The sequence below is a fragment of the Pseudomonas sp. NPDC079086 genome, assembly GCF_044542155.1.
In the GTDB taxonomy this organism is placed as follows: domain Bacteria; phylum Pseudomonadota; class Gammaproteobacteria; order Pseudomonadales; family Pseudomonadaceae; genus Aquipseudomonas.
In genome coordinates this window covers 684,261-737,385 of the sequence record NZ_JBITTY010000002.1, presented here as the reverse complement: position 1 = coordinate 737,385, position 53,125 = coordinate 684,261, and the positions used below count along the sequence as shown (strand labels likewise).

The window sequence follows — 53,125 nt, the reverse complement described above, 5'->3', positions numbered from 1 at the left end:
TCAACACCCGCAGCGCACGGTGGTGGTGTATGCCAATACCTCGGCGGCGGTGAAGGCGCGCGCCGATTGGGTGGTGACCTCCAGTTGTGCGGTTGAGATCGTCGAGCACCTGATGGACAACGGCGAAAGCATCATCTGGGCGCCAGATCAGCACCTGGGTCGTTATATTCAGAACAAGACCGGCGCCGACATGCTGCTGTGGGACGGTGCCTGCATCGTCCACGAGGAGTTCAAGGCCAAGCAGTTGGAAGACATGAAGGCGCTATACCCGGACGCAGCTGTTCTGGTTCACCCCGAGTCGCCGACCGCAGTGATCGATCTGGCTGATGCCGTGGGCTCCACCAGTCAGCTGATCGCTGCTGCGCAGGCACTGCCGAACAAGACCTTTATCGTCGCCACCGATGCCGGCATCTTCTACAAGATGCAGCAGCTGTGTCCGGACAAGGAGTTTGTCGCCGCGCCGACCGCCGGCAACGGCGCGGCTTGCCGCAGCTGTGCGCATTGCCCATGGATGGCGATGAATACCCTGCAGCGCACCCTCGAGTGCCTGCGCGAGGGCAGTAACGAGATATTCGTCGACCCGGCCCTGATCCCCAAAGCGATCAAGCCGCTCAAGCGCATGCTCGACTTCACTCAGGCTGCGCGGCTCAAACTGAGTGGCAACGCCTAAGCGAGCGGCATAAAAAAGCCAGGCATTTGCCTGGCTTTTTCTTTTCTAGCACGGGCGACTCTAGCGCAGCATCTGTTCGATAATGCGCTGCTCCTCGATCAGCTCGCGCTGTCTGGCGTCGATGCGTGAGGCCAGTTGGAAGTTGTTACTGGCACGGCGTTTGGCGAAGTCGAGTTGCTCCAGGGCCTGGTTGTAGTCACCGACCAGGGCGAAGAATTCACCACGGGCTTGATGCAGGCCGATGGTGTTGCCGCTCAGGCCGCGCACCTCTGCCACCTGGTACCAGATGTCCGGATCTTTGCCGCGGGTTTTCAGCATCTCGTCGAGGGCGCGCTCGGCTTCCTGGGTGCGTACCTGTTTCATCAGCAGGTCAATATGCGCCTGGTTGACCGGGTAGTTGTTCGGGTAGAGGGTCAGCAGCCGGGTAACTCTGCTTTGCGCATCGCTCAGGCGATTGGCTGCCATGTCCAGTTCAACTTGCGCCAGGTTGTAGGTGACGTCGTTGGGTGAGCTTTCAAGCAATGGCTGCATGGTCTCAAGGGCCTGCTTGTACTGGCCGCTTTTGATCTGCGCAATGGCCAGGCCATAGCGGGCCGCTTCCATTTTTGGATTTTCGTCGAGCATGTTGCGAAAACGCTTGGCGGCGACGCCGGGAGTTTCTTCGTAAATCAATTGCACGCGTGCGCGCATCAGCTGATAGCGCACGCTGTCGGTGACACCTTTGGCGGTGTACTGCTCGGCGCGGTTGCGGGTGTCAGCGATACGCGACTCTGATACCGGGTGAGTGAGGAGGAATTCCGGCGGCTTGCGGTCGTAGCGGTACTGGCGCATCAAGCGCTCGAACATGCTGGGCATGGCGCGTGGGTCGAAGCCAGCTTTCTCCAGGTTGACCAGGCCGATGCGGTCGGCTTCCTGCTCGTTCTGCCGAGAGAAGCGCCGTTGTTCCTGCATGGCTGCTGCCTGGGTCGAAGCGATGGCCGCGATACCCAGGTCACCAGCGCCGGCCGCGGCAGCAATGATACCGGCGAGCATGCCGGCCATTACCGGGATCTGCATACGCTGCTGCGCTTCCAGGCCGCGGGCGAAGTGGCGTTGCGACAAGTGCGCCAGTTCGTGGGCCATAACCGAGGCGTATTCGGCTTCGGTCTGGGCGTACAGAAACAGGCCGCCGTTGACCCCAACAATCCCACCAGGTGCGGCAAAGGCGTTGATCTGCGGGCTATTGAGCAGGACGAACTCCAGGCGGCGATCCTGCAGCTGGCTGGTTTCGCTCAGGCGGTAGACGCTGGTTTCGACGAAGTCCTTGAGTTGCGGATCGTCGAGCTGGCTGACCTGACCGCGTACCAGGCTTAGCCAGGCACGGCCCAGTTGGTGTTCTTGCTGCGGGGAAACGATGGCGGAACTGGCATCGCCAAGGGAGGGCAGATCACTGGCCATGGCGGGGGCTGCCAGCAGGCAGGCCAGCGTCAACAGGGTAGGGCGCAGAAGGCTCATGCACAAAGCTCGTGTCGAACAAAGTCGCTACTGTAGCTGGCTGGCGGCTGTGCTGGCCAGGGTTGTGCGGCCTTGGGTATCCTTGCGGTCTTCCTGGAGTGGCTCAATGACTGATATGCAATGGCGTGCCGAAGACTTCGACGCGCAACTGGACGCCTGCGGGCTGAACTGCCCGCTACCTTTACTCAAGGCCAAGTTGGAGCTCAATCGCCTGGCCAGTGGCGCTGTGCTCAAGATAGAGGCCACCGATGCCGGCTCGCAGCGTGATTTCCGTGCCTTTGCCAGCCTGGCGGGGCATAGTCTGTTGCGTGAAGAAATCGATAATGGCGTGTACCGCTATTGGCTACGCAAAGCTTAGGATTTGCTGCGTTTGGTGCGGATTATGAGGCAGCCTTTATAGGTGCTGCCCAGGTAAGGAGTCACGATGTTCAAGGTGTTTCAAGACTGGCTGCATCGCTATTTTTCCGATGAACAGGCGGTGGTGCTGGCGGTGCTGCTGGTGGTCGGCTTCGCTGTCATCCTGACCCTAGGCGGCATGCTGGCTCCGGTACTGACCGGTATGGTGCTGGCGTTTTTGATGCAGGGTTTGGTCAATGCCTTTGAGCGTTTGCGCATCCCGCAGGTGGTGTCAGTATGGCTGGTGTTCACCCTCTTTATGAGCATGCTGGGGGTGTTTCTGTTGGTGCTGATGCCGTTGCTCTGGCGCCAGGTGATTACCCTGTTCAACGAGTTGCCGCGGATGCTGGGCGAGTGGCAGTCACTGTTTCTGTTGCTGCCGGAGCGCTACCCCACGCTGATTACCAATGAGCAGGTGTTGCAGCTGATTGAGGCCGTGCGGGGTGAGGCTGGAAGTGTCGGCCAGTCGGCGCTGTCGTTCTCGCTGTCCAGTTTGCCGATGTTGGTCAGCATCATGATCTACGTGGTGTTGGTGCCGATTCTGGTGTTCTTCTTTCTCAAGGATCGGGAGCTGATTGGTGTCTGGTTTCGCGGTTATCTGCCGCGTGAGCGGGCGCTGATTACTCAGGTGGCCGAGGAAATGAACAAGCAGATTGCCAACTATATCCGTGGCAAGGTGATCGAAATCATTATCTGCGGCGTGGTTACCTATATCGCCTTTGCTGCCCTGGGGCTTAACTATGCGGCGCTGCTGGCTTTGTTTGTCGGCCTGTCGGTGGTGGTGCCGTATATAGGTGCGGTGGTAGTGACGGTACCGGTAGCGCTGATTGGGCTGTTCCAGTGGGGCTTTGGTGACCAGTTCATTTACCTGATGGTGGTCTACGGGATCATCCAGGCGCTGGACGGCAACGTCCTGGTGCCGCTGCTGTTCTCCGAGGCGGTCAACCTTCATCCAGTGGCAATCATCTGCGCCGTGCTGCTGTTTGGCGGCATGTGGGGCTTCTGGGGGGTGTTCTTCGCTATTCCGCTGGCCACGCTGTTCAAAGCGGTGATCGACGCTTGGCCGCGCAGTGAGCAGATAGCGGCTGATTAATTTGGAGGCAATAAAAAGCCTGTCAATTGACCGGCTTTTTTACGCGCGCGATTCAGGCTTGATTCAGTGCCTGGGCTGCGGCTAGCACCGCTTCGACATGCCCGGGCACTTTCACCCCACGCCATTCCTGGCGCAGTACGCCGTCTTTATCGATCAGGAAGGTGCTGCGGTCGACGCCCAGGTATTCCTTGCCATAGAGCTTCTTCAGCTTGATCACATCGAACAGCTGGCAGACGGCTTCATCCTTGTCGGAAATCAGCTCGAAGGGGAATTCTTGTTTGCACTTGAAGTTCTCGTGGGATTTCAGGCTGTCGCGCGAGACACCGAAGATCAGCGTGTTGGCTGCTTGAAACGCCGGGAACTGATCACGAAAACCCTGGCCCTCGGTGGTGCAGCCCGGGGTGCTGTCCTTCGGGTAGAAGTAGATCACCACTTGCTGGCCCTTGAGTGCGGACAGCTTGAAGGTTTGGCCGCTGGTGGCCTCTGCCTGGAAGTCTGCAACCGGGGTGTCGAGTGCTACGGCCATAACGTGCTGCTCCTTTATGGGGTCTGTGGGCGCCAGGGTTCAATCAGCGCATCCAGGTTCAACGCATCAGCAAAGTCGAGGAACTGATCACGCAACCAACTAATCTGCGTGCCGGCTGGCAAGGTCACCGTCAGGGTGGCGTTGAGCATGGTGCCGCCAGTCTGCGGTGCCTGGTAGGTATCGCAGGTGAGGTTTTCCAGCTCGACGTGATGGTCGATAAAGAACTGGCACAGCTCATTGAGGATGTCCGGGCGATAGGCCGAACTGACATACGCCACATAAGGCAGCGCCTGTGGGCGGCTTTCCGAGGCGGCGCTGCGGATTACATTGACCGAGAAGCTGTGCTTCTTCGCCAGCGCTGGCAGGCTCGACTCCAGGCGCGCAAGGGCATCCCAGCTGCCGGATATCTGCAACACCAGTGCGCTGTACTCGCCATGCCGGCTCAGACGGGTGCTGACTACCGCGCAACGGTTCTCGTGGCTGGTGCGGCAGAGCACGTTGGTCAGCTCCATGGCGTTGGGGCCAAGGGCGCTAATAAGCAGGAATTGTTCGCGAACTAGTGGGGTGGACATGCAGCCTTCCTAAACGATAAGCGGTCGGCCTGCGTACACAGCGCCGATCAAAGCCCGAAGGGTAGCGAAAAGCACCGCTCAGGGGAATGCCGGCGCGGCTGGGTGGTGAGGAATGTGCCGCGTTTACCCAAGAAAGATTGTATACGCGTTGCATCACTGCCTCGGTACTTCGCTTGTGCAAGGCAGGTGGCCCCAGTACCATTACGGCTCTCTTTTTCCGGCAGGAGCGGTTGCATGATTGCGGGCAGTATGGTGGCACTGGTTACGCCCATGGATGCACAAGGTGGTCTTGATTGGGACAGCCTGAGCAAACTGGTGGATTTCCACCTGCAGGAGGGCACCAATGCCATCGTCGCAGTCGGCACTACCGGCGAGTCGGCGACTCTTGAGGTGCCTGAACACATCGAAGTGATCAGGCGCATCGTCGATCAGGTCGCCGGGCGCATTCCGGTCATCGCCGGCACCGGTGGTAACTCCACCCGAGAATCGGTCGAATTGACCCGCGCCGCCAAAGATGTCGGCGCCGATGCCTGCCTGTTGGTCACCCCGTATTACAACAAGCCGACTCAGGAAGGCCTGTACCTGCACTTTCGCCACATCGCCGAGTCGGTGGCCATCCCGCAGATCCTCTACAACGTCCCGGGCCGGACGGTCTGCGACATGCTGCCTGAGACGGTTGAGCGCCTGGCCAAGATCGACAACATCATTGGGATCAAGGAAGCCACTGGCGACCTGCAGCGCGGCCAGGAAGTACTGGATCGCGTAAGCAAGGACTTCCTCGTCTATTCCGGTGATGACGCCACCGCCGTCGAGCTGATGCTGATGGGTGGTAAGGGCAATATCTCGGTAACCGCCAACGTCGCCCCGCGCGCCATGAGCGATCTGTGCGCCGCTGCTATGCGCGGTGAAGCAGCGATTGCCCGTGCGATCAACGACCGCCTGATGCCACTGCACAAGGCGCTGTTTATCGAATCCAACCCGATTCCGGTGAAATGGGCTCTGCATGAAGTGGGTTTGATGCCGGACGGTATCCGTCTGCCACTGACCTGGCTCAGCCCGCGTTGTCATGAACCGCTGCGTCAGGCCCTGCGCCAGTCCGGCGTATTGGTTTAATTGAGGAATTACTACGCATGAAGCGACTCACCGGACTCTCCGCCCTGGCCCTGATCATCGCTGGTACTAGCGGTTGTGGCTGGATTTATGGCGAAAACGGTTATTTCCGTGACCGTGGCAGCGACTACCTCGAAGCCCGTCAGACGGCCACGATGCAAATCCCGCCAAACGTCGACGCCAAGCGCATCGACCCATTGCTGCCCGTGCCGCAGCAGGTCGCGACTACCACCGATACCGGTGAATTTATCGTGCCACGCCCGCAAGCCCTGGCTGAAGCGGGTGATGCCAGCGAGTTCAGCCTGCAAAAGAGCGGCGAGTCGCGCTGGGTCGTGGCGCAGCGCGTGCCGGCAGAAGTCTGGCCCGTGGCGCGTCAGTTCTTTGCTGACAACGGTTTTCAGATTGCAGAAGAGCGTCCGCAAACGGGCGAATTCAGCACTTCCTGGCAGCGTTTTGATGCCCTGTCCGAGTCCATGGCGCGTCGTCTGAGCAGCCGTGTATCCGGCGTCAATCCAGATGCTGAAACCCGTGTGCGGGTGCGCATCGAGCCAGGCGTGCAGCGCAATACCAGCGAAATTTTCGTGGTCAGCGCCGAGCGTCCTGCTGGCAGCACTGCCGATGTCGCCTTCACCAACCGCAGCAGCAATCCAAGCCTGGATGCCGCGCTGCTGGATGAAATGCTCGTGACCCTGGCGCGCAGCGCCGAGCAGGGTGGCTCGGTCTCATTGCTGGCCGCCCGTGATTACGATGCACCGAATCGCGTCAGCCTGTCCGAAGACGGCAACGGTAATCCGGTGCTGAGCCTGGGTGCTGATTTCGACCGCGCCTGGTCCGGCGTGGGTCGCTCCCTGGAAATGGCCGATGTGCGTATCGACGACATCAACCGCAGCCTGGGCGTGTACTACATCAACCTCGCCGAACGCGCGCAGAAGCCGGACGACAAGCCTGGTTTCTTCGGTAGCGTGTTTGGCAGCGCGCCAAGCAAAGAAGAGATCGACGCCCGCGCCGAGCGCTATCAGGTTCGCCTGACCGCCGTTGGCGACAGCGTGCAGGTCACCGTGGAAAAAGACCTCAACACCATTGCCCCGTCCGATGTGGCGCGCAAGGTGCTGGACCTGATCCAGGAAAACCTTGGCTGACAGCAGGCAACTGCTGCACCGGCAATATCAATAGGCGAAACCCGGCGGGTTTCGCCTGTTTTGTTTACCAAAGGCGGAAATTCCGACATGAGCACAGCCACCATCCTGAGCCTGAAGAAAATCTATTCGGGCAAAGTCCGTGATCTATACGAGATCGACGACAAACGCATGCTGATGGTCGCCACCGACCGCCTTTCGGCATTCGACGTGATCCTCAACGAGCCGATCCCGGACAAGGGCAAGATTCTCACCGCCATCTCCAATTTCTGGTTCGACAAACTCAAGGATCTGGTGCCCAACCACTTCACTGGCGACAAGGTCGAAGACATCGTACCTGCGGCAGAGTTACACCTCGTCGAAGGCCGCGCAGTGGTCGCCAAGCGCCTTAAGCCGGTCGCGGTGGAAGCTATCGTACGTGGCTATATCGTTGGCTCAGGCTGGAAGGAATACCAGAAGAGCGGCACCGTCTGCGGCATTCGACTGCCAGCGGGCCTCAATGAGGCGGCCAAACTGCCGCAGCCGATCTTCACCCCCTCGACCAAGGCCGCCGTTGGCGACCACGACGAGAACATCAGTTTTGAGCAGTGCGAAGCGATCATCGGCGCAGAACTGGCCGCTAAAGTGCGCGAAACCTCCATTGCCCTGTACAGCGCAGCGGTGGAATACGCAGCCACGCGCGGCATCATCATCGCCGACACCAAGTTCGAATTCGGCCTGGACGAAGACGGCACCCTGACTCTGATGGACGAAGCCCTAACGCCAGACTCGAGCCGCTTCTGGCCAGCGGACAGCTATGTAGAAGGCAAGAACCCGCCAAGCTTCGACAAACAGTTTGTGCGTGACTGGCTGGAATCCACCGGCTGGAACAAAGAGCCCCCAGCCCCAGCAGTGCCCGCCGACGTCGCGCAGAAAACCGCCGACAAATACCGCGAAGCCCTGACCCGACTGACTGACTAAGTGGGTGCAGTACGCAGGTAACCGCGACACATAGGGGCGCTACGGCGCCCCTTTTTGTTGGTTTTGACTTACACCGAGCGTTCGATATGTTTTGACCAACCCGAAACGTAAAAGCCCCTGACTTTGCTGGAAAGTCAGGGGCTTCAGTACTGCTATATGGCGAGAAGATAGGGATTTGAACCCGTCTGTGAGCGTTTCAGTTCATGCCAAACCCGCTCAATTCGCGGCTTCGGCTCCCTTCATCGGCTCGTTTCGGCTCAATTCGTCGCAGTGTTTTCGACACTTTTTCGACACAAGCCGCTCTATACAATATTCAGCAGCTGCTCACCCAGCCCCTTCAACGAGTACCAATTGGCATGTTTGACATTTGCAGTTGAATCACTCGAGACCTGGCGGCACTATCCTTTAGCTAATGGAATCGCAGGATAGGTAGCATTACAGGGAGTGACTGAATATGAGCGGAAAACCTGCTGCACGTTTAACTGACCCAACCTCATGCCCCATCCCAGGCCATGGCGTAAACCCCATAGCCAAAGGCTCTCCAGATGTCTTGTTCAACGGCTTGCCTGCTGCAAGGCTAAGTGACCCGTCTGCATGTGGTGCGGCTCTATCTGGCAACGTCGCTGGCACAGTGTTTATTAACGGTCTGAACGCGACCACTCTTGGAAGCATACTTAATCATGGCGGCACCGTTATAGCTGGCTCAGGCGACATCCTGATCGGCAATAGCGTAGTCACGGCTCCGTTCATTGCTCCCGCTCCGCTGAACATCCAATCTGCAAATTGGATCAACTTCACCATATCGGCACCAGAAAGCTACAGCGGCCTATCCTGCACGGCGCATTTTGATGACGGTTCATCCTTGTCTGGCGTATTCGATGACAAAAACCAAGTTCGGTTTATGCCTACAGGCAAAGTCTGCCAGCGCCTTGAATATGGAATTAAAGAGTCTGCTGAATATCCTTCTGTCGTGAGCGACCTACTTAAAAATATTCTTGGATAAGGATCATCCATGTCAGGCACACCAGAAACTGTAGGGATTTTCCCTATAAAGAATGACCATGCACTAAATCAATCCCCTTTAGACATTGCCATTGCAGCAATGGAAGGTGCGGCAACTCGATTTGCTATGGATGCAATAAATGACGCAAACGTTCGCACGAGTTACATGTCAAATATTTCCCGCATATCGAAACAAGCAAAACTCGATGTCTTAGCAGGCAAAATAAGCTCACTCGAGGCAGTAGAGTACTGCTACGAAATGCGCAATAAAATAATGGCTGAGCACCGTAAATTCACATCGGTTCAGGGTTTGGCCAAAGCTGAGCAACTAAAAAAGACACCACCTACTCAAGCACAGCTTTTCGATAAATATGCACAAAAGAAGTTTGAACTAGATTACGAGCGATTGACCCAAAACCAAAAGAGTCAAATACACTATGAAATCATAGAGTCATCTGGTCGAGACAACGCCGTAATTTCCAAGGGTACGCAGCGTATGCGCATCATGGGAAAAGTAGGGATTCTTGTTACCGCCACTTTAGCAGCCTATGAAATACTCAACGCAAACAACAAAGTTAAAGAAACCGCAAAGCAAGGCATAATCATCGGCGGTGGTGCAGCTGGTGGGTTTCTCGCGGGGCTCGGCGTCTCAGCACTTTGTGGCCCAGGTGCTCCTGTGTGTGCCCTTGCTGTGATACTGGTAGGTGGTGCTGTAGGTGGCGTCGCTGGCAGTTATGTAGCTGATGCTCTAGATGAAGAGCTAGAGGAGTTCTCTCATTGGGAAATATTCTAAGTCAAGCCGACCGTAGCCTTGTACACCGCGCGCTCTCAGATGCATTTGTTGACAATGAAGTCGATTACAGCGATATCGCCAAGCGAATAAAAGCTTTCGACTCTAAAATCGTCGAACATATTTTTTTCTATGAAGTTGCACCTGTATGCCACTCCAACCTAGAAACACCTGTGCCACCTATATGGACTGGTTTCGATAATGAGTGGCTAGATCTAGAAATAGAGAAACTACTGGCGTCTCGCAGCAAAAGCCACTTCCAGCGCTTCAAACAAAACCTGCTAATCACTACGCTAAAGTGGAAGTACGCTGACACGTGGAACGCTATAAGAAACTCAGGTTAGCCTAGCACTATCCCATCGGGCTAAAGCTACTCGCCGCAGAGCAATAGCGCTGCTCCATACGGCTACTACGATCCTTGCGATCATTATCGTGTTTAGCACGCCATGTTCTGCATTCTTCGTGATAGTGCTGCTTAGCAGCCTTTCTGCACTCGCGGTAGTCGATTGAGCCGCGGCGGTGGTTGGCGCAAACGCTGGTGCTGTCGATGTAATTATTAACGGTCACCCACTCTGCTAGGTAGTTCGTACCACCATTCCAACCCTTAATCCATTTAGCAGTCTGTTCGCGCCTTACAGGCTTCGATCTTCTTTCGTTGCTGGTGCTGGCTGGTGCAACCTGCTTATAGGCTGTAGGTGTGAAGACGTTGGCCGGTTGCTTGGGTGTGTAGTTGTCGTCATTGAATGAATTCTGTCCCGGCGCTATCGCTGCTTGCTGCTCAGACCATTCAATATCCGCCTGGCTAGGCGATGGCTGGGCAACCTGTGGGGCGGGCTCGAAAGGCGCTGGGGCCTCTTGGATGGGTTGCAGGGGTTCGTTGTAGGTTTGGGCTGGCTGCTCGCTGAATACCGGCTGGCCACCAACGCGGATGGCCTGTTTAAGCTGGTTAACGTCGATGACGATTGGCTTGGAAAATAGTGCGATCAGCCCCCATGTGATCGCTGAGCCAACGCCCAGGATGACGACCATACGCCATGGGGATTGCTTCTTGTTGTTGCGTATATAGTCCGGTGCATCATCCCAGTCAGACTTCATGCCAGCCTCCTTGCTGTCGACCTAGTTTACAAATGTTGCCTTAACTCGCTTGGACACCATCATATATGGAACCCAGATCGCAATAATTATTGCCGTCCTAGCCAGCTCAACAAGCGTTTCTTTGTCGAAGAGCGGGTCTTCAGGAAATAGAAGATTAAAAACAAAAGAATCTATAAGTATAAAGAAGAATGTAAATAACAATATTCCGATATAGAACCTTTTAAAAAATCTACTTTTTGAAAAAAACAGAAACCCTACACCCACCCAGGCAGCGACAAGCATGCATATTAAATGCAAGCTCAGCGTATATCAATGGCAGGTAACCTGGAATGTAGTAATCAGTACCTGGCGTATAAAGCAGCTTGTACTCATCATTCGAGAAAAATTCCAGATACAACGGCAGATAGGTTTTAACTATTTTGAAAGGACTAATAATAATCCCGAGCCCCACCAAAATTAGCCACCCGCCTAGACCTTCGTACTTCTTTTCCTCTGACATGATCATTCCTTTGAATAATTAATTATTTCGCAGTGCTGCGTTATTGGTTTTAGTGCAATTAATAGACGGTACAGCGTTGCCGCTGGCCGCCAACACGGATGGCTTGTTTAAGCTGGTTAACGTCGATGACGATTGGCTTGGCAAATAGCGCGATCAGCCCCCATGTGATCGCTGAGCCAACGCCCAGGATGACGACCGTACGCCACCGGGATTGCTTCTTGTTGTTGCGTATATAGTCCGGTGCATCATCCCAGTCAGACTTCATGCTAGCCTCCTTGCCATTACCTAAAATAAATCTGCCCCTTTATGATTACTAGGATTCAGTATTAGGTAAGTAAAACAACTCGGCAGCACTTAGTTGCTTAAGCAATTTCTCTTTCTCACTGGGCAACTCTTTATCTATTGCTTTAACAATAGCATCCCTAATCCCCGAAGCTAGACACTCATTTACCCAACTGACAGTGTAAGGATTTGAAGTCGCATTCCCGTATATTGACATCAACCCAACCGCATCCATGCACCTAACGAAGAAATTTGCACTACTTGAGTTTAGTGGAGAAACAAACTCAACCATCTCCTTCATCACCACTTGTTTTTTTGCCTTATGTGCTAAAACAAAGCAATATGCAGCTATTAATTCAACTGGAGCAGACCTTTTATAAAATCGCTCTATCGTCTTGCTTCCCAAAGCAGTTTTGGCCTGTTCTTTATTACTATTAAGCTCAGAATTTTGCTTATCCGATGAGAACGCATCAGCAATTTTTATCTCTAACTCATCAAACTTTTTTGGAAACCCTGATATTAATAAATGCATTGAGTCATTTTTTTCTCCCATCGACTCCAATAGTTTCGCAAACTCTGAAAGCCCTTTCCTCATATCAGTAGAAACAACTTCCATGGACTGTAAATTCAAACGCCCCATCGACTCAATATCTTTAGCTAAAGCAACATACTCACCAACTGACTTGTTAGTCTTACTAACCTCATCTGAAATAGACCCTATACTCCCGAGGCTATTTGATATTGAGCTATTCGATACAAAAGAATAAAAAATTGCCACCACCCCGAGCAACAAGGATGTAATAGTGGCGGCGTTACTTAAATAACTTGTAAAGCCTTCCTTCCCAGTCCAACGATCAGTAGCCACTGCAACAAGGATCATCGCCATCATCAATAGCCAATAGCGATAATGAACAGTAGATTTACATTCTTGACTCACGGCTTCCTCTCCAGCATAGATATCCTGATGTTTACCACCACAACTATTTCGTTTCTTTATTCTGAGCGAGATGGTTACTCTTATTTATCACCCTCATTATTCAGTTAGTCTCGCCACCTATCTTTTTGGCGTACCAGCGCCTAGCTACTTCCGCTGTAATCGCTATCCCGCGTTTTGATTGGGCAAGTTTGAATTGGCTTCATCGTACTCAGGACTTCTGTGGCCGTTCTCAGGCTCAATCCTTCCACTGACAAGCCACAAGGCATACTCAGGAAACGCTTCAGCAAGAATGCCTACTTCCTCCGTTCCAATCCTGATCTTGTTGCTGCTTATATTTCTCCAGCGGTCATAGTTCTTTCCGCCTTTCTCGCTCAATCGCTTTGGGCCTACCACCCGTATCAATTGAAGCGCTCTATCTTTCACGGCATCCATATAGAAATCTTTTCTCTCGCGTAACCTTTACGCAGGCATCGCCATGTGTAATATTTACGCCGTGTAATATTTACGCAGAAAATCTGCACGCCAATGACACGAATAGTGACGGAACGAGCATGGAACTGGAAGAGCTGGAACCTTCGAAGCTGATAGGCCCGCAACAGGACGTTGAAACCGTCGAATCCTGGGCGGATCGCAACGGCCTTACCTACGGCACCGCGCGTGCCTGGGCCATGAAAGGCGTAGTGCCTACGGTAAAGCTCGGCAAGCGCCGCATGGTGAATAGCACTCTGCTGCGCTCCTGGCTGCTGGAACAGGAGTGGACGGCATGAGCAACGGGCCTTGCGTCGTTCCAGTAGCCAGCTACCACGGCAAAAGCCATCAGAAGCGCTGGCACCGTTGCTTCCGTGGCGACTCTCGCCAGGAATGCCACCTCTTTATAGATATAGCTGTAGCTGACGTGGTTGCGGACGACCCGCTGGCCTCGCTGCTCGCCCAGGAACAGGCCCGCGAGAATTTCCGCATTTATAAGCTGTGGGGTATGGCATGAGCGCTGACCTCTATAGCAAAGAAGCCTTCGCGGCCCTGGTTGGCGTTCCCGTGGAAGTGGTCGCTGGCTGGATCAAGCACGGCAGAGTCCCCAGCGTGAAGCTCGGCAAAACCCGTTTGGTGCGCTTCGTGAGGCCGACCCCATGAGCCGCACAGACGCGCAATTCAAGCTGCGCATGCCTGCTGCACTCCGCGCCCAGATCGAACAAGCCGCCAAAGAGGCGCGCCGCTCCCTGAATGCTGAAATCGTCCTTCGCCTTGAGGCGAGCTTTGCCCAGGTAAAGCAGGAGGTTTCCCAGTGATCTACGCCAGCTCCGGTTACCCAGGCGAGGGCATGAGCTATGACGCCATTCAGCTACAGCAACCAGCAGCACGCCGAGAACTGCGACTGCTCTGTCTGCTGGTCAAAAGCCGAGATGGCCAAGCCCGATCCTTGCCCCTCCACACCCTGCGACCAATGCCGCCCCGCGTTTGCCCAACCCGTGCGCACTCTCAAGATGCGCCTCGTCGCTGGTGCCTGGACGCCCTTGCTCTCCCAATGGGAAATCATCCCGGCCTTTACCTGCGCGAAACACACGCCAAGCGACCGACCGCCCAAGTATTGGAGCGTTGTGGCCAACATCGGCAAGCCCGTGCCTTTCGTTCCCCTGCACGAACCTTTCGAACTGACGGGGTGAGCGCATGAAAGTCTCCTTCCGCGTCGCTCGCTACCTGTTGGCTCTGCTCTGGCATTGGTCCCTGCCATTCACATTCGGCGCGTTGTTCGCCTCTGTGCTGGCCATCAAGGGCGTACAGGAAGGTGTCGAATTGCTTGATGAAGCCCTAGACGCTTCCATCACCCGAGTGGCCGACACCTGCGCCATCCCGCCCGAGCCACCCGACAGTAGATCGCCGCCTGTGTCCGGGGCTGGTTTACCAGTCGCGGGCGCAGGTGGCGAAACGGGATGACAAGGGCGAGGCCCTTGGTGTTTCTACTTAATACATCAATAACATTGATGTGTGCTTAATTCGAAAGTCTCAATTAGTTCCAATTCAGCACAATGTGTAATGCCAAAACTTAAATAATCAAAAGATTTCATGATGGTTTTAATCGCTTTAAAAACTGCGTATTAATAACTAGGAAATTCCACCGCAAGCCGCGCCAAACCTAGCAGGCAAAGAACTTTAGCAGTTCTTCTGCTTGGGATTACTCGGCCTGCAAAAAGGCAAAACCGCGCACTAACGCGCAACTAAGCGAGGAAACAAAAGATGGCACGTTCAACTATGGAAGTTGCATTTCTTGGCACTCAACGTTTCGACGGTGAAAACGGCCAGAAGTACATCAAGGTGTTTTATGGCGATGAGCCGGACGGCAAAACCGAACACGGCCTGTCCATCATCGGCATGGCTGCTGAGGAAGATGCAGCCGAAGAAATCTTCGCCGCTGGCACCCGCTTCGAACCCCTGCAACTGGTACGCATCACCTTCGACGTCGCTCGCGGTGGCCAGAACAAGGGCAAGAATCTGGCCCTGCACATCGAAGCGGTAGACAAGCCAACCGCTCGCGCTGCCGCTCCACAAGCCAACGCCCAGAGCAGCCCAGGCTGCCGATCCGGCTAAAGGCTGAGGGGCAGGGCCGTGCTGATCGGTGATCGCGTCGTCTGTGATGAGTGCCTGTGTGTGATGGGCCAGCTCCATCACATGCCTGCTGCACAGAGCGACCTGCTCAGCGACTTCCGCACGGCCCCCGACTACGCCGTCTGCCCGGATTGCCAGACCTCCCAGCTCGCTGCAGAGCTCTGGCCTGAATTGGTGGACGCATGAACTTCATCGCGTGCGATGGCGTATGGCAAAGCGCCGGCCAGACCCCGGTTTGCGTCGGCACCCTGACCACCGTCGCACAAAACGAAATCAGCCCATCCGGGCTGACTGCTGAAGACCATGCGCAGATCCGGGAACACGCCTTGATTCTGTTCGCCATTGTCTTCGGCGCTCTTGTGCTGAAGAAGGCACTCAAACTCTAGGAGATCTACCCATGCAACATTTCAAAAACCTTCGTCGCTCCCTCGGCGCTGCCGCTGCCACTGGCTTGATGGTTGTGCAACAAGCCCACGCTGCTCTCCCGGCTGATGCCGAAACCGCCCTGACCGATGCCCAGGCTGACGGCATCAAGGTCGCCGGTATCGTCCTCGGCATCATCATCGCGATTGCCGCCTTCAAATACATCCGCCGTGCGCTGTAAGGCACTGCACTCACCAAAAGCCCGATAGGCAGCTATCTGGCTTTTTCACATAAGGGCGCAACCATGGACGCAAACATGCTGACCACCGTGATCATCCTGGCCGCGTTCTGGGCCTTGCTGTTTGGGCGGGTGTAAGCATGAGCGTTTCGCGTTCTCTACTGCCGTTGCTTCTGCTGTGTTGTTTGCTGGCCGCTTCTAACGCCCGGGCGGTTCAATTCGAATGGAAGGTCGATGGCGCTCCCGGTACTTTTTCATCGCCTAGCGCCGCTTGTCAGTCCTGGATTCAACATATCAACAGTACTCGGCCAACTGACGGCAAGTATTCTCTAGGTAGCGTCGAGCGCATCGGGCCAAATCAATATAGATGCCCAGCTAATAACCCAAATGGTTCTTGGGCATTCAATGAAATTGCCAAGCGCGCCGGTGATGCCTGTCCGCCCGAAAACGACGACTCCACCGGTGAGTGCATTCCTCCGCCGCCCCCTGATCCCTGCGAAGCGCTGTCCGGTTCAACCTCGTCGTTCTTCGCCACGGTGCCCAATGGCGGCACCTCGCTGCCCGGTGAATACGTCTGCAACAACGCGTGCCGCGCCACGTGGTCAGGTCAGTGCGGTTCAAATGCTCAAGGGGTTTCCGCGTGCTGGGGGCTGGCGACCTTTACCGGTGGCAGTTGCCAAGCCGGTGACACACCCACCGGTGTGGGCACCCCACCTGTAGACCCGACTGATCCAGATCCCACCGATCCCTCGAACAACTGCGGCCCAGGCCATACATGGTCAGGCACCACCTGCGTGCCCACCGACCCCACGGACCCAACTGATCCGACAGATCCAACCGATCCAACAGACCCGACCGATCCCACAGATCCCGACAACCCTGGCGGTGATGGTTCTACCGGCCCTGGCAATGGTGGTGGAGACGGTGACGGAAATGGCGATGGCGATGGCGACGGTAATGGGGATGGCAATGGAAACGGCGACGGTGATGACGGCGACCCCAGCGAAGGGGATGGCGAGGAAGAATGCGACCCAGCCAAAGACCCCAAAAAGTGCGGCCAATCCAGTGTCAGCGGTGACACCTGCGATGCCGAGTTGAAGTGCGAAGGCGATGCCATTCAGTGCGCAATCCTGCGCAAGAACAAAGAGCAGGTTTGCCAGTGGAAATACGACGAAGGCGTTCGCGGCTCATCGCCGCTGAGCTGTCCGGCCCTGATTACCAGCTGGAAGAAAAGTCCGTAGGCGTCGGCTCTCTGTTCAATGACGCCCTCAGCAAAGGCCGCTGGTTGCCCAGCTCCTGCCCAGCACCTGAATCCATCAGCGTCATGGGGCGCAGCTATTCGCTGAGCTGGGAACCGGTGTGCCGCTTCGCAACCGCCATAGGGCCACTGATTGTTGCCCTGGCCTCGATCTTCTTCGCCGTCTCCATCGGCCGCGCACTCAAGGGGTCTTGATATGCCGTTACTTCCTATCCTTGCCACCTTCCTCGGTTCCATCGTTTCCGGTCTGGTCTTCCGGGCGTTGGCCTCGCTGGGCTTTGCCTACATGTCCTATGTCGGCATCGGCCGGCTGATCGACACGGTAGATGTCTACATCAAGGGCCTGTTTGGCGCGGTTCCGCCGTCGGTTGCCGCCGTCCTGGGGATGGCCAAGGTGGATGTAGCGATCAACATCGTGATCGCCGCTGTGATTGCTCGGCTGCTGCTGGCGGGGATGGATAAAGTCACCGGCACCATCACCGGCCTGGCTCTGCTCAACAAGGCAGGTGGCTGATGTTTGTCCTGCGCACGGGCTTGCAGGGCAACGGCAAGACCCTCAACACCATCAAGGAAGTGGATGCCAAAGCCGCCAAGGAAGGCCGCGAGGTGTTCTATCACAACATCCGTGGCTTCAATCCGCAGCATGAAGCCCTGCAGGCGGTATGGACTGAATTCGACACGCCCCAGGAATGGTTCAAGCTGCCGAACAACGCGATCATTGTCATCGATGAGGCGCAGACCTTCTTTCGTATTCGTAACCAAGCCTCAGCCGTGCCGGCCTATGCCAGCGCCCTGGAAACCATGCGCCACAGTGGCCATGAGCTGCACTGCATTACCCAGAATCCCGGCCTGATCGATCACCACTTTCGCAAGCTATGTAACTCGCACATCCACTACGTGCGCGGCCACAAAGGCAAGGTGATCAAGCGCTGGGAGTTTGAGCGGGTCAACATGGATGTGGAGAAGAAGAACGTCTTCAGCGATGGCCAGGCCACGCGCATCCTGATCGATAAGAAGTACTTCGGTGTTTACCAGTCCGTGGCCGAAGGCTCGGAACACCACATGAAGTTCAAACCGCCGCGGGCGTTGTTTGTCTTCATCGGCTTAGTGCTGCTGATCGGCTACTTCAGCTACGACGTGTACCAGAGTCGGTTTGCACAGCCTGAACCTAAACCGGTCGAGCCTGCAGCAAGCCAAGTAACACCGTCAGGCGTGATGCCGGCCACCGTCCAAGGCGAGCCTGAACCGCTTACAACAGACGACTACATCGCCTTACGGGTGCCACGTCTGCCCGATGTGCCCAGCTCCGCGCCGATCTATGACGACATCACCCGGCCAGTGACCTATCCCAAGCTGTCCTGCATGTACACCGCCGACCTCGGCATGGTGGCGAAGAACAACAAGCGGCTGGCTGTTGGGCAGCGTGACGGCAAGATTTACGGCTGCAGGTGCAACACCCAGCAAGGGACGCGGGCGGTGGTGTCGTTTGAAGCCTGCATGGCCTACGTCGAGGAAGGCGCCTTTGATCCTGCCAAGCCGGATCGAATCGCCCAGCCATCGCTCGACCCTTCCCAACCACAACCCGCGCAACAGCCTGCACCGCCGCCCGCCTCAAGACCTGCACCGTCCGCGAACGCGTTAGCGCCCCATGACTCGGGGTGGCCGTCGTTGCACGGTTACCAGGGTGCATTGTGAAAGAGCGCAGCAGCGGCACGCTCGGCGCGGCGGTGAGAGTGCGCGTGAGGCACGAGCGCGCTGATGCGCCGCCGCGCATGCGCTGACGTCCCTGTAACACGTCAGATAAACACGTTTAAACAGTGTCAATTCGTCACTATTTGGAGCAGAAGAAAATGACCATAAAAGATCAAATTCGGGTAGACCGTCAGTTCAAAGAGTCGGCAACTGGTCGCGTCTTTTTCGACCAGAAAACAGCCACGATCACCGACCTGACAAAAGTCCGTCTGCTGCGCTGTGGCGTCGACACTGTGCGCCAGCTTTACAAAGGCATGATCCGCCCGGAAATCATGGCGCTGTTCGACAACCCAGGCACCCTGGTCGACTTTGCTGGCCAGCGTTGGCATTCAGGCCGGGTAGGGCGTGACTCCGGCTACCAGTACAAGCTGCAGAACGCAGACCTGGGCATCATCTTGTTGGTGAAGAACTTCAACGCCAAGTTAGACAGCATCGGCCCACACCTGAAAATCGAGGTGTCACCCCACGCAATCGACAGCCTGTCACCTGAGCGCCTGCAGGCCAGATTGGACTTCTACGCCGCCCAGGTAATGACTCACGTTGAAATCAACCAATGTGCCGTCCACCTCGCGTTAGACCTCCAGGGCTGGACACCGCCCGCCGATCTGGTAGCCCGCATGCACTGCAAAGCCAGGACGCACCGCGATATATCCGGCATCAATGAAATCAACTGGGCGACCAAATCCAGCACCTACGGGCGTGGGGAAACGTCCATGTTTGGCTCTGCCAGTGGCGTACAGCTCTGCATCTACAACAAGACCGAACAGGCCAAGGCCACTGACAAGCTCGACTACTGGGAAAGCGTCTGGAAGCGCCGTGACAGCTTCGATGCAGCCGACCCAGACAACTACAACCCCGAGCAAGCCGTATGGCGTGTAGAGCTGCGTTATCACCACTCAATCATCCAACAATTCGCCAGTGGCTCGCTCGATGTGAGAACCGGGCAAGCCATCGACACTCGCTCATTCGAAGCCTTTGCCGGGCATCTAGACGGCCTTTGGCGTTATGGCTTACGCCAGTTCAAGTTGCTCGACCGCCCAGGCTATTTTTCGCCTATTTGGACGCTCATTCGTGAAGATGTGCGCGTAGATCTGCCGGTCGATTCGCTGCTGGATGACACTGAATACAAGCGCTACTACAAGACCTCCCGTGGCTTCTCGGGCAAGAACGTTGAACTGTTCCTGGGCAACTTCGTAAGCCTTTTGGCAAGGGAACGGGTGGGTGCAAAAAAGGCCTTTGACCGGCTGCAAACCTGGGAATGTTGGCCGGTCATTCGTGATCACTACGCCGCCAAGGACATGAGCGAATACGACATTTACCAGCACATAAAGAACCTACTGGAAGAACGCAACGTCAGATGGGGCAGGGCGGTCTGATGGCTATTGAGCAACAACCGGACGGACGCTGGAAAGTCGATGTTGAACCCATCAAGGGCAAGCGCTTTCGTAAGACGTTCAAGACTAAAGCTGAAGCTCAGCGCTTCGAGGCAACGTGCCGTGCGAAGGTCATAGACGCCCCTGCGTGGTCACCGAAACCCAGGGACAGACGCCGCCTAACTGACCTGATCGACCGATGGGCAACATTGCATGCAAACACCCTGAGTGATGGCGAAGCTCGTCGTCGATTGCTCGATAGCCTCGCTAAAGATCTGGGTAATCCGATAGCCATCAAGCTGACAGGCAATGAGTACGCTGAGTATCGAACCAACGCGCTCAAGGCTGGTGCCAACTCCAAGACCTTAAACAACCGTCTTGGCTACCTGCGCTCTGTATTCAACGTGCTGTATCAGCTCGGCGACATTGACTATGCAAACCCGCTCGCGCGTGTCCGTCCACTTCGCCTGCAGGAAAAGGAACTGGCCTACCTGACCGGTCAGCAGATCGAAACGCTGTTCACGACCATCCATAGCTATTGCCGAACACCGCACGTCGCCATGATCGCGGCAATCTGTCTGGCTACTGGTGCTCGATGGGGAGAGGCTCAGGCACTGACACCCGATAAGGTGCGCAACCAGCTGGTTACGTTCGTAAATACGAAGGGGAAGCGAGTTCGCGCCATACCCATCGCCCAGGAACTAGAGCTGCGGATATTGAGCCACCTCAAACAGTACGGTGCATTCCCTAAATGCCTAAACAGCTTTGACAAGGCTCTAGCTAAGTCCGCTCTTCCTATTCCTGCTGGGCAGTCATCGCACGTGCTGCGCCATACCTTCGCGTCGTACTTCATCATGAACGGCGGAAATATCCTCACGCTGCAAAAAATCCTCGGGCATACGTCGCTGGCCATGACAATGCGCTATGCACACCTATCGCCAGATCACCTGCAGGACGCCGTCAGGTTTGGACCAGTTCAAAACCTAGATCGAATTTTTAATGTCCAGGGATAGAAACGAAAAAGCCCAGCATTTAGCCGGGCTCTTAGGCGTCGATCAGATACTTAGTTTTTCAGCATCTCTTGGCCGGTTGCCTGAAGGCTGTATTCAGAGATCAACTGAGAAGCCTGAAATAACCTCACATCAAAGGTAAAGCTGGCACCAGCCTGGGCGTCTGCAACGTACTCTGGCACCAGAGTTTTCAGTAAGTAGCTACCACTCGCGGTAAACCCCGTTTTCATCACAGTTTTAGTGCCACCATGTAGGCGGGAAGTGATGCGTATTGCGTAATTGATCGCGGGGCCGGTGAAATTTTTGTTTAAGCTCACCCGCAGGTTTCCTGGCTGTCCTGCAGGTCGAGCGATCTCTACATACATATGCTGATAGTACTTCACAGCGTTAGCTAGATTAGGACTCGTCCGACTGCAGCTTCCGATATTTCCCGCCGGCTTAGTGAAATAATCGAAGCGGCTAATAGAAGGCATGGTGCATGCAACTATTCCATCGACCAGCTGTGAAATCTCGTAAGTCGGCGTAAAGCCGAACTGATCATTAGCCCTTGTCACCACGAACGCCGGTGATACGTCCAAGAGCTGAACTGGGTGTGTGATAACTAACCCGTTCTCAGGTGTGCGGTAGCGGATGGCCTTACGGGTCGGGCAACCGCCATGGGGAATAGCAGTCTCTACTGTCAGATAACCTGCAGGTCGAGAGATATTCTCGCACTGAGTAATGGTGGCAGCGCTGGCGGTGACTGATGCAACCAATGCAGCTGCACCAATAGCCATGCAACCGAGCAGACGGACTTTCATTTGAAACACTCCTTGTTGTGATAAATCCTGCCGATCTATGCCTGATCGAATGCGGCCAAAGCTAGCATACCTGTCAGCCTGAAACCCGAACGCCAGCACAGAAAATTGATCATTTAGTCAAATCTTCGCTTTGTCCTGATTTCGACACTTCTTCGACACTTGCCCAGCCTGAAACGAAAAAGCCCCCGAAACTCTATGAATTTCAGGGGCTTAGACGATCTATATGGCGGGAAGATAGGGATTTGAACCCTAGGTGCTATCGCTAACACAACGGATTTCGAATCCGTCCCGTTCGGCCACTCCGGCATCTTCCCGTGGCGGCGCGCATGATAACAGCAGAAGTGCGTTTGGCGAACCCCTGGGTTGAAATTTTTCGCATGCTTTCAAATGCTTGCGATCAAAGGCTGTATGCAGGAGTGAAATCTGCATGGTGGGGGCTAAGCAATCACCGCAGAGCCTGGGCTAATCCATCATCTGCAGTCGCTAAATACGACGCGCGGCGTTGAATCACAGGGCAGCACTTTGGGTCTTGATCGTCGTGTGAGCGCGCGTTAATCCGTCGCCAGTTCTGCTCGATTGCGACCCTGGGTTTTGGCCTGGTAGAGCGCGGCATCTGCACGCTGTAGCAGCACTTCAGCGCTACTCTCAGCGGTAGGGATGATCGATACCACACCGATACTCACGGTTACCTGGCCTATGGGTGAGCGGGCGTGTGGTAGTTCCAGAGCGGCCACTGCTTCTACGACTCTTTGGGCAATATCCAGTGCACCAGTGGCATTGGTCATCGGTGTGATAAAGACAAATTCCTCACCACCATAGCGCGCCACTAGATCACTGGACCGGCATACCGTGGCGGCAAGTGCTTGCGCGATCTGCCGCAGGCAGGCATCACCGGCGGGATGGCCGTAGTGATCGTTGTACGGCTTGAACCAATCGACATCGAGTATGGCCAGTGCCAGGGGATGGTTCAGGCGTTGGGCGCGCTGCCATTCCTGCTGCAGGATGCTGTCGAAGTGACGGCGGTTGGCGATGCCAGTCAGGCTATCGGTCAGGCTCAGGGCTTCAAGCTTGCTATTGAGCAGTTGCAGTTCATCGGTACGCTGCGCCACGCGCTGTTCCAGCTTGCGTTCGGAGCTTTGCAGGGTATCCACCAGCTGTTGTTGCGCCTGCAGTAATTCGGCCTGCACCTTGGCTTTTTCACGGCGCATCACATTGAAACGGTCGGCCAGGGCAAAAGCCAGCAGGAGCATTTCCAGTGCTGAACCCAACTGGATGGCATCCACTGTAAAGGCGTTGGTGGGGACGATACCCATCGCTCTGAGTGTGGTTGTCGCACCACCGAGCATCAGCAAGGCAAAAGCAGCCAGGAAGAAGTAGGCGCTGCGCTGGCGCTTGAGGGCGCAGGCGACCACGACTATCAGCACTATTAGCACGTTGCCCAGGTACAGCATGACTGTCCCGCGGGCCAGCATGGGCAGGGCCAGAGCGAAGGCCACTGGGGTGAGCAGGAACAGAACGATCAGCCCTTGCAGCAGGCGATCCACGCGCGGCATGAGCTGAGCGGTACGCAGCATGCGCCGCATGAACAGCATCAGTGCGCTCACCGTCAGCGATGCGCCGGAGTAGTAGGCGATATTTGAATCAAGCATTGTTCCGCCCGAAAACAGCTCACCGACCAGACCGTTCTTGATCGCCAATGTGCAGGCCAAGCTGCTGACAAAGGCTACGTAGAGCAGGTAAATACGGTCGCGCAGGGCGAAGAACAGCATCAGGTTGAACAGGATCATGGCGCTGGCAATGCCGAAGTACCAGGCCTGGGCCAAATAGTCGTTACGCTCATGGGCGTGGAAGGCTGGTGGCGACCAAAGCTGCAGCGGGATCAGTAAACCGATGCTCGACTCTATGCGTAGGTACAGCACTTGCTCGCTGGCAGGCGGCAAGGTGAGAGGAAAGACGAAGTTGCGGTTGGGGTAAAGTCGCGGGGTGGCGGTGTCGCTGCCCGTGCTGATGATCTGGTAGTCACCATGAGCGTCGGGCACGTGCGCCTGAATATGCGAGATTCGCGGGTTATCGACTACCAGCATGCGTTCAACTGGCGCTGCGCTGCTGTTGCGCAGGGTCAGGCGTAGCCAGTAAGCCGAGCGAGTAAACCCGAGTGCCAGGGAGCTGCTGGCCGGTAAGTCAGTCTTGAAGCGTGCAGCCTGCGTCGGTGTTTCTACCTCTGCCCGCGTCAGGCTGCCTTCAGGGTCTTCCAGCAGCGCAACAAACGCGGTGAGCGACAGTGGGCCATCCGGCATCGCGGTGACGTCCAATACGTCTTCAGCCGACCAGGCTGGAAGCGCCAGCCAGACCATGCTGAGCAGCAGCAAGGTCATCAGGTGCTGATAGACGCGATGGGCGCGCATGTGAACTACCTGCAGATGCTTGAGATAAATGACTGGGGTGAATCCAATCGGTTGGTGATCAGGTAGGGTTCATCTACTTGAGCGGGCTAGTACGCCATAAAAATGCGTAGTGGCCAACGCGTATCAGTGGTGGCAATGGTTAACCGGGTAGCGGCGTGATTTTCCTGACGGCATCGATCCAGTCGGGGTTCAGTCGAGGTTGATCGGTATCCATGCCCAGCTTCTCCATGCGCTCCTTGTGCTGATTAATTTCCGCCACCACTTCACTGAGGGAGCTGGTGTTGCCGTCCAACTGATGCATTTGGGTCAGGCCCAGGTGGTAGAAGCGCAGCAGCTGCATGGCAGCGGGGTCGCGGGCGGCGACGCCGGCTTTGACGTGGTGCATCAGGTTGGTGATGCGCATCAGGCTGCGTTTCAGGCGCCAGCCGTATACGGCTGCGGCCATAAAAGGCTGTGGCCACAGCAGCACGCGCACCAGAGCTACGGTGAGCATTAATGCAGCGATAACCCCACCGAGGTTCCAGCGAAAGTTGTCGCCGCCTGGGGTGCCGAACAGTAGTACGGCGCTGCTCGATAGCAGCATGGCCAGGGCGACAAAGATTGCCGCGATGGTCAGGGTGCTGCGGCGGGTTTGCTGGCGGTAGGTTTCAGGAGTGCGCTGCTGGATTTCGAACATCGGAGCCACGGGAATTCTCACTTGAGCGGGTGGTAGCGGCGTTGCTTACGGGTAGGGCAGGCCGTGGGTGTCGAAGCATGCGGCAAACGCTGCAAATTATGCGCGATTGCCCGGCAACAGGTATCTTCGCCCATCCCTTGACCGCATCGCTTAAGGATTTACCGGGTTTATGAGCCGTACTGTGTTTCAGTTTGTGATTATCTGCGTAGCAGCGCTGTGTTCGAGCGCTGCGTTGGCCAAGGTTGAGGTGCAGGCTGGGCAGCACAAAAGCCTCGGGCTGATTCTCGTGGCCAAGGTCTCCGAGGATATTGCGCCTGGCGATTACGAGCTACTGCTCAAGGGCATCAAAGCCAACCCCGGCAAGTATGCGAAGAAGATCGTCATGCTCGACAGCATTGGCGGCAGCGTATCCGAGGCCATCCGCATTGGGCGCTTGCTGCGTGAAACCGGCTTCGATGCTCTGGTGCCGTCCACCGGGGTGTGCCAGGGCAGTTGTGTGTACCTGCTGGCGGCCGGGCACGCTAAAACTGTACGCGGTTATGTGGGTATTCACCGGCCGTATTATGCGGGCAGTGATTCGGTACATTCGGCATCCGCCTTAGGGGCGAGTCGGGCCTCTCAGGTTGATTATTTCAAGGAAATGCAGATTCCCTCGGCGCTGCTTGACGTAATCAACAGCACTGAACCGTCGCGCATGCGTGTGCTGACGCCGGCTGAGCTGGCGCGCTACCGCTTGAAGTAAGGCCGGCGCCTGGTGGCGTTCGCGTGCGGTTAACTGGTGCGGTGCCTTTCGAAGAAGCTCATGACCTGTTTGCTGGCGTCCTCGCGGGGCATGTCATAGCGCTGCTGCACCAGATTGGTCAGCTTCAGCGCATCGCCTTCGGATTTGATCAGTTCATCCAGGGTCAGCTCGTCCCAGACGATCAGGGCCAAGCCGGCCAGTTTGTGCCAGTTTTTCTGGATGATTTCAGCAAGGGGGCTGCTCATGTACGGTGCTCCTGAGGTTGCCGGTCTGGGCCGCTTGTAGGGTCAGAACGGAATTGTGCTCAGGCCAGCTTGTCATGGCTGGCGACAACCAGTCGGTGCGCTACAGCGCTTATGCGGGCTGGCGTACCGACGCCCTATCGATTCGCCGCTAGTCTGATTACCGCGCCGCAGCTGATGTGGCGTGGCAATTGCTCTACTTCGCAGGCCCGTTGAGAAACGTAGGCGAGGCAGGCAAAACAAGGCAACAACATGCTAGGAAGCGGAGTTTACGAGCTGTAAATGAGCATGACTCGTTTCACTTGCCCTTCGGGTTGCACTGAAGCGCATTAGCCGCAAGCGGCTTGCCGAGCCTGTTTGTAACGCAGGATTGCCAACGCAGGTAGTTTCTCAACGGCCTGTTAGGGTCACATGGGCCTGTTCTGGACGCCTTTCGCCACCTCAAGGATATGCCGCAATGTCGATGATCGAACCTGTGCTGCTGACTGCGGCACGTGTCTGTACATATGCCGGTGAGCAGTTGCTGACCAACGCCAGTGGCTTTTACTTCGCCCGTGATGAGCGCCTGTTTCTGGTGAGCAGTCGGCATGTGATGTTCGATGAGCCGAGCCAGCACTTTCCTGATCGGATCGAGATCGAAGTGCACACCGATCTGCACAATGTGGCGCAGACCACCGGCTTCTCCATGCCGCTCTATCGTGACGGCCAGAGCCTCTGGCGGCAGGGCTGCGATGGCGCCGGTGAGGTCGATGTGGCCGTGCTGGAAATTGAACGCGCAGCGCTGCCTAAGAGCATGGTCTATCACGCCTTTACCCCGGAGCACCTGCTGCAGCCGCAAACCCCGGTGGAAGTTGGCACCTCGTTGCTGGTGGTGGGTTTCCCTCTGGGGTTTCACGACACCCTGCACCATATCGCGGTGGTGCGGCATGCCGTGGTGGCGTCGTCATTCGGCCTGCGTTTTCAGGGCCAGGGTTACTTTCTCACCGATGCGCGTACGCACCGCGGCACCAGTGGCGCGCCGGTGGTCATGCGCATACCGAACAGTGACGCGGATGAATTGCCTTGGGTGCTGCTGGGCGTGCATTCGGCGCGGCTCGATCTGGGCAGTCGGGATATCGAGGTGGACGAGGCTTTGGGGCTCAATTGCACCTGGTATGCCGATATTCTGCTGACCCTGACTGAGTAGGGCCTGAGCTCAACGCTGCGTCTGTGCCTGTGTCTGCGGCTCGGAGGCAGTGGCCATATTGATGTCCTTGACCAAGCCTGCTGTGGCCTTGATCACCTCACGGGCCATGCTGGTTTCCTGCTCGTTGTGAGTCTGTGCCACCAGTACCACATCACTGTGGGTAATGGCTTTGTTCACCAACTTGGCAAAGCGCCCTCGATGCTGGCCTGGGGCCGCTGAGGCGCCAATCACGCTGCCGAGAAAACCGCCGATAAACGCGCCCATGCCCATCAGCGTGAGTGGCGCCAGCACTGGGCTGGCGCTGAGCAGGCTGACATTACTGACCAGCAGAGCGACCTCGATCAAGGCACCGATGCCGATACCAATCCCGGCACCGATGCTGATGTCGATCAGCATGTCCCTGAGCACCTTGTTGCTTTTCGCCTGTGGCGCAGGAGCAGGAGGCGCGTCCGCGTTGCCGGCGACTATCTGCAGTTGTTCGCTGTGCATGCCACGCTGAATCAACTGGGCCAACACCTGTTCGGCGGTGCTGCGCTGGGTAAAGAAGCCTGAGGCGTGGTGACGGTAGAGGTCCATCGTGCTGCTCCTGATCCTGAACCGTCGTCGACGGTTGAGACGCCAGCTTAGGCGCCGCTCACGGGCGTGTCTGTGCGCCGGCGTACGCAGGCTTGAGGAATGCGGCTATGCGCGCCAGCGTACCGACAGGCGTTCGCCGAGATGCGATTGTCGCTCCCGGCGAGCTGCAACTGTGGCGTGAGTGCAGCGTTTCAAGCCGGAGTTCAGCCTCTACTTGCCTGTGCATTAATCGTCGGAGATGCGTGATGAAAATCTATTACCGCCCGCTCTTGCTGGCGTTTGCCATTGCCTATGCCGTCCTCGCCGTGTGCAGCCTGCTGATTGCCATGAGCCTGGCGCAGAGCGCCATGCCATAGGTCCTGACTCCAACCCCCGAGAATGCTGTCTGCCGCGCTGATAGAGCGCAGTGGCTTAGCCCACCTGGGCGCGTACGCGGCGAACGCTGTGCCGTGCTCATCCGTAATTGTTTTTGAGGACATTCCTATGAACAGGACTTCATCCATCGTCGATGGCATGGCTGCGTTGCGTTTTGCCGGCCTTTGCGCCGGGTTGCTGATGCTCAGCGCCTGCGCCTCACCGCCACTGCCGCCGAGCCAGGCGTTGCAAGCCGCCGAGTCGGCGATCAGCAATGCCGAGCAGGCCCGTGTGGCCGACTATGCCTCGCCGGAATTGGGCGTCGCGCGGGAGAAACTCACTGCCGCCAATGCTGCGGTACAACGTGAAGAGATGCTGCTGGCAGAGCGCCTGGCGGATCAGTCGCGGGTTGAGGCCGAGCTGGCCCTGGCCAAGTCGCAGGCGACCAAGGCCAAGGTGGTCAATGACGAAATGCGCAAAAGCACCAACAGCCTGAAACAGGAAATGCAGCGCAACACAGGAGCACCACAATGAACACTGCCCATCACGTTAAGTACTTGCTGCTGGCCGCTGCGATCAGCCTCACTGTGGCCGGTTGTGCCTCGCCACCTAGCATGCCGCAAGGCGCCGCCGACGTGCGCAACAAGCTCACGCAGCTGCAAGCCGATCCACAACTGAATACGCGTGCACCGGTTGCGCTCAAAGCGGCCGAGCAAGCGGTGATCAACGCCGAGCAACCGCGTAAGGACCAGCCTGAAGAACAGGCATTGGGCCAGCATTTGGTGGTGATGGCAGACCGCCGGGTAGAAATTGCCAGTGCCTTGGCGCAGGCGCGATTCTATGAGGACCAACGCAAGGTACTCAGCGAACAGCGCGCAGGCGCGCGCTTGGATTCACGCACCCAAGAGGCCGATCAGTTGCAGCGCCAGCTTGATGAGCTGAATGCCAAGCAAACCGAGCGTGGCTTGGTGATGACCTTGGGTGATGTGTTGTTTGCCACAGGGCGTTCCGAATTGCGTGCGGGCACGGCGAATAACCTGGGCAAGCTGGCGATTTTTCTTAAGCAAAACCCTGAGCGTCGCGTGATGATTGAAGGGCATACCGACAGCGTTGGCAGCGAGGAAAACAACCTGAGTTTGTCCCAGCGTCGTGCCACTTCGGTGATGAGTTACCTAACCATTCAAGGTGTTACGCCAAGCCGTTTGAGTGCTTCAGGTAAGGGCGAGAGCATGCCGGTTGCCGGTAATGAATCGGCCTCGGGTCGACAGATGAATCGCCGTGTTGAACTCATCATCAGCGAAGAGTAAAGCGCGCAGCGTCTGTTGCAGGGCCGCGCACTAGCGGCCCTGCATGGCGTTCAAATCTAACTGTGCTCGTGCGATGGCAGCGTCTGACGTTACAGGTGCTGCTGTTGCGGTGAGTAAAAACGCTTAAACCGCCTCAGAACGTTGCATCAGCGTACGCTGGCGCCATTCCATAAAGGTTTTCAGCAGCAAGGTCAGCAGTGCCATACAAGCCAGCAGCGCTGCAGCGGTAAAGGCGGCGGCAGGTTTGTAGTCGTTGTTCAGCTGGTCGACCAGCAAGGGCAGGGTCAGGGTCTGGTTGATGATGGTGCCGGACACCACCGACACCGCACCAAACTCACCGACGGCGCGGGCATTGGTCACCACCACGCCATACAGCAGTGCCCATTTGATTTTCGGCAGAGTGATATGGCGGAAGATCTGCCAGCCGTTGGCACCCAAGCACAAGGCGGCGGTTTCTTCATCCTGGCCCTGGGCCTGCATCACCGGAATCAGGATGCGCGCCACATAAGGCGCGGTGACAAACACCGTGACCATGACGATGCCCGGCCAGGCAAACATCAGCTGCATACCGTTATCGTAAAACCAGCGACCCAGCGCGTGTTCCAGCCCATACACCACCAGGTAGCAGAGCCCAGCCACTACCGGTGATACCGCGTAGGGAATGTCGATCAACGTGGTCAGTAGCTTGCGTCCACGAAAGTCGTAGTGGGTCACGCACCAGGCCAGCAGGATGCCGAACAGCATGTTGATCGGTACCGTCAGTGCCGCCACCAGCAGCGTCAGGCCAATGGCGTGGAGCATGTAGTCCTCGCCGAGGTTGCCCCATAGCAACGCCAGACCGCCCGAGAAGGCTTTGCTGAAAATCAGCGTCAGCGGGACCAGCAGAACCAGTGTTACCAGGCTTAGGCCCAGGCCGATCAGCAGCCATTGGTGCCAGTGTTGAGTTTTTTTCATTTGCCTTGCCGTTGCCATTTGAACAGGCGGCCTTGTAGCACTTGCAGACTGAACAGCAGCACCAATGAGGCCAGCAGAATGACCGAAGCAATTGCCGCAGCCGCTGGGTAGTTGAACTCTTGCAAGCGGACGAAAATCATCAGCGAGGAGACTTCGGTTTTAAACGGGATATTGCCGGCAATCATGATCACCGCACCGAACTCACCGAGGCTGCGGATAAACGATTGCGAGGCCCCGGTGACCAGCGCCGGAATCAGGGTTGGCAGCACTACATAGAAGAATGTCTGCAGACGATTGGCGCCCAGGGTGCTGGCAGCTTCCTCGTAGTCTCGGCCAAGGTCCTGTAGCACCGGTTGTACGGTACGCACCACAAACGGCAGGCTGGTAAACACCATTGCAATCAGGATGCCTGGGTAGGCATAGGCCAGCTTGATGCCCATGGGCGCGAGCCATTGTCCCAGCCAGCCACCGGGCGCGAGTAGGGTGGCCAGCGTCAGCCCGGCCACCGAGGTGGGCAGGGCGAAAGGCAGGTCGATCAATGCATCCACCAGGCGACGCCCAGGGAAGTCGTAGCGGGTGATGATCCACGCCAACAGCAGGCCGATCAGCACGGTGGCGATGGTGGCGTAGAACGCACCACTGATGGTCACCTTGTAGCTCTGCACCACGCGTGGGTCACTGATCGCTCGCCAGTACTGCGCCCAGCTCATGTCGCTGACATACAGCAACAGAGCCGACAGCGGGAACAGGATGATCAGTGAAATGTAAAAAGTGCTGAAGCCAAAACTCAGACCGAAGCCCGGCAGCAGCGGGTTTTGCAGAAAAAAGCGGGGTGTCTTAGGCACACATAAATCCCTGAAAGCACAAGCCGCCGTAAAGACGGCGGCCTGATTGTTACGTAAACCGGTGGCGCTTAGCGACCCTCGGCCAACAGTTGGTCAAGGATACCATCGGCATCGAAGTGCTTGGCAGTGATCTCGTCCCAGGTGCCGAGTACTTCGGTTGGGTTGATCAGGCGAATCTGCGGGAACTGCGCTGCGGTAGCCGCCACCACTTCCGGGTTGTGCACACGGTAGTTGTAGGTGGTCAGCAGCTGCTGGATATCCTTTGTGTACTGGAAGTCCAGGTAGGCTTTGGATACCTCGCGGGTGCCTTTCTGATCGACCACTTTGTCGACCAGCGCCACCGGGAATTCGGCCAGCACGCTAACCGGCGGTACGACAATTTCGTATTCGCCGGATTTGAATTCTTCACCATTGGCGATGTTGACCACTTCCGATTCAAAGGTCAGCAGCACATCACCTTGGCCATTCTGGGCGAACGCCACGGTGGCGGCGCGGCCACCGGTAGGGAAGTTTTCAACGTTACGCAGCACCTTGCCAACAAAGGTTTTGATCTGGCTTTCGTCGCCGTTGAACTGCTCGTTGGCATATAGCCAGGCGCCCAGGTAGCTGTAGCGTGCGTTACCGGAGGTTTTCGGGTTAGGGAATACCAGCTTCACGTCATCACGGGCCAGGTCGTTCCAATCCTTGATGTTCTTCGGGTTGCCTTTACGCACCAGAAACGCCGTGGTGCTGTAGTACGGCGAGCTGTTGTTAGGGAACTGCTTGGCCCAGTCTTCACGCAGCAGACCGCGTTTGGCCAGGATGTCCACGTCGGTAACCTGATTGAAGGTTACGGTATCAACTTTCTTGCCTTGGATGATGTCCTGAGCCTGGCGAGAGGAGCCGGCGAACGACTGGTCGATCTTCAGTTCTTTGCCGGTTTGCTCTTTCCAGTGGGCAACGAATTTTGGGTTGATCTCGGCAAACAGCTCACGGGCGATGTCGTAGGAGGCATTCAGAATCGGCGCGTCGTCGGCCAGTGCAGCGGCACTGCTCAGCAGACTTGAGGTAATGGCGCTGGCCAGCAGGATTTTCTTGAGCATGATGCAGACGTTCCTCGTCACAGCGCCGCTATCAAGGCGCGCAATTGAAGCCTGACCTGTTGGCCAGAATGTGGGAGGGGATACTGCACAGGTTTTTTATTCTTAAAAAGTAACTTTTAATGCTATTGATATTCGATTTGTGTCTTAGTGGTGAAGTAGATTGCGTTAGATGCGGCTGGTTGTAACGACGTGATTGGCTGTTGATTGTTTAAGCGAACTGCACCGGGCAGCGCTCGCGGCCCTCAAGTTTTTCAATCTCGCTGATGACGTGCGGCCGCGCGTGATGCAGTACCAGATGGCGCTGCTGGTTCTGCAGGCGGCGGGCTTCCTGGTGCAGCATGCTGACCCCGGCATAATCGATAAAGTTGATGTGCCGTGCATCGATCATCACCCGGCGCGCTGAGCTGCGTTGCAGCAGCTGTTGCAGGTAAGGACAGGCGCCAAAAAAAATCGACCCTTCAATGCACAGCCAATCGGTTTCACCCTCCTGCCATTGCCGCACGCGTGGCTGCGAGGTGCGCTTGAGGTAGACGATCAGCGAGGCCAGTACGCCCGCGTAGATAGCGCTTTGCAACTCCAGTAGCAGAGTCGCCAGCACGGTCAGCAGCATCACCAGAAACTCACTTCGGCTCACCCGCTTCAGCGCTTTTACAGCAGTCATGTCGAGCAGCCCCCAGCAGATCAGCAAGATGCTTGCGGCCATGGCGGGGATGGGTACGTAGGCGAACAAACGGCTGCCAAGCAGGGCAAACAACGCTACCAATAGAGCAGAGAACACCCCGGCCATGGGCGAACAAGCCCCGGCTTGCTGATTGAGTGCCGAACGGGTGAACGAGCCTGCCGATAACGACCCACCGAACCAGGGCCCGACGATGTTCGACAGGCCCTGAGCACGAACCTCCTGGTTGGCATCAAACAGCTGCTGAGATTTCTCCGCCAGCGCGCGGGCAATCGACAGGCTGGTGACCAGACCGAGCAAGCCACAGGCCACCGCTGCGGGCAGCAGTTGCAACACAGTTGTCAGGTTTAAGTCGAGCAGGGCGAAGGGGGGGAGGCGGCCTTCAAAGCGGCTAACCAAGGCCACTGAACCGAACTGCTCAGGCCAGGCCATGGCCAGCAGGCTGGCAGCGACAATCCCGATGAGTAGCGCCGGCAGCCGCGGCGATAGCCGTTTGCTCAGCAGGCTGATGGCCAGGGTGAATAGCGCGATGGTCAGGCTGCGCCAGTCACTCTCGGCCAGATGTTCACCTAGCCTGAGTAGGCTCATCAGTGCTGTGGTCTGGCTGGCGACAGTCAAACCGAGCAGGTTGGGCATCTGGCCGATGCCGATTACCAGGGCGGCGCCGAGGGTGAAACCCAGCACCACCGAATGCGAGACAAAATTCACCAGCGCGCCGAAGCGCAGCAGGCCGAGCAGCCATTGGCAAATGCCGGCCAGCAGGGTCAGCAGCAGAATCAGGGCAATAAAATCGTCGCTTGCTGGTGTTGCCATCGGACTGATGCTGCTGAATAGCACAATGGAGATCGCTGCGGTTGGTCCGCAAATCAGGTAGCTGGACGACCCCCAGAGACAGGCGACCAGCACCGGTACGATGGCTGCGTACAGACCATATTGTGGTGGCAGCCCGGCAATTAGGGCGTAAGCGATGGATTGCGGCAGCGCCAGGATGGCGCCGTTCAAACCCACCAGCAGGTCTTTACCCAGGCTGCGTTTGCTGCAGTTGGGCAGCCAGCGCAGAAAGGGCAGCAAGCTCTGGAGGCGGGGTCGCGGCATGAGTCGATTTCTTGTGCAGGCGATGGACAAAACCGCTGCAGTGCAGCGGCCCGTCTACTTTATGGAATCAAACCGGCAGGTCTAAAGCTTGGCGTTTACCGCCGCAAGGCCGTCACCGCCAGTGAGGCTGGTAACGCCCTTGAGCCAGCCGGCGACAACCGCAGGATTGGCCTGCAGCCAGGCCTTGATCGCCTCGTCGTTGCTGGCCTGCTTGCTCAGCACCTTATCCATAATGGCGTTTTCCATCTCCTGGGTGAATTTCAGGTTGCTCAGCAACGTGCCTACATTTGGGCACTGCGCGGCATAGCCTTTGCGGGCCAGGGTGTTGACGCTGCCGCTGGCACCGAAGTACTTCTCGCCGCCCTTAAGGTAGCGCATGTCGTATTGCACGTTCATCGGGTGTGGGGTCCAACCGAGGAACACCACAAACTGCTCGCGTTTTACCGCGCGGCCAACCTGCACCAGCATGGCCTGTTCGCTGGATTCGACCAGGTTCCAGTCCTTGAGGTCGAATTCGTTCGCAGCAATCATCTTCTGGATTGACTCGTTGGCCGGTGCGCCAGAGCCAATGCCGTAGATCTTTTGATCGAACTTGTCGGCATGCTTATTCAAGTCGGCAAAAGTCTTCACCCCGGCCTCATAGGCGTAAGTGGGCACTGCCAAGGTGTACTCGGTGCCGCTGAGGTTTTCCACCAGCTGTTCGACTTCGCCCGTGCTGACGAACTTGTCGTAGTTGCTTTGTTGCGCCGGCATCCAGTTGCCGAGGAATACATCCACCTGACCTTTCTGCAGCCCGGCGAAGATGATCGGCACGGCCAGAGTCTGGATTTGCGCCTTGTAGCCCAGGCCGTCGAGCAGGACGCTGGCGATGCCGTTGGTCACGGCAATATCACTCCAACCCGGATCACCCAGTTTGACCGTGGCGCAACTGGCGTCTTCGGCGAGGCTGTAGCTACTGGCGGTCAGTAACAGGCCGCCGATAAGTGCTGTGCGAAGTGTGTGCATGGCAATGTCCCCTTGAATTATTAGTTATGGATCAACGCGGCAGTGGCTTGCAATCAGGGTTGCGGGAAACGGGCGCGACGTTCGAGGTCGTCGAGATCAATGTGGTTGCGCATGTACTGCTGGCTGGCGTCGACCATCGGTTGATGGTCCCAGCTGGTCAGGGCACCGTGGGTGAGGGCGCTGGCGACGAAACGACGGCGGCGCTGGCTGGCCAGGGTGGCTTGATGAATCGCCGGCATATCCCAGCGTGCCTGTGCTTGGTTGATAAAGTCGGCCAACAGGCGCTGATGCTCGGCGGATTCGGCGAGGTTTTCGCGCTCCTGCGGGTCGTGGCGCAGGTTGAACAGCAGCAAGGGGTCAAGTTCGGAGTAGATAAATTTCCACTCGCCCTGGCGAATCATCATCAGTGGGCTGTTACTGCCTTCGGCCATATATTCGCCAATCACTTCATCGTGGCCCTGGCGGCCTTCGAGGTGGGCCACAAGTGAGCGGCCATCCAGCGGCAGGTCGGCTTCCAGCGTGCCGCCGGCCAGCTCCACCAGGGTGGGCAGCAGGTCCATGGTCGAGACGTTCTGGCTCACCCGGTGCGCATCGAACTGCTTGGGCGCATGCACCAGCAGGGGCACGCGGGCGGCCATTTCAAACCAGTGCATCTTGTACCAAAGGCCGCGCTCACCAAGCATGTCGCCGTGATCGCCGGAGAACACGATGATGGTGTTGTCGCTCAGGTTGCAGGTTTCCAGGGTTTTCAGCAGCTTGCCAATGTTGCTGTCGATATAACTGCAGGCACCGAAGTAGGCGCGTCGTGCGTCCTTGATCTTCTGCGCAGGCAGCGGCTTGTCCCATAGGTCGATGACTTTCATCAGGCGCTGCGAGTGCGGGTCTTGCTCGGCCTGATCGATGTGCTGGCGCGGCAGTGGGATGTCCTCATCGCGGTAGAGGTCCCAGAATTCGGCCGGAATGGTGTAGGGGTCATGCGGGTGGGTCATCGATACGGTCAGGCAAAAGGGCTGCTCACCGGCGTTGCGCACGTGGTCATAGATATACTGCTGGGCCTTGAATACCACCTCCTCATCGAAATCCAGCTGGTTAGTGCGCACGCACGGCCCGGCCTGCAATACCGAGGACATGTTGTGGTACCAGCTGGCGCGCACGTCCGGCTCGTCCCAGTTCACCGCCCAGCCGTAATCGGCGGGGTAGATATCGCTGGTCAGGCGTTCTTCATAGCCATGCAGCTGGTCTGGGCCGCAGAAATGCATCTTGCCCGACAGCGCGGTGCGGTAGCCCAGGCGGCGCAGGTAATGGGCATAGGTCGGCACATCGGCGGGGAAGTCGGCGGCGTTATCGTAGGCGCCGATTTTCGAGGGCAGCTGGCCGCTGACCAGGGTGAAGCGCGACGGCGCGCAGAGTGGACTGTTGCAATAGGCCGCATCGAATACCACGGCATCTTTAGCCAGGCGCATCAGGTTGGGCATCTGGATTGGTGAGCGGGCATCGTGCAGCGGCAGAATCGGCGCGGCCATCTGATCGGCCATGATGAAGAGGATGTTTGGGCGTTTCATGGCAGCCGGTATTCCATATAAAGGATTTATGCGACAGTGCTGGCTTGATCATCCGGCTAACAGAAAGCCTGGTAAACCTGCTGTCAGTACATGCATTGGATAACTTGAGCTTATGTTTAAAAGCATCGAAGGGGTGTCGCTGGACGTGCTGCGGGTGTTCGAGTCGGCGGCTCGCCAGCTGAGCTTCACCGCTGCGGCCAGTGAGCTGGGCACCAGCCAGCCGGCGATCAGTCAGCAGATCAAACGCCTCGAGCAGCAACTGATGACGCGCTTGTTTGACCGGGTCTACCGCGGCATCGTCCTCACCGATGCTGGCGAGTTGCTGCTGCGTTATGTGCAGGATGGTCTGCAGAGTCTGGATGCCGGGCTGCTGGCGGTTACCGCGCAACAGCAGCACGAGGTGCTGCAAGTAGCCACCGACTTTGCCTTTGCCGCGTATTGGCTGATGCCGCGTTTGCAGCGCTTCCATCAACTGCATCCGGAGGTGGATGTCAGCCTGATTACCAGTGAACGCGATCAGGGCGCGCTGTCAGCGGAGATCGACGTGGCGATCAACTTCGGTGATGGCCGTTTCAAAAATGCCGAAGCGCAGCTGATGTTTCGCGAAGAGGTCTTTCCGGTGTGCAGCCCACAGTTGCTCAAGGGATGCACGCTGCCCTTGCCTCCAGCAGCGCTGGCCAGCCTGCCGCTGTTGCACCTGCGTCCGGAAAATCGCTCGCGCTGGTTTGACTGGGCGGGACTGTTTCGTGCCTTTGAGCTACAGGAAACGCCGAGCCCGGGCAGCCTGCGATTCGACAACTACACCTTGCTGATTCAGGCCGCCATTGCCGGCCAGGGTGTGGCCATCGGTTGGCGGCACCTGGTGGATGAGCTGCTGGTACAGAACCTGCTCTGCAGGTTGGGCGATGAGGTGGCGCAGTCGGATATGGGTTATTACCTGGTGCTGCCAGAGCGCAAGCGTCGCCAGCGCCTGACCCAGGTGTTTGTTGATTGGTTGCAGGCTGAGTTGGCGAAATACCCATCCGCGAGCCTCCAATAACTGAGTTGGACTAAGCGCTGCAGCGATTGCTCTGCTCGATGCGGTTCTGCAGGTGATAGAGGTAGGAAAAACCCTGCTCCCAACGCTGATGCCCGGACTGCACATTGATATGTCCGGCGCCGCTGAGAATGACCACATCGCTGCCCCAGTCACGGGCCAGTTCGATTGCCCGGGCAGCACTGGCGGCAGAGTCGTTTTCCGAGCCCACCAACTGGCTGGGGAAGGGCAGTGGCTGCTGCGGTATCGGTGCGAAGTTCTGCAACGCTGCCGGGCAATTATTGCGCTGTACATCCGCCGGGGCGACCAACAAGGCACCTTGTACCCGACCCAGCAACTCGGCGGGCGCTTGAGCCGCCCAATGCGCAACGGTGATGCAACCCAGGCTATGGGCAATCAGGATGGTCGGGCGTGGATCGCTGGCGATGCTGCGCTGCAGTTCGGCGACCCAGTCTTCACGCTTGGGGTTTAGCCAGTCGGCCTGTTCCACCCGGGCGCTGTTCGGCAGGCTGCGCTGCCAGTGACTCTGCCAATGCTCGTCGGCCGATCCTTGCCAGCCCGGCACTATCAGGTAACGGATAGTTTGGTTGCGCATCGTGCGCCCTCCTGCAGATGTGAATGGCTGCAGTGTAGGGAGGACTGGCGGATATCAAAAAGAATAAGAAATTATTTGCTTATGCCTGAAATCTCATTTCTCTACGCGGGAGGATCATTGGTTTGTATATGCAAATAAGGTATATAAATGTTCTTAAACAATATTTTAAAGTATATAAGCGGCTCTCTACTATCCGCTCCACGCCCTCTGACCACGACCCGTTTTCGTCGCTCGCAGTGGGGCTATTTCAAGGAGCACTACCATGACCGCAACCCTAAAAAACCTTGAAGGTCAGGACGACGCCAGCATCCTGCGCGAGATCCAGGCTGCGCTGAATGGCCTGAAGTTCGGCTCGGTGGAAATCACCGTACACAACGGCCAGATCGTGCAGATCGAACGCAAGGAAAAATTTCGCTTGCAGGCTCCGGCCGGCAAGAACGCCTGACCCGTTAAACCAACACCGAGCCTCAAAACCCGACTGGACAACCGGAGGGTGTGAGCATGAACCGAGCAGATCAGCTCGTTCAAAACCGTAACGAGCGAAGGCTAGACAAGGCGAAATCAGGCGAGAAAGCGGAGTGTACGAGTAGTACATGAGCATTTTGAGCCGGATTTCAACGCGGTACAGCCGAGCGCAGTAGTTTTTCAACGAGTTGAACATGAGCACACACCGGTATTGCAGTGGTCACCCGCGAATGCGCTGTTGACCGCCACCCCCCTAAAGAAAAGCCAACAAACGCTCAAAAATTTTAGGAGCTGCACCATGTCCATTCGCCGTTTTGCTTTTGCCGCCCTAGCCAGCGCACTGACTATTGCCGAAGCCGCAGGCCCGGCAGCCGCTGCAGAAACCCTACTCAACGTGTCTTACGACCCGACCCGTGAGCTGTACAGTGAATTCAACACTGCCTTCAACAAGCACTGGCAAGCCCAGGGCAATGAAGCCATCACCATCCAGCAGTCCCACGGTGGTTCGGGCAAACAGGCCCGTGCGGTAATCGATGGTCTGCGTGCCGACGTGGTAACCCTGGCTTTATCCGGTGACATCGACGAGCTGTACAAGCTCGGCAAGTTGATCCCGGAGGACTGGCAAACACGCCTGCCAGACGCCAGTACGCCGTATACCTCGACCATCGTGTTCCTAGTGCGTAAGGGCAATCCCAAGGGGTTGAAAGACTGGGATGACCTTGTCAAGCCGGGCGTTGAAGTGATTACCCCTAACCCGAAAACTTCCGGCGGTGCCCGTTGGAACTTCCTCGCGGCCTGGGCCTTCGCTCAGCAGAAGTACGGCAGCGAGGCGAAAGCCCAAGAGTTCGTGGGTCAGCTCTACAAAAACGTGCCGGTACTCGACACCGGTGCCCGTGGTTCGACCATCACCTTCGTTAACAACAACATTGGCGACGTGCTGTTGGCCTGGGAAAACGAAGCCTTCCTGGCGCTGAAGGAAGAGGGCGGCGACAACTTCGAAATCGTCGCACCGTCACTGTCGATCTTGGCCGAGCCACCGGTGGCTGTAGTCGATGAAAACGTCGACAAGAAGGGCACCCGCAAAGTGGCTGAGGCCTACCTCAACTATCTGTATAGCGATGAAGGTCAACGTCTGGCGGCCAAGCACTTTTACCGTCCCCGCAACCAGGCTATTGCGAGCGAGTTCGCCGAGCAGTTCACAGCACTGAAACTGGTCACTGTCGATAAAGACTTCAACGGTTGGAAGACCGCACAGCCGAAGTTCTTCAACGACGGTGGGGTTTTTGATCAGATCTATCAGGCGCAGTAAGCAGTAGTCCGTAGGGTGGATGGCCACCCCGTGGATCACGCTTCACCGATCCACCATTGACTTGCGTGAAGGCGCTGTAGGGTGGAAGTGAAAAGCGACTTCCACCCTACAGCCTGACATTCGTTCGCAACGCGTCATTAGATCGTCGCATAACAAGCACAAGGCCAAGCCATGTCTCGTCGTACTTCCCCCGTCATACCCGGCTTCGGGCTGACGCTGGGTTACACCCTGGTGTACCTCAGCCTGCTGGTGCTGATTCCTCTGGGTGCCATGTTCGTTCACGCCGCTCAGCTCACCTGGGCTGAGTTCTGGGCCATCATTTCCTCGCCGCGGGTACTGGCAGCGCTCAAACTGAGCTTCGCCACGGCCTTCGCGGCGGCCATCATCAACGGCATTATCGGCACATTGCTGGCTTGGGCTCTGGTGCGTTACACCTTCCCGGGACGCAAGATTATTGAAGCGATGATCGACCTGCCCTTCGCCTTGCCCACCGCCGTTGCTGGTATCGCCTTGACCGCTTTGTATGCCCCAAGCGGTCTAGTGGGACAGTTCGCCACTGACCTGGGTTTCAAGATTGCCTATACCCCCATCGGTATCACCCTGGCACTGACCTTTGTCACCCTGCCGTTTGTGGTGCGCACCATTCAGCCGGTGCTGGCGGACATCCCTCGTGAGGTCGAAGAAGCGGCGGCCTGTTTGGGTGCCAAACCCTTGCAGGTGTTTCGCTATGTGCTGCTGCCGGCGTTGCTGCCGGCCTGGTTGACCGGCTTCTCGCTGGCCTTTGCCCGCGGGGTCGGCGAGTACGGTTCGGTGATTTTTATCGCCGGCAATATGCCGATGAAAACCGAGATCCTGCCGCTGTTGATCATGGTCAAACTCGACCAGTACGACTACACCGGCGCCACGGCTATCGGTGTGCTGATGCTGGTGGTCTCCTTCATCCTGCTGCTGCTGATCAACCTGCTGCAGCGCCAGATCACCAAGTCCTGAGGAGGTCGCTATGTCTTCTATAACCCTAAGCGCGTCAGCCTCGGCCAACGCGGCGCGGCGCGGTAATGTGCTCGGCCGTCGGCTGCTGATCATCAGTGCCTGGTTGGTGTTTGCGCTGTTTCTGCTGTTGCCGCTGTTTATCGTGCTGAGTGAGGCGCTCAAGCAGGGCATCGGCACCTTCTTTGGCGCAATCTTCGAAGCCGATGCGATTGCCGCTTTGCAGTTGACGCTGCTTGCCGTGGGCATTTCAGTGCCGCTCAATCTGGTATTTGGCGTGGCCGCTGCCTGGTGCGTGAGCAAGTACGAGTTTCGCGGCAAAAGTATTCTGGTGACTCTGATCGACCTGCCGTTCTCGGTGTCGCCGGTGATCGCCGGCTTGATCTACGTGTTGCTGTTCGGGGCCCAGGGCTTCTTCGGCCCGTGGCTGCGCGAGCACGATATCCAGATCATCTTCGCCTTGCCGGGCATCGTCCTGGCCACGGTGTTTGTCACCGTGCCCTTTGTCGCCCGTGAGCTGATCCCGCTGATGCAGGAGCAGGGCACCCAGGAAGAGGAGGCCGCGCGTCTGCTCGGCGCCAACGGCTGGCAGATGTTCTGGCATGTCACCTTGCCCAATATCAAATGGGGCCTGATTTACGGCGTGGTGCTCTGTACCGCGCGGGCCATGGGCGAGTTTGGGGCGGTATCGGTGGTGTCTGGGCACATTCGCGGTTACACCAATACGCTGCCGCTGCATGTCGAGATTCTCTACAACGAATACAATCACGTCGCCGCGTTCAGCGTCGCCAGCCTGCTGTTGCTGCTGGCGGTGTTTATTCTGCTGCTCAAGCAGTGGAGCGAGTCACGTATCAACCGCCTGAAAGCCAGTGCTGGCGAGGAATAAGTCATGTCGATCGTAGTATCCAATGTCAGCAAGAACTTCAATGCGTTCAAAGCGCTGAATGACATCAACCTGAATATCCAGAGCGGCGAACTGGTCGCCTTGCTCGGCCCGTCCGGCTGCGGCAAGACCACCCTGCTACGCATCATCGCCGGCCTGGAAACCCCGGACAGCGGTAGCATCGAGTTTCACGGCGAAGATGTCTCCAACCACGATGTGCGCGACCGTAACGTCGGCTTCGTGTTTCAGCATTACGCGCTGTTCCGCCACATGACGGTGTTCGACAACGTCGCTTTCGGCCTGCGCATGAAGCCTAAAGGCGAGCGGCCGAACGAGAATGTGATCAAGAAGAAAGTCCACGATCTGCTCGATCTGGTGCAGCTCGACTGGCTGGCCGATCGCTACCCCGAGCAGCTTTCCGGCGGTCAGCGTCAACGTATCGCTCTAGCCCGTGCCCTGGCGGTTGAGCCGAAAGTGCTGCTGCTCGACGAACCCTTTGGTGCTCTGGATGCCAAAGTGCGCAAGGAACTGCGCCGTTGGCTGGCGCGCCTGCATGAAGAAGTGCACCTGACTTCGGTGTTCGTGACCCACGACCAGGAAGAGGCCATGGAAGTGGCCGACCGTATCGTGGTGATGAACAAAGGTGTGATCGAGCAGATCGGCTCGCCAGGTGAGGTGTACGAGAAGCCGGCCAGTGATTTTGTCTATCACTTCCTCGGCGATGCCAACCGCCTGTATGTCGGCGACGACACCCATGTCCTGTTCCGCCCTCACGAGATTCACCTCTCGCGCTTGGCCGAGGAAGGCCATCAGGCCGGTGAAGTACGTGATATCCGCCCGCTTGGCGCGATCACCCGCGTGACTCTTAAAGTCGCTGGGCAGAGCGAGCCAATCGAAGCCGAAGTAGCTAAGGATCACCTCAGTCTGGCCAACCTCGTCCGCGGTGAAACCCTGTACTTCAAGCCCAAAGCGGGGCAGCCGGTGATTCAGCAGCGTTGAGTTCAGGCGTGTAAAACAAACAAGGAGCGCAATGCGCTCCTTGTTTGTTTTGCGTTCGGGCTATTTGCGTTGCCACTTCCCTTGTAGCTGGATGTATTGCCCGGTCGGCGTCTTGTCGATAGCTTTCTGCCCGGCAATGGCTTCTACATCGCTCACTTGAATACCGTTCTGAGCAGCCAGTTTTTGGTATTCGGCGCGTCGTGCCTGGTTGATCAAGTGGGCGATTTCGGCCGCCTGGCCGCTGCCGCTGACAACCCCCAGGTAGCCGTTGGGCATTTCACCCAATTGGCCGCTGGCTTTGGCATCGCCCAGGGCGGACATGGCTTCGTTAAGGTTCAGGGCGACTGCCGGCAGGCTCAGGCTAAGCAGCAGTAACAGGCTGGCAAGGCGTTTATAGAGATTCATGTTCGGGCTCCTTAGAACAATCCGCTGGATTCGCTGAACATGCTGTCCAGGGCTTTATCCACCTTGATATAGATTTCGTGCTCGATCTTTACATTCAGGTTGATGTTGATCGGCTCATTGGGCATCGCCAGCTGTACGGTCGGGGTGCAGGCCGTACTGAGCAGCCCCAGTAGCAGGACGGCGAAACAACTACGCAAGCGCATGGCGCTTCTCCTTGATCATGGCTCTGTCGGGGCCGTTTTGGCATTGCGTTGCAGCATACGCTGTTGCACGCGCTGCCTGATGATATCGCTGACTTTGTCGGTCAGTTGCAGGCTGGCCAGCAGAGTCGGGATGTCTTCTTCCAGGTTGATATTGAAGTGGATCGGTCGGCCCTGTTCGATGGCCGGGTTTTGTCCCTCCAGGCGCATGGCCAGCGCCAACTTGCCTTGCTGATCGTAGTTGACCTGGCTGCTCAGAGTCGTAAAGCGAAAATCCTCCAGCGATTGAGTCACCAGCTGCATCGCCGGGTTGCTGCGGCCCAAGGCGCGGATGCGTTCGGAGTGAAACTGCAAACGTCCACCTGGTTCGCGTGCGCTGAGTTGGCCTTGTTCGATGGTCACGCCCTGGCTGCCGATCTGCAGCGGCAAGAAGCCATCGAGGGTGCCTGTACCGGCTAAACCCTCTGTGGGATAGAGGATAAACAGCTGCTCAAGTTCCAGGCCCTGCACCTGTAAGGGAAACAGTAGCGGCTCGGCGGCTATGCGCCATTGCCCAGGCGCCAGTTGCAGCTTGCCGCCCATCAGCGCTGTTTCGGCCTGGCGTAGCTGCAGCTGGCCTTGGGTTGGTGTTTGCAGCGCGGCGCTGTAGCTGCCGCTGAGCTGCAGCGGGCCCAGCGGTATGCCGGGGTTGGCCTGGGCCAAGTGCAGATCACTTAGCTCAAGCCGCAGTTGTTTGGGGTCGATTTGCGCACTTAGTTTGCCGTCCAGGCCCTCCAGCGCGGTGCGGTCATAAATCCCACCTAGGCCTTTGCCGCTGAGTTCAAGTTTGACTGTGGGCAACTGCTGGTCGCTGGCCAGGGTCAGACTGGCGTTGCCATTCAGCCGGCCATTGTTCAGCTCCAACAAGGCTGGCCAGGCGCTGAAGCTGCCTTGCAATGGGTTGCCGCTGCGCAGAAACAGTTCCGTTAGCTGTGCTTGCAGGCTTAGGCCCTTGGCCTTGCTGTGTTGCGCCTGCAGTTTGAATTGCAGCTGTGCATCGTTACGCAGCGTGCCGTTCAGCTCCGCTTGCTGTTGGTTGGCATTTACGGGTCCTTGCCAGTACCAGCGCTGTGGCTGCAATTGTTTGTGTTGCAGTTGTGCACTCAGGTCGAGGGGGCCTTGCAGCTGCCAGTCGAGCAGCGCGCCTGCCGCCAGCTGGGCCTGCAGCTGCAGCCCGCTGCTGCCGGCCTTGAGTTGCTGCGCCTGCACATCCGTACTGCGCAGATGCTGCAGGCTGAGCTGTGAGTCTTTGCCGAGGGCGAAATCCAGCTGCTGTGCATCCAGAAAAGCGTCGAGTTGCAACTGCGTATGCAGCGCGCCGATCTTCCAGTCGGCCAACTGAAATGCCGGGGTGGTGGCGCTAAGGCTGCCGTCCAGCAGTTGCAAGGCCCAGGGCAGGCCATTGGCCAGGGCCAGCGTTCCCCGCAGCTCGAATTGGCTACGCCCCTGGCCCTTTAACAGCAGTTGCAGGGGCAGGGCGCGATCAACCAGTTGCGGAGCCAGGTTGTCGGGCGTTTCGGTTGCCTGGATCGTCAGCTGCAGCGCTTCGGGATACAACTCTGCCGGTACGCCACTGATAAGGTCATTGGCAATCTGCTGGAGGTTGAGGTCGGCGCTCAGGCTATCGGCCAGCCACTGGCCATCCAGCGCCTGGGCGGACAAATCGAAGCTGCCTTGCAACTGACCGAGAGCGGGAATGGGCCACGGCTCCGGCAGCTTGGCGCTAGCCTGCACCTGGCCGCTGGCTTGCTGCAGTTGCGCCAGATTAAGGGGGCCAGGTGCAAGCTGCAGTTGCCAGCTCGCCGTCAGCTGCGCTGCCGCCGGAGCCTCAGGCAGTGTGCCTGCGGCGTTGGGCAGCCATTGGCTTAGCCAGCTTTGCAGCACCGCGCTTTGCTGCAAGTCGCCGGTGAAATCGCCTTGCCAGAGTTGCCCGGAGGCACTCTGTTGCAGGCTGCTGGTGAGTTGCAGCTGCGGTTGTTGATTGATCGCCAGGCTCAATTGAAGTTTTGCCGCTTCAGGATCGCCCTGCAGTTGAGCGTGCCAGCGCAGTTGCTCCTGCTGATGTTGCAGGTTTAGTTGCGCATCAAGTTGCGTTGCTTGTTTAAGCAACTGCAGTTCGCCCAACACCCTGCAGCGCGAACCGGCGCAGGGCAGCTCGATTTGCAGTGCATCAATCTGCACGCGTTGCGGCAATAGGCTGATAACGGTGGCTAGCTGCTCCAGCGGCAGCGCAAAACCCATGCTGTCTTCAGATGCTGACTCGGGTTGAGGGGGCAAATTCAGCTGCAGGCTGGTGATCTGCACGTGCTGCCAGAAGGGTAGCGCCAGGCTGAAATCGCGCCATTGCAATTGCACCTGGTGCAGCTGCAGTGCGCCACTCGAGTGCTGCAGGCCGAGTTGCTCAAGCTGGATGCCTTGGGTGGATAGGCCAAGGCCACGCCATTCAAGGTGTTTGATCTGCTCGCGTTCAAGCAGGCGGCTGAGGCTTATATAGCCGTAAGCACCAAGCAGGGCGAGCAGTAAAACCAGGCAACTGATAAATCGCAGCCAGGTGCGCCGGCTGGGCATAAGCACTGATCCATAGTGGGGAGTTGCGTGGCAGGACGTTAACCCATGTATGGCAGACTGCCAATCATAGGTTATTCTGCTCTGTGTAATAACAGCATTTAGTGGTAGATTTGATGTAAATAGACATTGAGAAATAGGAGGCCGTGATGAGCGCATTGATTCGACCGGTTGCCGACGCCGATGCGGTGCTGGCCAAGGCGCTGCTCAATACTCGTGAACAACTGGGCCTGACCCAGCAGGAGTTGGCGGACATCGTTGGTGTACACCGCACGGCTATCTCGCGTTGGGCCGACGGCGGCTTGCGAGTACATAGCAAGACCGGTGAACTGGCCCTGTTGCTGATTCGCGTATACCGCTCATTGTTTGCCCTGTTCGGTGGCAATCTGCCGGATATGCAGCATTTTCTGCGCACCGATAACCGCCATCTGGATGCGCCGCCTTTGTCCTTGATGCTGCAAGTGCAGGGCCTGGTGCGGGTGGTGGAGTACCTCGATGCGATTCGCGGCAAAGGCTAGAAGCTGTTTATGACCTGCTGCGCGTCGGTCCTGCGGCGTTAAAAACAGGCTCGGAATGCTCATGTACAGCTCGCTCGTACACTCCGCTTCCTCGCCTGTTTTTACCTTGCGGTACTCTAGCTCGCGAGGTCCTAAACAGCTTCTAAACATCAAGCTACAAGCGCAGCACCCAACAATAATAAAAGTTAAGGACAACGCCACCATGGATATCTGGCAACACTGCCAAGGCCCGGCTCAGATCAAGCCGTTGCGTGGACGTCTGGTGCGTCTGGTCGAGAGTCAGGCCCAGGTCGCCACTCTGCAACTGGTCGATACCCTTGCCGAGCAGGCGCTGCTCGAAGAGCTGCTGGAAACCAGCAAGCCGCCGCTGCCGCACAGTGCCGAGCCGCTGCATTACCTGCTGAAAACCCCGTTCCGTTATCCACCGCTGCGCTGGGGCTCGCGTTTTGGTTCGGTGCATGAGCCAAGCCTGTTTTATGGCGCACTGCGTGTCGACACCGCGATGGCCGAGGCGGCGTATTACCGGTTTCTGCTCTGGGATGGCATGAGTATCGCGCCGCCCAGCGGGCGCATCCTTTCCGAGCATTGCACCTTCGAAGCGCGCTATCAGGTTGAGCGCGGCATTCAGTTGCAGCATCTGCCGTTTGCGGATTTTCAGGCTGAGCTTTGTCATGCCAGTGCTTATCAACCTTGTCAGGCACTGGGTGCAGCCATGCGCGGGGCAGGGGTTGAGGCATTCGAATATCGTTCGGCGCGCTGTCCGCTCAAGGGCAATAATGTTGCGCTGTTCGTCCCTGGTGCGTTGGCAGAAAAGCGCCCACGTAACCTGCTGAGTTGGCTGTGCGAAACCACCGACGACTATGTCGCTTTCAAAAAAGCTCAGGTGCCGGATACCCCAAGGGTCTTCCGTCTGGATGCGTATCAGGTGGATGGTCGCCTGCCACGCCCGGCCTAGATGGGGCGGCTTTTTCAGGGCATTTTGCCCTGAAAAAGGGCAGTGCGACGGCGTGACGCAGCAACTTGTGCACAATTGCGATGCGCGTTGTCAAGCTGCATGCAGTGCTTGACGTAAACCCTTGATTCTTTTTATTGATTTTATAAGTCAATGAAATATATGGTTTTTTTGTGCTGGTGAAAAAATCACCAGTTTGACCTTGGGCCCCACACCATAGGCGCTGAGAGTGCTTGCTCCCATGTTATCCACCAAGTTATCCACAGCTTCTGTGGATTAACTCAAGCGCTTGCTCTAGACCGCTGGTTAGCCCTTTTTGCAAGGCTTTACCTTGGTGAAAAAAGGAGTAAAGTTGCGCGCCTTCCCGGCTACCACTGCTTTTTATGCCTCGCGCAATCACTCGACTACCTATCGCTGCAACCGCTGTTCCTCGCCTGCCCACCCGTGTGGCGCTCTGGCTACTGGACAGTCCTCGACTCGGTCATGCTCCCAGCGTTAAACGCTTTGCAGGCCACTTGCTCAAGCAGCCTGCCTTGCAGGGTGTGGTGCAGGCGCAAAGCCGACTGGGGCAAATGCTCTGCCGTGATTGCGGCAATCCACGTGATCGGCGCATGGGTTTTGAGCTGCTGCGTCAAGCCGCCCGCGCTGGCGATATGGGCGCCCAGCTTGAACTCGGCCAGCTGTATAGCCAGCGGCGCAACAATGAACCGCAGCAGGCTCGCCATTGGCTGGAGCTGGCTGCGGGGCAGGGTTCGGCAGAGGCGCAGCAGCTGCTTAAGCAGCTCTGACGGAAAGGGAGCAGGCCCTAAGAGTACTGGTTATACTGCCAGTACTTTTATGCGGAGCTGCTTATGCCCATCGATCTGTCCACCGCGTTGGCACCTGCGCTGCTCGGTTTTGCCGCCGCAGCACTTCCTCTTCTATATATGGCCTGGTCACTGCAACGCCGCCTGGCCAGCCAGCAGCTGGAATTCGGCCTGCTGCAGGAGCGCCTGAGTAACGCGCAGTTGGCTCAGACCGGTCTCGCGGCGCAACTGGATGATTGCCGTGAGGACATCGCCGAGATCAGCGAGATCAAGGCTGATCAGCAGGCTGAACTAGCGGCGCTGCGCCGTGAGGCCGACCTGTTGCAACAAGAACGACAGATTGCCCGCGAAGCGGCCCAGGCCTGGGCCGGCCAGCGCGAACAACAGGAAGGCGAAATACGCCGTCTGGACGCTCAGCGTGCCGCCCTCAGCGCCGAACTTAAAGAACAGCAGGACAGCCATCAGCAGCGCTTGAGCGACCTGCAAGGTTCGCGCGATGAACTGCGTGCGCAGTTTGCCGAGCTGGCTGGGAAGATCTTCGATGAGCGCGAGCAGCGCTTTGCCGAGACCAGCCAGCAGCAACTCGGCCAGCTGCTCGACCCGCTCAAGGAGCGTATCCAGTCCTTCGAAAAGCGCGTGGAAGAGAGCTATCAGCAGGAAGCTCGCGAGCGCTTTTCCCTGGGTAAGGAGCTGGAGCGTTTGCAGCAGCTCAACCAGCGTCTGGGTGATGAGGCGACCAACCTGACCCGCGCCCTAAAGGGCCAGAAAACCCAGGGAAATTGGGGCGAGCTGGTGCTGGAGCGGGTGCTGGAGCACGCAGGCCTGGAGAAGGGCCGCGAATACCAGACTCAGGTCAGCCTGAAGAGTGCTGACGGCGAGCGCTTCCAACCAGATGTGCTGATTCAGTTGCCGGGCGATAAACAGGTGGTGGTGGATGCCAAAGTCAGCCTCACCGCATACCAGCAATACATTGCAGCCGAAGACGACAGCAGTCGCCAACAGGCGCTCAAACAGCATGTGCTGTCACTGCGCAGCCATTTAAAGGGCCTGTCGCTCAAGGACTACCAGCGCCTGGAGGGCCTACACAGCCTGGATTTCGTCCTGCTCTTCGTGCCGATCGAAGCGGCTTTTGCTGCGGCTTTGCAGGCAGATCCTGGCTTGTTTCAAGAGGCCTTTGATCAGCATATCGTGATCGTCAGCCCGACCACGCTGTTGGCCACCTTGCGGGTGATCGACAGCCTGTGGCGGCAGGAACGGCAGAGCCAGAACGCGCGGGAAATCGCCGAGCGTGCTGGCGCGCTGTACGACAAGTTCGTTGCCTTTATTCAGGATCTGGATGAGATGGGCGCCCGGCTGCAGCAACTGGATAAGGCCTATGCCGGTGCACGCAATAAGCTCTGCGACGGGCGCGGCAATATCATCAGTCGGGTGGAAAATCTTAAGCTGCTTGGCGCTCGCGCCAGCAAAAGCCTGCCTGTCGAGCTGCTCGAGCAGGCGGCCGGGGTGATGGTGCTGGATGATGACGCAGCTGAGTAGGGCGTATTGCTCATGCCGTGGCCTGGGCTTGTTCAGCCGCCGCGCGTTGCGCCGCTGGTGAGTTGGCCAGGTACTCCAGTGCCACGTGGATATCGCCTTCGGTGCGTGGGTGATAGCTTGGGTTGAAATAGCGCAACACCGAACGGCCAATGCTGCCCATGCGTGGCAGCAGGCCGCGTTTACCCAGGTGGTACCAAAGGCGCAGAAAACCTGGGCGATAACGGGTGATTGGGTCCTGGCGCATCATGGTTTTCATCCCGGTGCTGAACAGAAAGATCAGCGCCGGTGTGGCAATCAGCATATACACCCAACGCATCAGCAGACTGCCACCAATATGTACGTGTAGATCATGGGCCACGCTGCGATGCTCGACTTCCTCGGCGCCGTGCCAGCGCAGCAGGTCTAGCATCACCGGGTCGGCATGGTCGAGGCTGCGGGTGGTGATAATCCAGTCGCCCAGCACGCAGGTGAAGTCTTCCATTGCAGCGATCAACCCGACCCGCTGACGCAGCCACCAGGGCTGCAGAAAGCGGCTGATGGTGTTATCGCCCAGCGGGTGGTCGCACAGCACGCGCTCGAACAGCCAGTGGATCGGTCCGGTGAACGGTGTCGGATCAATGCCATGGCGCAGCAGGTAGGGCGTTAGCGCGCTGTCGTGAGCGCGGGCGTGCTGCGCTTCCTGTTTGACAAAGCCCTGTACGTCCTCGCGCAGTTGCGGGTCGGTGACCAGCGGCAGAGCTTTGTTGTAGACCCGGCAGAACCAGAACTCGCCGGCCGGCAGGATCAGATGCAGGCTGTTCATGATATGCGAGGCTTCCGGCTCGCTAGGTACCCAGTGCAGCGGCGTGTTGGCAAAGTCGAAACGTACTTTGCGTTGTTCTAGGCGATGCTGTTCGTTCATCTCGATTCTCCTTATCGACCTGCCAGGTTTCTGCCGGCGGGCATATTGCTGCCTGCATCGCTGTGGATATGGGCGGTAAATTCACGTAGCCAGGCTGCCAGCTGCTGCGGCTCGGCCAGCAGTTGCCAATGCCCGGCTTCGACCTCGCGCCGCTGTAGCCTGGGCGCCCAATGCTGCAGCTGGTCGAACAGTTGTGGGCGTACGAAGCGGTCGCGTGTTGGCACGATCAGTTGTACCGGCACCTGGGTGTGGCGCAGGCGTGGCGTGAACAGGCTGCGGATAAAATTGGCGCGGTACAGCTTGACCCCGTGTACACCGTCAGAGCGTTGGCTGCTGCTGATCGGCACATTGCGCAGCCCTTCGACCTTGCGTAGTAGCTGCGGCCAGGCACGGTCCAGGCCCACACGCCAGGTCAGTTCGGGCAGCAGTGGGGTGTGGAACAGCGCGATATACCAGGAGCTGAACAGTTGCCCGAGCACTTGCAGCAGTGCGCGCGGAGTCTTCTGCTTGAGCTTGTCGCGCATCCAGTGGCCAACATGGTCCAGGCAGGGCCCGGAGATACTGGTGTAGGAAGCCAGCAGTGGCTGGATGCGCCGCTCGGTGACCGCTTCCCATGCCTGAATCGAACCCCAGTCATGGGCCACCAGGTGCACTGGCTGATTGGGGCTAAGGCTCTTTATCACCGCTTCCAGATCATTGGCCAGCTTTGTCAGGTGATAGTCCAGGCGCTTACCTGGAATATCCGAGGCGCCAAAACCGCGTACGTCGTAGGCAATGATCTGGTAGTCACTTGCCAATTCGCGCACCAGTGGCAGCCAAATTTCATGGTTGTCCGGGTAGCCGTGCACCAGCAACAGAGTCGGGCCGCTTGGCTTGCCCCAACGGTAGGCCGCCAGCTGCACGGCATCGCCCTGAACCCACAGCTGTTCGGCCTGCAGCTCTTTATATGGCAGCACTGCTGGTGCGTTCATACGGCTGCCCGATGCAGAGTGAGGGTTAGTGAGTAGCGCTGGGTGATAAAGGCGAGGTCGATGGGCATGCAGCGTCTCCGGATTGTCATGGCTGACCGTTACATCATTTGATATATCGGACAGTGTTGGGCGCTCGGGAGGTATCTGCCTAGCCAACTTTTGGGCTAACAGCAGGGCCTGTTACGGTGTTACTGAGGAGGCTTGAGCCCCTCTGTAATAGGGCTATGCGCGGTTTGTGCGTGGGCAGATGAGCTGCTTGGCAAAGCAAGTCCAGCCCTTGGTTGGGGGTGTCTTACAGGGGCGGTTATGCAAGCAGCAGTAAGGCCGCCGCACCGGCCAACAAGCCGGTAGCCATCACTGGCAGGGTCATCAGTGCCAGCTTGCGGCCGCCGATCAGCGCCACCAGAAAGCCTTTGACCACGCTGTTACTCAGCGCGGCGAGAAATATTCCCTGCACGGCCACCTGGGCATCCAGTTCGCCCTGGGCGCTACGGGCCAGCGACAGGGTGATGGCATCCACATCGGCCAGCCCCGAGAGCAGCGCCACTAGATAGACGCCGACATCCCCGAGCCAGCGCTGAGCGCCTTCAACCAGTAGTAAAATCAGCGCGAGTAGGGCGGCAAAGCGTAGCGCCGGGCCCAGCTCGAAGGGGTTTTTCAGCGGCGGCTCAGCCTGTTCCTCACTCTCCGTGCCGGCGCGTCGGAAGTACAGCAGCGCGCCGCCGGCATACACCAGGGTGGCGATGCCCAAAGGCCAGGCCAGCTGCGGTAATAGGCTGGCATTGACCAGGCCAACCTCAAGCAGGATGCGCGGAAACATCAGCGCCGAGGTGGCGAGCAGTCCGCAGGCCAGAATGGCTTGTAGATTGCGGCCTGCTGCCAAGCGGGCCAGGGTCACAGTCATGGCGGTGGAAGACACCATGCCGCCGAGTAGAGACGTGATCAACAGGCCGCTGCGCATCCCCACCAGGCGAATTGCGACGTAGGCAGCAAAGCCGATGCTGGCGATCAGTACCACCATCCACCAGATGGCGTAGGGGTTGAAGGCGTGCCAGGGGCCGTAACCCTGATTGGGCAGTGCCGGCAACAGTACCAGGGAGATAAACAGCAGCTTCAGCGCGCCAGAAAGTTCCGCTTCGCTGAGCCGCTGCAGGGCGCCGTGCAGGGATTGTTTGAGGCTTAGCAGCAAGGCCACCGCCACTGCCCCGGCCGCCGCCAGCCCGGCATAACCGGCCATGGCCAGGCTACCGAGCAGAAAGGTGATCAACAGAGCCACTTCGCTGGTCAGGCC

Annotated in this window: 65 protein-coding genes and 1 tRNA gene (2 of these 66 only partly in view); 38 read left to right on the top strand and 28 right to left on the bottom strand. The window is 57.6% G+C overall.

Annotation, left to right across the window (positions count from 1 at the left end):
- Positions 1-670, top strand: the 3' portion of a protein-coding gene (gene nadA, locus ACIGEK_RS13070) for a quinolinate synthase NadA (protein ID WP_397493722.1). The gene continues 389 nt to the left of window position 1, outside the view; only the last 670 of its 1,059 coding nucleotides appear in the window; its start codon lies beyond the left edge, outside the window; it ends in the stop codon at positions 668-670.
- 60 nt (positions 671-730) lie between these two features.
- Here nadA and ACIGEK_RS13065 read toward each other — a convergent pair whose 3' ends face one another.
- Positions 731-2,164, bottom strand: a complete 1,434-nt coding sequence (locus tag ACIGEK_RS13065; RefSeq protein WP_397493721.1) for a M48 family metalloprotease — start codon at positions 2,162-2,164, stop codon at positions 731-733.
- 106 nt (positions 2,165-2,270) lie between these two features.
- Here ACIGEK_RS13065 and ACIGEK_RS13060 point away from each other — a divergent pair, with 106 nt between their 5' ends.
- The gene (locus ACIGEK_RS13060) at positions 2,271-2,522 is read left to right on the top strand and encodes a sulfurtransferase TusA family protein (RefSeq protein WP_397493720.1); all 252 of its coding nucleotides are present in this window, start codon (positions 2,271-2,273) and stop codon (positions 2,520-2,522) included.
- Positions 2,523-2,588: 66 nt separating this feature from the next.
- Entirely contained in the window at positions 2,589-3,653 is a 1,065-nt protein-coding gene (locus tag ACIGEK_RS13055) for an AI-2E family transporter (protein ID WP_397493719.1), read from the top strand.
- A 52-nt stretch (positions 3,654-3,705) separates the two neighbouring features.
- Here ACIGEK_RS13055 and ACIGEK_RS13050 read toward each other — a convergent pair whose 3' ends face one another.
- Positions 3,706-4,179 (bottom strand): peroxiredoxin, encoded by a 474-nt coding sequence (locus ACIGEK_RS13050; RefSeq protein ID WP_397493718.1) that lies wholly within the window; start codon positions 4,177-4,179, stop codon positions 3,706-3,708.
- Positions 4,180-4,193: 14 nt separating this feature from the next.
- Positions 4,194-4,751 carry a glycine cleavage system protein R gene (locus tag ACIGEK_RS13045; protein ID WP_397493717.1) on the bottom strand — a complete coding sequence of 186 codons (558 nt, stop codon included), beginning with the start codon at positions 4,749-4,751 and terminating at the stop codon, positions 4,194-4,196.
- 234 nt (positions 4,752-4,985) lie between these two features.
- Between ACIGEK_RS13045 and dapA the strand changes: the two genes are divergently transcribed.
- The 5 genes from dapA (at position 4,986) to ACIGEK_RS13020 (ending at position 9,752) form a co-directional block, all read left to right on the top strand.
- Positions 4,986-5,864 (top strand): 4-hydroxy-tetrahydrodipicolinate synthase, encoded by an 879-nt coding sequence (dapA, locus tag ACIGEK_RS13040; RefSeq protein ID WP_397493716.1) that lies wholly within the window; start codon positions 4,986-4,988, stop codon positions 5,862-5,864.
- 17 nt (positions 5,865-5,881) lie between these two features.
- Positions 5,882-7,000, top strand: coding sequence for an outer membrane protein assembly factor BamC (gene bamC, locus ACIGEK_RS13035; protein ID WP_397493715.1), 1,119 nt, complete (start codon positions 5,882-5,884; stop codon positions 6,998-7,000).
- A gap of 87 nt (positions 7,001-7,087) precedes the next feature.
- Positions 7,088-7,957: a phosphoribosylaminoimidazolesuccinocarboxamide synthase gene (locus ACIGEK_RS13030; RefSeq protein ID WP_397493714.1), complete on the top strand. Its 870-nt coding sequence runs from the start codon at positions 7,088-7,090 to the stop codon at positions 7,955-7,957.
- Positions 7,958-8,411: 454 nt separating this feature from the next.
- Positions 8,412-8,960 carry a PAAR domain-containing protein gene (locus tag ACIGEK_RS13025; protein WP_397493713.1) on the top strand — a complete coding sequence of 183 codons (549 nt, stop codon included), beginning with the start codon at positions 8,412-8,414 and terminating at the stop codon, positions 8,958-8,960.
- Positions 8,961-8,969: 9 nt separating this feature from the next.
- Positions 8,970-9,752 (top strand): hypothetical protein, encoded by a 783-nt coding sequence (locus ACIGEK_RS13020; RefSeq protein WP_397493711.1) that lies wholly within the window; start codon positions 8,970-8,972, stop codon positions 9,750-9,752.
- 348 nt (positions 9,753-10,100) lie between these two features.
- Here the strand turns inward: ACIGEK_RS13020 and ACIGEK_RS13015 are convergent, their stop codons facing one another.
- From ACIGEK_RS13015 to ACIGEK_RS12990, 6 genes are all read right to left on the bottom strand, one after another.
- Positions 10,101-10,844 (bottom strand): hypothetical protein, encoded by a 744-nt coding sequence (locus tag ACIGEK_RS13015; protein WP_397493710.1) that lies wholly within the window; start codon positions 10,842-10,844, stop codon positions 10,101-10,103.
- Positions 10,845-10,865: 21 nt separating this feature from the next.
- The gene (locus ACIGEK_RS13010; RefSeq protein WP_397493709.1) at positions 10,866-11,126 is read right to left on the bottom strand and encodes a DUF2569 family protein; all 261 of its coding nucleotides are present in this window, start codon (positions 11,124-11,126) and stop codon (positions 10,866-10,868) included.
- A complete protein-coding gene (locus ACIGEK_RS13005) occupies positions 11,074-11,343 on the bottom strand; it encodes a DUF2569 family protein (RefSeq protein ID WP_397493708.1) in 270 nt (89 codons plus the stop codon). The genes ACIGEK_RS13010 and ACIGEK_RS13005 overlap by 53 nt, the downstream gene beginning before the upstream one ends.
- Positions 11,344-11,401: 58 nt before the next feature.
- Positions 11,402-11,608: a hypothetical protein gene (locus ACIGEK_RS13000; RefSeq protein WP_397493707.1), complete on the bottom strand. Its 207-nt coding sequence runs from the start codon at positions 11,606-11,608 to the stop codon at positions 11,402-11,404.
- A gap of 48 nt (positions 11,609-11,656) precedes the next feature.
- The gene (locus ACIGEK_RS12995) at positions 11,657-12,562 is read right to left on the bottom strand and encodes a hypothetical protein (protein ID WP_397493706.1); all 906 of its coding nucleotides are present in this window, start codon (positions 12,560-12,562) and stop codon (positions 11,657-11,659) included.
- 162 nt (positions 12,563-12,724) lie between these two features.
- Positions 12,725-12,994, bottom strand: a complete 270-nt coding sequence (locus tag ACIGEK_RS12990; protein WP_397493705.1) for a DNA-binding protein — start codon at positions 12,992-12,994, stop codon at positions 12,725-12,727.
- Between the two features lie 119 nt (positions 12,995-13,113).
- Between ACIGEK_RS12990 and ACIGEK_RS12985 the strand changes: the two genes are divergently transcribed.
- The 16 genes from ACIGEK_RS12985 (at position 13,114) to ACIGEK_RS12910 (ending at position 21,160) form a co-directional block, all read left to right on the top strand.
- A complete protein-coding gene (locus ACIGEK_RS12985) occupies positions 13,114-13,329 on the top strand; it encodes a DNA-binding protein (protein ID WP_090252690.1) in 216 nt (71 codons plus the stop codon).
- Positions 13,326-13,547 (top strand): hypothetical protein, encoded by a 222-nt coding sequence (locus ACIGEK_RS12980; RefSeq protein WP_397493704.1) that lies wholly within the window; start codon positions 13,326-13,328, stop codon positions 13,545-13,547. Before ACIGEK_RS12985 ends, ACIGEK_RS12980 begins: the two co-directional genes overlap by 4 nt.
- A complete protein-coding gene (locus tag ACIGEK_RS12975; RefSeq protein ID WP_397493703.1) occupies positions 13,544-13,693 on the top strand; it encodes a hypothetical protein in 150 nt (49 codons plus the stop codon). The genes ACIGEK_RS12980 and ACIGEK_RS12975 overlap by 4 nt, the downstream gene beginning before the upstream one ends.
- Positions 13,690-13,848: an Arc family DNA-binding protein gene (locus ACIGEK_RS12970; RefSeq protein WP_397493702.1), complete on the top strand. Its 159-nt coding sequence runs from the start codon at positions 13,690-13,692 to the stop codon at positions 13,846-13,848. The genes ACIGEK_RS12975 and ACIGEK_RS12970 overlap by 4 nt, the downstream gene beginning before the upstream one ends.
- Positions 13,849-13,887: 39 nt before the next feature.
- Complete coding sequence (locus ACIGEK_RS12965) at positions 13,888-14,223, top strand: DUF5447 family protein (RefSeq protein ID WP_397493701.1); 336 nt, start codon at positions 13,888-13,890, stop codon at positions 14,221-14,223.
- A 4-nt stretch (positions 14,224-14,227) separates the two neighbouring features.
- Complete coding sequence (locus ACIGEK_RS12960; RefSeq protein WP_397493700.1) at positions 14,228-14,494, top strand: hypothetical protein; 267 nt, start codon at positions 14,228-14,230, stop codon at positions 14,492-14,494.
- A gap of 300 nt (positions 14,495-14,794) precedes the next feature.
- Positions 14,795-15,145 (top strand): hypothetical protein, encoded by a 351-nt coding sequence (locus tag ACIGEK_RS12955; protein WP_397493699.1) that lies wholly within the window; start codon positions 14,795-14,797, stop codon positions 15,143-15,145.
- 18 nt (positions 15,146-15,163) lie between these two features.
- Positions 15,164-15,349, top strand: a complete 186-nt coding sequence (locus ACIGEK_RS12950; protein WP_397493698.1) for a hypothetical protein — start codon at positions 15,164-15,166, stop codon at positions 15,347-15,349.
- Entirely contained in the window at positions 15,346-15,549 is a 204-nt protein-coding gene (locus ACIGEK_RS12945; protein WP_394238697.1) for a hypothetical protein, read from the top strand. Before ACIGEK_RS12950 ends, ACIGEK_RS12945 begins: the two co-directional genes overlap by 4 nt.
- An 11-nt stretch (positions 15,550-15,560) precedes the next feature.
- Complete coding sequence (locus ACIGEK_RS12940) at positions 15,561-15,767, top strand: major capsid protein (RefSeq protein WP_397493697.1); 207 nt, start codon at positions 15,561-15,563, stop codon at positions 15,765-15,767.
- 137 nt (positions 15,768-15,904) lie between these two features.
- Positions 15,905-17,005, top strand: coding sequence for a hypothetical protein (locus ACIGEK_RS12935; protein WP_397493696.1), 1,101 nt, complete (start codon positions 15,905-15,907; stop codon positions 17,003-17,005).
- A gap of 83 nt (positions 17,006-17,088) precedes the next feature.
- Complete coding sequence (locus ACIGEK_RS12930; RefSeq protein WP_397494015.1) at positions 17,089-17,217, top strand: virulence factor TspB C-terminal domain-related protein; 129 nt, start codon at positions 17,089-17,091, stop codon at positions 17,215-17,217.
- A gap of 1 nt (position 17,218) precedes the next feature.
- Positions 17,219-17,536: a DUF2523 domain-containing protein gene (locus ACIGEK_RS12925; protein WP_397493695.1), complete on the top strand. Its 318-nt coding sequence runs from the start codon at positions 17,219-17,221 to the stop codon at positions 17,534-17,536.
- Positions 17,536-18,717, top strand: coding sequence for a zonular occludens toxin domain-containing protein (locus ACIGEK_RS12920; protein ID WP_397493694.1), 1,182 nt, complete (start codon positions 17,536-17,538; stop codon positions 18,715-18,717). Before ACIGEK_RS12925 ends, ACIGEK_RS12920 begins: the two co-directional genes overlap by 1 nt.
- A gap of 155 nt (positions 18,718-18,872) precedes the next feature.
- Positions 18,873-20,150 carry a hypothetical protein gene (locus tag ACIGEK_RS12915; RefSeq protein ID WP_397493693.1) on the top strand — a complete coding sequence of 426 codons (1,278 nt, stop codon included), beginning with the start codon at positions 18,873-18,875 and terminating at the stop codon, positions 20,148-20,150.
- On the top strand, positions 20,150-21,160 hold the full coding sequence (locus tag ACIGEK_RS12910; protein WP_397493692.1) for a tyrosine-type recombinase/integrase: 1,011 nt from the start codon (positions 20,150-20,152) through the stop codon (positions 21,158-21,160). Before ACIGEK_RS12915 ends, ACIGEK_RS12910 begins: the two co-directional genes overlap by 1 nt.
- A 50-nt stretch (positions 21,161-21,210) precedes the next feature.
- Here ACIGEK_RS12910 and ACIGEK_RS12905 read toward each other — a convergent pair whose 3' ends face one another.
- The 4 genes from ACIGEK_RS12905 to ACIGEK_RS12890 form a co-directional block, all read right to left on the bottom strand.
- Positions 21,211-21,957: a hypothetical protein gene (locus tag ACIGEK_RS12905; protein WP_397493691.1), complete on the bottom strand. Its 747-nt coding sequence runs from the start codon at positions 21,955-21,957 to the stop codon at positions 21,211-21,213.
- 224 nt (positions 21,958-22,181) lie between these two features.
- Positions 22,182-22,271, bottom strand: a tRNA-Ser gene (locus ACIGEK_RS12900).
- 237 nt (positions 22,272-22,508) lie between these two features.
- Complete coding sequence (locus ACIGEK_RS12895) at positions 22,509-24,362, bottom strand: diguanylate cyclase (RefSeq protein ID WP_397493690.1); 1,854 nt, start codon at positions 24,360-24,362, stop codon at positions 22,509-22,511.
- 139 nt (positions 24,363-24,501) lie between these two features.
- On the bottom strand, positions 24,502-25,038 hold the full coding sequence (locus ACIGEK_RS12890) for a DUF3087 domain-containing protein (RefSeq protein ID WP_397494014.1): 537 nt from the start codon (positions 25,036-25,038) through the stop codon (positions 24,502-24,504).
- A gap of 169 nt (positions 25,039-25,207) precedes the next feature.
- Here ACIGEK_RS12890 and ACIGEK_RS12885 point away from each other — a divergent pair, with 169 nt between their 5' ends.
- A complete protein-coding gene (locus tag ACIGEK_RS12885) occupies positions 25,208-25,780 on the top strand; it encodes a hypothetical protein (protein ID WP_397493689.1) in 573 nt (190 codons plus the stop codon).
- Positions 25,781-25,809: 29 nt separating this feature from the next.
- Here the strand turns inward: ACIGEK_RS12885 and ACIGEK_RS12880 are convergent, their stop codons facing one another.
- Complete coding sequence (locus ACIGEK_RS12880; RefSeq protein WP_397493688.1) at positions 25,810-26,025, bottom strand: CsbD family protein; 216 nt, start codon at positions 26,023-26,025, stop codon at positions 25,810-25,812.
- A 454-nt stretch (positions 26,026-26,479) separates the two neighbouring features.
- Here ACIGEK_RS12880 and ACIGEK_RS12875 point away from each other — a divergent pair, with 454 nt between their 5' ends.
- Entirely contained in the window at positions 26,480-27,208 is a 729-nt protein-coding gene (locus ACIGEK_RS12875) for a trypsin-like peptidase domain-containing protein (RefSeq protein ID WP_397493687.1), read from the top strand.
- A gap of 9 nt (positions 27,209-27,217) precedes the next feature.
- On the opposite strand, the gene ACIGEK_RS12870 is transcribed toward ACIGEK_RS12875, so the two are convergent.
- Complete coding sequence (locus tag ACIGEK_RS12870) at positions 27,218-27,784, bottom strand: hypothetical protein (protein WP_397493686.1); 567 nt, start codon at positions 27,782-27,784, stop codon at positions 27,218-27,220.
- Between the two features lie 483 nt (positions 27,785-28,267).
- On the opposite strand from ACIGEK_RS12870, the gene ACIGEK_RS12865 reads away from it, so the two are divergent.
- Complete coding sequence (locus tag ACIGEK_RS12865) at positions 28,268-28,672, top strand: DUF4398 domain-containing protein (RefSeq protein ID WP_397493685.1); 405 nt, start codon at positions 28,268-28,270, stop codon at positions 28,670-28,672.
- Complete coding sequence (locus ACIGEK_RS12860) at positions 28,669-29,445, top strand: OmpA family protein (protein WP_397493684.1); 777 nt, start codon at positions 28,669-28,671, stop codon at positions 29,443-29,445. Before ACIGEK_RS12865 ends, ACIGEK_RS12860 begins: the two co-directional genes overlap by 4 nt.
- Positions 29,446-29,568: 123 nt before the next feature.
- Here the strand turns inward: ACIGEK_RS12860 and cysW (ACIGEK_RS12855) are convergent, their stop codons facing one another.
- The 6 genes from cysW (ACIGEK_RS12855) to betC all read right to left on the bottom strand — a co-directional run bounded on the left by cysW (ACIGEK_RS12855) (position 29,569) and on the right by betC (position 36,667).
- Entirely contained in the window at positions 29,569-30,399 is an 831-nt protein-coding gene (cysW, locus tag ACIGEK_RS12855; protein WP_397493683.1) for a sulfate ABC transporter permease subunit CysW, read from the bottom strand.
- Positions 30,396-31,244 carry a sulfate ABC transporter permease subunit CysT gene (gene cysT, locus ACIGEK_RS12850; RefSeq protein ID WP_397493682.1) on the bottom strand — a complete coding sequence of 283 codons (849 nt, stop codon included), beginning with the start codon at positions 31,242-31,244 and terminating at the stop codon, positions 30,396-30,398. Before cysT (ACIGEK_RS12850) ends, cysW (ACIGEK_RS12855) begins: the two co-directional genes overlap by 4 nt.
- A gap of 68 nt (positions 31,245-31,312) precedes the next feature.
- Complete coding sequence (cysP, locus tag ACIGEK_RS12845; RefSeq protein ID WP_397493681.1) at positions 31,313-32,326, bottom strand: thiosulfate ABC transporter substrate-binding protein CysP; 1,014 nt, start codon at positions 32,324-32,326, stop codon at positions 31,313-31,315.
- Between the two features lie 208 nt (positions 32,327-32,534).
- A complete protein-coding gene (locus ACIGEK_RS12840) occupies positions 32,535-34,100 on the bottom strand; it encodes a SulP family inorganic anion transporter (RefSeq protein ID WP_397493680.1) in 1,566 nt (521 codons plus the stop codon).
- Between the two features lie 81 nt (positions 34,101-34,181).
- The gene (gene choX, locus ACIGEK_RS12835) at positions 34,182-35,105 is read right to left on the bottom strand and encodes a choline ABC transporter substrate-binding protein (protein ID WP_397493679.1); all 924 of its coding nucleotides are present in this window, start codon (positions 35,103-35,105) and stop codon (positions 34,182-34,184) included.
- Between the two features lie 53 nt (positions 35,106-35,158).
- Positions 35,159-36,667, bottom strand: coding sequence for a choline-sulfatase (gene betC / locus ACIGEK_RS12830; RefSeq protein ID WP_397493678.1), 1,509 nt, complete (start codon positions 36,665-36,667; stop codon positions 35,159-35,161).
- A 112-nt stretch (positions 36,668-36,779) separates the two neighbouring features.
- On the opposite strand from betC, the gene ACIGEK_RS12825 reads away from it, so the two are divergent.
- Positions 36,780-37,706: a choline sulfate utilization transcriptional regulator gene (locus ACIGEK_RS12825; protein ID WP_397493677.1), complete on the top strand. Its 927-nt coding sequence runs from the start codon at positions 36,780-36,782 to the stop codon at positions 37,704-37,706.
- A gap of 10 nt (positions 37,707-37,716) precedes the next feature.
- On the opposite strand, the gene ACIGEK_RS12820 is transcribed toward ACIGEK_RS12825, so the two are convergent.
- Positions 37,717-38,298: an alpha/beta hydrolase gene (locus tag ACIGEK_RS12820; RefSeq protein WP_397493676.1), complete on the bottom strand. Its 582-nt coding sequence runs from the start codon at positions 38,296-38,298 to the stop codon at positions 37,717-37,719.
- 262 nt (positions 38,299-38,560) lie between these two features.
- Between ACIGEK_RS12820 and oscA the strand changes: the two genes are divergently transcribed.
- From oscA to ACIGEK_RS12795, 5 genes are all read left to right on the top strand, one after another.
- The gene (gene oscA, locus ACIGEK_RS12815; protein ID WP_397493675.1) at positions 38,561-38,743 is read left to right on the top strand and encodes a sulfur starvation response protein OscA; all 183 of its coding nucleotides are present in this window, start codon (positions 38,561-38,563) and stop codon (positions 38,741-38,743) included.
- 318 nt (positions 38,744-39,061) lie between these two features.
- Positions 39,062-40,072, top strand: a complete 1,011-nt coding sequence (locus tag ACIGEK_RS12810) for a sulfate ABC transporter substrate-binding protein (protein ID WP_397493674.1) — start codon at positions 39,062-39,064, stop codon at positions 40,070-40,072.
- Between the two features lie 171 nt (positions 40,073-40,243).
- Positions 40,244-41,062: a sulfate ABC transporter permease subunit CysT gene (gene cysT / locus ACIGEK_RS12805; RefSeq protein WP_397493673.1), complete on the top strand. Its 819-nt coding sequence runs from the start codon at positions 40,244-40,246 to the stop codon at positions 41,060-41,062.
- A gap of 10 nt (positions 41,063-41,072) precedes the next feature.
- Complete coding sequence (gene cysW, locus ACIGEK_RS12800; protein ID WP_397493672.1) at positions 41,073-41,945, top strand: sulfate ABC transporter permease subunit CysW; 873 nt, start codon at positions 41,073-41,075, stop codon at positions 41,943-41,945.
- Positions 41,946-41,948: 3 nt separating this feature from the next.
- On the top strand, positions 41,949-42,941 hold the full coding sequence (locus tag ACIGEK_RS12795; RefSeq protein WP_397493671.1) for a sulfate/molybdate ABC transporter ATP-binding protein: 993 nt from the start codon (positions 41,949-41,951) through the stop codon (positions 42,939-42,941).
- 60 nt (positions 42,942-43,001) lie between these two features.
- Here the strand turns inward: ACIGEK_RS12795 and ACIGEK_RS12790 are convergent, their stop codons facing one another.
- Genes ACIGEK_RS12790 through ACIGEK_RS12780 form a run of 3 tightly spaced genes read right to left on the bottom strand, consistent with a single transcriptional unit; the run spans position 43,002 to position 46,153 of the window.
- Complete coding sequence (locus tag ACIGEK_RS12790) at positions 43,002-43,346, bottom strand: YdbL family protein (RefSeq protein ID WP_397493670.1); 345 nt, start codon at positions 43,344-43,346, stop codon at positions 43,002-43,004.
- 11 nt (positions 43,347-43,357) lie between these two features.
- Positions 43,358-43,549, bottom strand: a complete 192-nt coding sequence (locus tag ACIGEK_RS12785) for a YnbE family lipoprotein (protein ID WP_090252927.1) — start codon at positions 43,547-43,549, stop codon at positions 43,358-43,360.
- A gap of 15 nt (positions 43,550-43,564) precedes the next feature.
- Positions 43,565-46,153: a YdbH domain-containing protein gene (locus tag ACIGEK_RS12780; protein ID WP_397493669.1), complete on the bottom strand. Its 2,589-nt coding sequence runs from the start codon at positions 46,151-46,153 to the stop codon at positions 43,565-43,567.
- Between the two features lie 146 nt (positions 46,154-46,299).
- Between ACIGEK_RS12780 and ACIGEK_RS12775 the strand changes: the two genes are divergently transcribed.
- From ACIGEK_RS12775 to rmuC, 4 genes are all read left to right on the top strand, one after another.
- Entirely contained in the window at positions 46,300-46,668 is a 369-nt protein-coding gene (locus ACIGEK_RS12775) for an antitoxin Xre/MbcA/ParS toxin-binding domain-containing protein (RefSeq protein ID WP_397493668.1), read from the top strand.
- Between the two features lie 202 nt (positions 46,669-46,870).
- Positions 46,871-47,623 (top strand): RES family NAD+ phosphorylase, encoded by a 753-nt coding sequence (locus ACIGEK_RS12770; RefSeq protein ID WP_397493666.1) that lies wholly within the window; start codon positions 46,871-46,873, stop codon positions 47,621-47,623.
- A 380-nt stretch (positions 47,624-48,003) separates the two neighbouring features.
- A complete protein-coding gene (locus ACIGEK_RS12765) occupies positions 48,004-48,408 on the top strand; it encodes a tetratricopeptide repeat protein (RefSeq protein WP_397493665.1) in 405 nt (134 codons plus the stop codon).
- Between the two features lie 189 nt (positions 48,409-48,597).
- Entirely contained in the window at positions 48,598-49,962 is a 1,365-nt protein-coding gene (gene rmuC, locus ACIGEK_RS12760; protein WP_397494013.1) for a DNA recombination protein RmuC, read from the top strand.
- A gap of 10 nt (positions 49,963-49,972) precedes the next feature.
- Here rmuC and ACIGEK_RS12755 read toward each other — a convergent pair whose 3' ends face one another.
- The 3 genes from ACIGEK_RS12755 to ACIGEK_RS12745 all read right to left on the bottom strand — a co-directional run.
- The gene (locus ACIGEK_RS12755; RefSeq protein ID WP_397493664.1) at positions 49,973-50,863 is read right to left on the bottom strand and encodes a metal-dependent hydrolase; all 891 of its coding nucleotides are present in this window, start codon (positions 50,861-50,863) and stop codon (positions 49,973-49,975) included.
- An 11-nt stretch (positions 50,864-50,874) separates the two neighbouring features.
- On the bottom strand, positions 50,875-51,834 hold the full coding sequence (locus ACIGEK_RS12750; protein ID WP_397493663.1) for an alpha/beta fold hydrolase: 960 nt from the start codon (positions 51,832-51,834) through the stop codon (positions 50,875-50,877).
- A 304-nt stretch (positions 51,835-52,138) separates the two neighbouring features.
- On the bottom strand, positions 52,139-53,125 hold the 3' portion of the coding sequence (locus ACIGEK_RS12745; RefSeq protein ID WP_397493662.1) for an MgtC/SapB family protein. Its footprint extends 273 nt past the window's final position; only the last 987 of its 1,260 coding nucleotides appear in the window; its start codon lies beyond the right edge, outside the window; its stop codon occupies positions 52,139-52,141.

Excerpts from the sequence above, each read along its gene's own strand:
- cysP (WP_397493681.1), bottom strand. The coding sequence starts at position 32,326 with ATGCTCAAGAAAATCCTGCTGGCCAGCGCCATTACCTCAAGTCTGCTG.
- ACIGEK_RS12870 (WP_397493686.1), bottom strand. The coding sequence starts at position 27,784 with ATGGACCTCTACCGTCACCACGCCTCAGGCTTCTTTACCCAGCGCAGC.
- ACIGEK_RS12895 (WP_397493690.1), bottom strand. The coding sequence starts at position 24,362 with ATGCGCGCCCATCGCGTCTATCAGCACCTGATGACCTTGCTGCTGCTC.
- ACIGEK_RS12965 (WP_397493701.1), top strand. The coding sequence starts at position 13,888 with ATGACGCCATTCAGCTACAGCAACCAGCAGCACGCCGAGAACTGCGAC.
- ACIGEK_RS13005 (WP_397493708.1), bottom strand. The coding sequence starts at position 11,343 with ATGTCAGAGGAAAAGAAGTACGAAGGTCTAGGCGGGTGGCTAATTTTG.
- ACIGEK_RS12875 (WP_397493687.1), top strand. The coding sequence starts at position 26,480 with ATGTCGATGATCGAACCTGTGCTGCTGACTGCGGCACGTGTCTGTACA.
- ACIGEK_RS12795 (WP_397493671.1), top strand. The coding sequence starts at position 41,949 with ATGTCGATCGTAGTATCCAATGTCAGCAAGAACTTCAATGCGTTCAAA.
- dapA (WP_397493716.1), top strand. The coding sequence starts at position 4,986 with ATGATTGCGGGCAGTATGGTGGCACTGGTTACGCCCATGGATGCACAA.
- ACIGEK_RS12880 (WP_397493688.1), bottom strand. The coding sequence starts at position 26,025 with ATGAGCAGCCCCCTTGCTGAAATCATCCAGAAAAACTGGCACAAACTG.
- ACIGEK_RS12990 (WP_397493705.1), bottom strand. The coding sequence starts at position 12,994 with ATGGATGCCGTGAAAGATAGAGCGCTTCAATTGATACGGGTGGTAGGC.
- ACIGEK_RS12865 (WP_397493685.1), top strand. The coding sequence starts at position 28,268 with ATGAACAGGACTTCATCCATCGTCGATGGCATGGCTGCGTTGCGTTTT.
- ACIGEK_RS13015 (WP_397493710.1), bottom strand. The coding sequence starts at position 10,844 with ATGAAGTCTGACTGGGATGATGCACCGGACTATATACGCAACAACAAG.
- ACIGEK_RS13060 (WP_397493720.1), top strand. The coding sequence starts at position 2,271 with ATGACTGATATGCAATGGCGTGCCGAAGACTTCGACGCGCAACTGGAC.
- ACIGEK_RS13050 (WP_397493718.1), bottom strand. The coding sequence starts at position 4,179 with ATGGCCGTAGCACTCGACACCCCGGTTGCAGACTTCCAGGCAGAGGCC.
- cysT (WP_397493673.1), top strand. The coding sequence starts at position 40,244 with ATGTCTCGTCGTACTTCCCCCGTCATACCCGGCTTCGGGCTGACGCTG.
- ACIGEK_RS12935 (WP_397493696.1), top strand. The coding sequence starts at position 15,905 with ATGAGCGTTTCGCGTTCTCTACTGCCGTTGCTTCTGCTGTGTTGTTTG.
- ACIGEK_RS12810 (WP_397493674.1), top strand. The coding sequence starts at position 39,062 with ATGTCCATTCGCCGTTTTGCTTTTGCCGCCCTAGCCAGCGCACTGACT.
- ACIGEK_RS12750 (WP_397493663.1), bottom strand. The coding sequence starts at position 51,834 with ATGAACGCACCAGCAGTGCTGCCATATAAAGAGCTGCAGGCCGAACAG.
- ACIGEK_RS12925 (WP_397493695.1), top strand. The coding sequence starts at position 17,219 with ATGCCGTTACTTCCTATCCTTGCCACCTTCCTCGGTTCCATCGTTTCC.
- ACIGEK_RS13010 (WP_397493709.1), bottom strand. The coding sequence starts at position 11,126 with ATGCTTGTCGCTGCCTGGGTGGGTGTAGGGTTTCTGTTTTTTTCAAAA.
- bamC (WP_397493715.1), top strand. The coding sequence starts at position 5,882 with ATGAAGCGACTCACCGGACTCTCCGCCCTGGCCCTGATCATCGCTGGT.
- ACIGEK_RS12825 (WP_397493677.1), top strand. The coding sequence starts at position 36,780 with ATGTTTAAAAGCATCGAAGGGGTGTCGCTGGACGTGCTGCGGGTGTTC.
- ACIGEK_RS12985 (WP_090252690.1), top strand. The coding sequence starts at position 13,114 with ATGGAACTGGAAGAGCTGGAACCTTCGAAGCTGATAGGCCCGCAACAG.
- ACIGEK_RS12755 (WP_397493664.1), bottom strand. The coding sequence starts at position 50,863 with ATGAACGAACAGCATCGCCTAGAACAACGCAAAGTACGTTTCGACTTT.
- ACIGEK_RS12780 (WP_397493669.1), bottom strand. The coding sequence starts at position 46,153 with ATGCCCAGCCGGCGCACCTGGCTGCGATTTATCAGTTGCCTGGTTTTA.
- cysW (WP_397493683.1), bottom strand. The coding sequence starts at position 30,399 with ATGAAAAAAACTCAACACTGGCACCAATGGCTGCTGATCGGCCTGGGC.
- ACIGEK_RS12910 (WP_397493692.1), top strand. The coding sequence starts at position 20,150 with ATGGCTATTGAGCAACAACCGGACGGACGCTGGAAAGTCGATGTTGAA.
- ACIGEK_RS12940 (WP_397493697.1), top strand. The coding sequence starts at position 15,561 with ATGCAACATTTCAAAAACCTTCGTCGCTCCCTCGGCGCTGCCGCTGCC.
- oscA (WP_397493675.1), top strand. The coding sequence starts at position 38,561 with ATGACCGCAACCCTAAAAAACCTTGAAGGTCAGGACGACGCCAGCATC.
- ACIGEK_RS12790 (WP_397493670.1), bottom strand. The coding sequence starts at position 43,346 with ATGAATCTCTATAAACGCCTTGCCAGCCTGTTACTGCTGCTTAGCCTG.
- ACIGEK_RS12890 (WP_397494014.1), bottom strand. The coding sequence starts at position 25,038 with ATGTTCGAAATCCAGCAGCGCACTCCTGAAACCTACCGCCAGCAAACC.
- ACIGEK_RS12785 (WP_090252927.1), bottom strand. The coding sequence starts at position 43,549 with ATGCGCTTGCGTAGTTGTTTCGCCGTCCTGCTACTGGGGCTGCTCAGT.
- ACIGEK_RS13065 (WP_397493721.1), bottom strand. The coding sequence starts at position 2,164 with ATGAGCCTTCTGCGCCCTACCCTGTTGACGCTGGCCTGCCTGCTGGCA.
- ACIGEK_RS12885 (WP_397493689.1), top strand. The coding sequence starts at position 25,208 with ATGAGCCGTACTGTGTTTCAGTTTGTGATTATCTGCGTAGCAGCGCTG.
- ACIGEK_RS13045 (WP_397493717.1), bottom strand. The coding sequence starts at position 4,751 with ATGTCCACCCCACTAGTTCGCGAACAATTCCTGCTTATTAGCGCCCTT.
- ACIGEK_RS12860 (WP_397493684.1), top strand. The coding sequence starts at position 28,669 with ATGAACACTGCCCATCACGTTAAGTACTTGCTGCTGGCCGCTGCGATC.
- ACIGEK_RS13055 (WP_397493719.1), top strand. The coding sequence starts at position 2,589 with ATGTTCAAGGTGTTTCAAGACTGGCTGCATCGCTATTTTTCCGATGAA.
- betC (WP_397493678.1), bottom strand. The coding sequence starts at position 36,667 with ATGAAACGCCCAAACATCCTCTTCATCATGGCCGATCAGATGGCCGCG.
- ACIGEK_RS12930 (WP_397494015.1), top strand. The coding sequence starts at position 17,089 with ATGGGGCGCAGCTATTCGCTGAGCTGGGAACCGGTGTGCCGCTTCGCA.
- ACIGEK_RS13025 (WP_397493713.1), top strand. The coding sequence starts at position 8,412 with ATGAGCGGAAAACCTGCTGCACGTTTAACTGACCCAACCTCATGCCCC.
- choX (WP_397493679.1), bottom strand. The coding sequence starts at position 35,105 with ATGCACACACTTCGCACAGCACTTATCGGCGGCCTGTTACTGACCGCC.
- ACIGEK_RS12980 (WP_397493704.1), top strand. The coding sequence starts at position 13,326 with ATGAGCAACGGGCCTTGCGTCGTTCCAGTAGCCAGCTACCACGGCAAA.
- ACIGEK_RS13020 (WP_397493711.1), top strand. The coding sequence starts at position 8,970 with ATGTCAGGCACACCAGAAACTGTAGGGATTTTCCCTATAAAGAATGAC.
- ACIGEK_RS12970 (WP_397493702.1), top strand. The coding sequence starts at position 13,690 with ATGAGCCGCACAGACGCGCAATTCAAGCTGCGCATGCCTGCTGCACTC.
- ACIGEK_RS12960 (WP_397493700.1), top strand. The coding sequence starts at position 14,228 with ATGAAAGTCTCCTTCCGCGTCGCTCGCTACCTGTTGGCTCTGCTCTGG.
- ACIGEK_RS12770 (WP_397493666.1), top strand. The coding sequence starts at position 46,871 with ATGGATATCTGGCAACACTGCCAAGGCCCGGCTCAGATCAAGCCGTTG.
- ACIGEK_RS12945 (WP_394238697.1), top strand. The coding sequence starts at position 15,346 with ATGAACTTCATCGCGTGCGATGGCGTATGGCAAAGCGCCGGCCAGACC.
- cysW (WP_397493672.1), top strand. The coding sequence starts at position 41,073 with ATGTCTTCTATAACCCTAAGCGCGTCAGCCTCGGCCAACGCGGCGCGG.
- ACIGEK_RS12920 (WP_397493694.1), top strand. The coding sequence starts at position 17,536 with ATGTTTGTCCTGCGCACGGGCTTGCAGGGCAACGGCAAGACCCTCAAC.
- ACIGEK_RS12975 (WP_397493703.1), top strand. The coding sequence starts at position 13,544 with ATGAGCGCTGACCTCTATAGCAAAGAAGCCTTCGCGGCCCTGGTTGGC.
- ACIGEK_RS12775 (WP_397493668.1), top strand. The coding sequence starts at position 46,300 with ATGAGCGCATTGATTCGACCGGTTGCCGACGCCGATGCGGTGCTGGCC.
- ACIGEK_RS12955 (WP_397493699.1), top strand. The coding sequence starts at position 14,795 with ATGGCACGTTCAACTATGGAAGTTGCATTTCTTGGCACTCAACGTTTC.
- ACIGEK_RS13000 (WP_397493707.1), bottom strand. The coding sequence starts at position 11,608 with ATGAAGTCTGACTGGGATGATGCACCGGACTATATACGCAACAACAAG.
- ACIGEK_RS12905 (WP_397493691.1), bottom strand. The coding sequence starts at position 21,957 with ATGAAAGTCCGTCTGCTCGGTTGCATGGCTATTGGTGCAGCTGCATTG.
- ACIGEK_RS12915 (WP_397493693.1), top strand. The coding sequence starts at position 18,873 with ATGACCATAAAAGATCAAATTCGGGTAGACCGTCAGTTCAAAGAGTCG.
- ACIGEK_RS13030 (WP_397493714.1), top strand. The coding sequence starts at position 7,088 with ATGAGCACAGCCACCATCCTGAGCCTGAAGAAAATCTATTCGGGCAAA.
- ACIGEK_RS12765 (WP_397493665.1), top strand. The coding sequence starts at position 48,004 with ATGCCTCGCGCAATCACTCGACTACCTATCGCTGCAACCGCTGTTCCT.
- ACIGEK_RS12820 (WP_397493676.1), bottom strand. The coding sequence starts at position 38,298 with ATGCGCAACCAAACTATCCGTTACCTGATAGTGCCGGGCTGGCAAGGA.
- ACIGEK_RS12840 (WP_397493680.1), bottom strand. The coding sequence starts at position 34,100 with ATGCCGCGACCCCGCCTCCAGAGCTTGCTGCCCTTTCTGCGCTGGCTG.